The sequence below is a fragment of the Paenibacillus sophorae genome (assembly GCF_018966525.1).
Lineage (GTDB): Bacteria > Bacillota > Bacilli > Paenibacillales > Paenibacillaceae > Paenibacillus_AQ > Paenibacillus_AQ sophorae.
The window spans coordinates 862476-920146 of sequence record NZ_CP076607.1 but is presented as its reverse complement, the minus strand read 5'-3'; the positions used below and the strand labels follow the sequence as shown (position 1 = coordinate 920146).

The window sequence follows — 57671 nt, the reverse complement described above, 5'->3', positions numbered from 1 at the left end:
GGTAACCGTTCCCGCCAACGAGATTCCGGAGCTTGCCGATATTCCCGGCGTCAAGTCGATCTATGAGAACAGCACCTGGTATCCGATTCCCGTTGAAGAGGCTGACGCTGAGATTAACGGAACGCTTCAGTACGGCGCATCTCCGCTTCACCAAATCGGGGCGGATGCAGCCTGGGCTAAAGAGATTACAGGCGCAGGACTCAAAGTAGGTGTAATTGATACGGGTGTAGATTACCTGCATCCCGATATCGCTCCCGCTTATAAAGGCGGTTGGGATTCTTTCTATAATGACAATGATCCTTACGAGGAAGAACCTAACGCAGACCTGGAGTTTGAAGGCACCTCTCACGGCACACACGTATCCGGTACAATCGTTGGGCGGTTCGCGAATCCGACCAGCGAAATCGTTCAAAAAGGCGTTGCCTATGGCGCAGACCTCTATGTTTATAAAGTGCTGGGTTATAATCCGGCCAATCCGAGTTCCGCATCCGGGTCTTCCGCTCAGGTTATTGACGGAATTGAGCGCTCTGTAAGAGACGGCATGGATGTCATTAACCTCTCGCTCGGCTCCGACGCTGAGAAGGACGTTAACTCTCCGGATGCCATAGCGATCAATAACGCTGTCCTTTCCGGCGTCACTGCGGTTATCGCCAACGGCAATGCCGGACCGGGCGCAAATACGCTCGGCTCGCCCGCAACCTCTCAATTAGGTATCTCGGTCGGCGCGGCTACAAGCCCGGCGAAGAACTTCCACGTTAATTTCCAACCTAGCTTTACCGATCCGGAAACGGTGACGAGCGTTACTTATACCACTTACAGCGACTTGAACGTAATGTCTTGGGAAATTGGAGACAGCAACTTTAAGGACATTATCGGAACGGAACCTGTAAAAGCGGTATATGCGGGATTGGGGTCAGAAAAAGACTTCAGTCAAATTCCCGCGGACAAATTGCAGGATTCTATCGCATTTGTTTCACGCGGTGTGCTTACTTTCACCGATAAGATCGCCAACGCCAAAAAATACGGCGCAAAAGCGATTGTTATCTTTAACGGTATCGGTACAGTTTTGAAGGATAATACATCCGTAGTCGATCTAAGTGATGACATCCCGGGCCGTAACGGATATATCGATAACAATATCGGCGACGTATATAACAGCATTCCCACGTTTGACATGAAAGGAAGCGAGGGACGGCTGCTCGCCAAAACGATCATAGCCAACCCGGATGTTACCTTTACCTTTGGAGATAACTACAACGAAACTAATTTTGATGGCGATACGCTCGCCAGCTTCTCTTCCGAGGGTCCGAACGTCGATGCGAATTTAAGCATTAAGCCGGATTTCATCGCTCCAGGCGTTGGTATCCTGTCAACCTGGCCTGCTTACCAAAAATACGATGAGTTTAAAAATGCTTCTTATGACGAAGCCTACAACCGTATCAGCGGAACAAGCATGGCTTCACCTCATGTGGCCGGTCTCGCCCTTCTTCTGAAACAAGCTCATCCGACCTGGGGGCCGTTTGAAATTCGCGCAGCACTTGCCAATACGGCCAAGGTGCTTGACGGATACAACGTATACGAACAGGGAGCCGGTCGTGTAAATGTCGCTGACGCCATTAATACACCAGCACTGCTGGAGTCGCTTGAACCAATTACGATTCTCGACAAAAACTTCCAGCCTCAAAATGTGATCAACTATAACTCTTCAGCAAACTTTGGTGTCGTAGCTCCCGGCGCTTCCAAGGTTGAAAATCTGCAGATTAAAAATACGGAAAGTGCCAGCTTAACTTACACCGCTTCCGTGAAATGGCATGGTACCGAGCCAGCCGGAATTAAAGCAGACTTGAGCCAAGTTGAATTGGTAGTTGCTGGATACCAGTCCAAAGCATTCTCTTTGAATGTGAATGTGGGTAATGATGCAGAATCCGGCTTCTATGAAGGACAGGTTACCTTGACTGCTCCTAATCTGCCTACACTTCACCTTCCTTTCTCAGTATATGTAGGCACTGAGCTGCCTGACAGCCCAGTGGGCATTCAGGAAATTTCGCTGACCCATCCTGTCATCTATCCGAAACTGAGCACTCAGGCGACAACGGATCTCAGCTTTAAATTGACTGCTGACGACGCGAACCTGTATGAACTCGACGTCTACAACTTGGATGATGAACTCATTGGATATAAGGATTATTACGATACCGTAAAAGAAGCTACGTATTTTGAACCAAAGGTTTATAATTTTGAAAGCCTCGATAATTCTTATTACAAGTATGATGAAGATGGCCAGCCTGTATTCGACGCCAATGGCGAACCAAGTGTCGGGTATCTGACCGACGGCATTTACAAACTCAATATCGTGTTCGCTCATATCACCGCTCAAGGCAAAGCGACCAATATTTACAACGGCTTTATCTCGCTGCGTGTCGATAACTCCACAGGCATCAGCAGTGGAGGCGGATCGGCCGGCGGTGGCGCTCCGAGCGGCGGTGGCGGAGCATCCGGCGGAACTACAACCACGACACCAACGGTTCCTGACTCCGCTGCTTCACTAGTGGATCAAGGCTTCAAGCAAGTGACCGTTACGCCTGCAACAACTGTACAAAACGGCGTTACCACCATCACGATATCGGATAGCGACCTGAAGGCTGCTTTGGCTAACGCCACTACCGCCCAGACCGCCGTCATCATCTCGGCTCCTTCGGTTACCGGTTCCGCCGCCAAGATCAGCCTGACCGCGGATCAAGTCAAGCTGCTTGCAGCAATTTCTTCCGCGAGCAAAGTAATCGTCAGCACGAAGGATGCTGCGGTTTCCCTGCCGGTAACGCTGTTTAGCAGCGCTCCTGCAGGTGCAACCTTCGATCTGTCGATTAAGCCGGCTTCGGAAGAAGCGGGCAAATTCACGGCAGGCGCAGCCGGTTCGTCTGTCATCGGTGCTCCGGTATCCTTTGAAGGAAGCTGGACAACGGTAACAGGCAGCACATATCTGACGGTGCCAAGCAATACGTTCATCAAGAGATCCTTCACCGTTCCTGGAAGCATCGCCGCGAATACGGCCGGTGTTCTCTTCGAAGAGAACGGCAAGATCACTCCGGTATCTTCCGTATTCAAGACGCAAGCAGACGGAACGACGCTGGTTATCGTTAACCGTCCGGGCTTCTCGACTTATGCCGCTGTAAGCCGTCCGGTAACATTCAGCGATATCGCGGGATCGCCTGCGGCTTCGGACATTACGGCACTGGCTAACAAATTGATCTTCCGAGGTACTTCGGCAACGACCTTCTCGCCGAAGAGCAATCTGACCCGCGCCGAATTTACAGCACTGCTCGTACGCGCGCTCGGTCTGCGCACCGACGCATCGGTTAACTTTACCGATGTGAAGGCAACCGATTGGTATGCAGGTGATGTTGCAGCCGCTACGAAGGCCGGATTGATTCTGGGTGTTGGAGGCGGCAAATTCGCGCCGAAGGCCAATGTCTCCCGTCAGGAAGTGGCCGTTATTCTGGATAGAGCCGTGAAGCTGGCTGGTATTGAACTGAAGCCTGCCTCTCCTTCCTTCACCATCTATACCGATAACGCCAAGATAGCAAGCTACGCGAAGGACAGCGTTCAGTCTCTGTCTGCTGCGGGCATCATCAGCGGCGACTCCGGTTCGGTATTCAATCCTACCGCACCGGCAACCCGCGAGACGATTGCTACAGTACTTCGTCAACTGCTGGTCAAAGGTGGACTGGCTGAATAATCCAGTAAAGCTCAACGGGCCGGTCAAGGAGCAATCCTTGACCGGCCCGTTTGCTTCTGTAAACCATTAAATTATTAACACAAATAAAACAGGAGGCTGTTCCGGGCGAGTCACACATGACCCTTAAGGGAACAGCCTCCTCCTGCCATATATCATTCGCGTGAGCCACGATTTCCTTTGAACCTTACTCTCCGTTATCCGCCAGCAGCGTCAGCACCGTTTCCAGCATCACATTTACGCCTTTTTCGCAATCCTCGTACGAGGTCAGCTCTTCTTCGCAGTGGCTCTTGCCCTTCACACTCGGAACGAAAATCATCGCCGACGGCAGGTAGCTTGCGACGAACTGGGCGTCGTGTCCGGCGCCGCTGGCCATTTGTTTATGGGAATAGCCTAGCGATTTCACCGAACTTTCAATCACGCCGCATACCCGCTCGTCGAACCAGACCGTATCGCGGCCCCACAGTTTTTTCTTCGTCACGAAGCAGCCTGTCTGCGTCTCCGGAAGTGAGCTAATGATCGACACCACATCGGCGATAACCTCTTCATTCTTATGCCGCGCCTCAACGGTGAAGACAACTTTATTCGGGATTACCGTGTGGATGTTGGGGTACACATTGACCCGGCCCATCGTATAGACCAGCTCGGAATCCAGCTCGCCCAGCTTGCTCCGCAGCTCCGCCACCAAATCGGTAGCAGCGAAAAAGGCATCGCTGCGCATCCCCATCGGCGTCGTGCCGGCGTGATTGGACTCCCCGGTGACTTCGATTTCATAACAGACCATGCCGACCACGCAGTCCACGAGTCCGATCGACAGTTCCTCTTTTTCAAGCACGGGACCTTGTTCGATATGCAGTTCCAAATAAGCGGACGCTTCCTTGATGCGGTTCTGGGTTTCCCCTTCGTATCCGCTGGCCTTCAGCGCTTCCCCGAAGGTAACGCCTTCCGGGTCCTTGCTCTTCAGCATGACCTCTTTATCGAATTTACCCGACAGCACGCCGGACGCCATCATCGAAGGCTCGAACCGAGCGCCTTCCTCATTCGTGAAGTTCATAACCGTTACTGGAATCCGCGGCTTAATGCCATGGTCCACAAGGGTTCGCACAACCTCAAGACCCGTGATTACGCCCAGAACGCCATCGAAACGGCCGCCTTTTACTACAGTGTCGAGGTGAGAACCCATAACAATTGGGGGCTTATCCTCAGTGCCTTCCAGCGTCGCGTACATACAGCCCATATCGTCCACTTTGACCGTCATTCCCAGCTCTTCACAGCAGGAACGGAAGTAATCCCGCACCTTGATGTCCTCTTCGCTTAAGCTCAGCCGGGTGACGCCGTTCGCAGGCGTACGTCCGAAATCGGCGAATGCCTCGATGGTATCCTTCAGCCGGGCTCCGTTAACGAATATGTTTTGCGTCTGCATTCCTATCCCTCCGTCCATGATCTGGTCGTTCTTAAACACTATGTTACGACCCGTATCTTCTCTTTTCATTGTACAGAGTGTAATAAGATTGGCGCAGGAAACCTCCGTTTATGTTACATCCATGTGTATATTTTCTGCCATCCAATTCGTTTATCCGCCATATCTTCCATCAACCTTCCACAAACCATTGATTCAACTGCCGGGTCTCTTCCGTCAAAATATCCATATAGATCGAGAAGCGGTAATGGGTGTCTTTCAGATTTTTTCCCGTAATTTCGGCGATCCGGTTCAATCTGTACATTAAGGTATTTGTATGGATATGCAAAAAAGCGGCCGACTCCTTCAGATTACCGTTAAACGTAAGATAGACGGCGACGGTCTTAACAAAATCGGTCTTATGCACCCTGTCATGCTCCTTCAGCGGATAAAGCAAGGGACTTCTACGGCCCCGGCTTCGCTTCTGCTCCATAATAGCCGGAATATGCGCCCAAAACCCCATATCTTCGTAGAGCAGCAGCTCCCGGGCTTGAAAAGGCAGCAGACGCTTGATCTCGACAATGGACATCGCCTCCATATAGGCGACGGCCGCAGAGAGGTAGTCCCCGTAATAGAGACTGCATCCCCCTGATATCCGGCAGCCTTCGCCCTTATTCATCTGTTCGATGAGCAGCCGCATAAAGGAAGACAGCGCCTGCGTCCCTTCTATTGAAAAAAGAAAAGAAAACAGAACAATAATCCGGTTATGCTCGGTGGTCATGAACACAAGCGAGGCGCCGGAATAGCCTTCCGCGGTCTGCCGGAACTTGAGCAGAAAATGGTCGTCCACCGCCCGTTCGGGTTCAAATACGCCGATAAAATATCCAGGCGGCAGCATGATGTTATCCAGCTCAGCATCCCGCTTAATATCCTGCTCCGTGCCGTAATGCGAGGTCAGCAGCTTCCAGAAGAAATCCTCCTGCGCCCGCGTCTGCTTCGTCTTCCAGCCCCGCTGCTTCAGGAGGTAACGCGCAGCGATTTGCGCCGCTTTTTCCACGACGCTTTCTGCGTATCCCTCCGCAAGATTGCCCGCATCCACGACCCAGATATAGCCGAGAACCTCCTTCTGGTGCTTGATGCACATCGCCAGGCGGGGTCCAAGCCCCACCTCCATTACACCTGATATCCGGATGGGATGCGGCGTATTCTCCAACTGGCGCATGATGCCCTTTTTGCGCAAACCGATAATGACGGAGTCAGGCACACGCTTGCCGATGATCGTCGAAATCCGGGCAGGATCGCTTTCAAATTGATGGGAACTGTAGCCGATGACATGATGGTTCTCGTCCTCAATGGTCACTTGGGATTGCAGCGATTCGCTGATTGTATCCGCCAGGGACTCCATACTGTCAAAAAAACGGTCAAAATTCAGTCCTATTTCTACCATGTTTTCCACTCCAACGTTAAGAATAACCGAGTCATGCATGAATGTGGATTATTTTCATTCATAGGTTTTTTCATTCATAGGGTTTATTCATTATAGTATGCTTCGTCTTTACTGACTATAGGGAGCGGGAAAAGTTGTGACAGAAAACCTGCCATTATCAATCCGCTTCTATCAGCCCCAAGAAATTTAGGTAAGAAAAAACGCTTGACGGCGTCTTATTAAGATGCAAGTACGTTTCTCGTAAAAATATAAGACCAAACGATAGGCGCGAAGCTTATAAAGTCTTATATTTCAAAAAAAGAACAGACCCGTATTAACGGGTGCTGTTCCATAATTGGGGTTCCTTCTCTTCATTGGGAATCGTCTTTTATCTATTAGCCGACTTTTTCTATATTTAGATCAGGGTGAATTCCTGCGACATCGCTTGAGCAACCGTGAAATACTCCTCGCCGAGCGCTTCGGCCACAGCTTTACAGGTGATCTTGCCATTCGCGATATTGACGCCGTTCAGGAGACCATCATTTTCTTGTACGGCCTTCAGCGCGCCTTTGCCCGCGATTTGCAGCGCATAAGGAACGGTAACGTTCGTCAGGGCAATCGTCGACGTCTTGGCGACAGCGCCCGGCATGTTGGCTACCGAATAATGAAGTACGCCGTGTTTTTCGAATACCGGATTGTCATGTGTCGTTACCTTGTCGATCGTCTCCACGATGCCGCCTTGATCGATGGCTACGTCAACGATTACAGAGCCCGGTTTCATCGTCTTCACCATTTCTTCCGTTACGAGCTTCGGAGCTTTCGCGCCCGGGATGAGCACCGCGCCTACCAGCACGTCCGCTTCGGCAACCGCTTTGGCGATGTTGTACGGGTTCGAGATCAGCGTGTTGATTTGTGCGCCGAAAATATCGTCCAGCTGGCGCAGTCTGTCAGCGCTCAGGTCGACAATCGTAACGTCCGCTCCAAGTCCAATGGCCATCTTGGCCGCATTCGTACCGACAACGCCGCCGCCGATGATGCTGACCTTGCCTCTGCTTACGCCGGGAACGCCAGCCAGCAGAATGCCTTGGCCGCCATAGTTTCTTTGCAGAAATTGAGCGCCTAATTGAACGGACATCCGGCCAGCCACTTCGCTCATCGGAGTCAGCAGCGGCAGTGTACGGCCTTCGGTAACCGTCTCATAGCCGATGGCGAATACGCCTTTTTCTTTCAGCGCCTTTGCCAGGGCAGGCTCCGGAGCCAGATGCAGGTAAGTGAACAGTACAAGACCGGCACGGAAATAGCTGTATTCGCTCTCCAGCGGTTCTTTAACCTTCATTACCATTTCGGCGCTGCTCCACACCTCGGCGGCTCCGTCGATCAATTCCGCTCCGGCTTTCGCATATTCTTCATCCTGGAATCCGCTGCCCAGGCCCGCACCCTTCTCAACCAATACCGTGTGACCTTCCTTAACAAAGCTGACTACTCCGGCAGGGGTAATGGCCACCCGATTTTCATTATTTTTGATTTCCTTTGGAATTCCGATGATCATTCTTAACATCTCCTGTCTGGTGAATGTTTACTATGTAAAGAATGATAACATACATTGCAGGCTTGCCATTTGGTGAAAATTCAAAAGTTTATCTGTCATGATTGTGTTTTATCACAATGAGACAGCCAGTTTTTCATCCAATATGGCAAACGCCCGGCGAAGTTCTTCCTTAGGAATAAGGGCATACCGGTCGCCGACACTAATCTCGAAATAGCAGGAGGTTTCGCCGGTTTCCCTTAAATAATGCGTTAATCCGACGCCAGTTTCCTCATATAACTCCATCAGCAAAGGCTCCAGCCGTTCTTTAGGCATTGTCACGTGGACATGGAACATATTCGAGACAGGCTCTGCCGGAAGAGTGGAAATTTGTTGGCATTTGTTAAACAGACCAGCCAGTTCCACCGCCTCCTCATAGTACCGTCCCATGTTAGGTAATCTCTCTTTGAAATAATAATCGGCGGAGAGAATGTACGGGTACAGGCTGATCAAATCCCCGCCATGACGTCTCTTCCATACCTTGGACGCTTCCCCGAGTCCAATATCGCCTGCGAGAACCGCTCCGGCAATCCCGCCAATGCCCTTATAAAAAGAGATGTATACGCTATCAAATAACGCGCAGACTTCAGCCGCGGATTTCTGATAGTAGGGCAGAATCTCGAACAATCTTGCTCCGTCCAGGTGAAGAGCGATTCCCCGCTCGCGGCAGCAGGCCGCTATCGCTTCCAGCTCACCGAAATCCGGCAGCTGCCCGCCGATTTCACGCTGGGGCAGCTCAAGCAGCAGACATGCGATTTTTCCATGCATTTCCTGCACATCGCTGAGTCGGATCAGCCTGTTCTTGCCGCCAAGCAGTATCGGCTCAATTCCATGAAGCTCGTGAAGTCCCCGCTGTTCGTGAATCTCCAGATGGCATAGCGGGTGGTACGCGACTCTCTTAATCCCCTTCCGGTCGCACCAGATCCGCAGTGCAATCTGCTGCGCCATCGTGCCGCTGGGGAAGAAGACGGCTTTTTCTTTTCCGAGAATCCCGGCCATTTTGCCTTGAAAATCCTCAAGTAAGCTGCCCTCGCCGTACATGTCGCTGTCCAGATCGCCATCATAGGCGTTCAGCGCATCCTTCAATACTCCAATATTCCGTTTGCCGTGGCCGGTTATTGGGTATGCGGTCCGGTTAAACGCCTCCTGAAGCGGTTTGTTATTCATGTTATATGTTTCTCCTTCGAAATAGCTCTAGCCGCTGCTGCCTGTCCGGTGAATATTTTAGGATACCGTAACCACTTCATACTGCGCTGACAGCTCGATAAAATGCCCCATGCTCGATACTTCTCCCGCATACAGCTGATCGCCCACCCCGTAGTAGTTCACGCAAGTGGCGCAGGCCAATACCGGAACCCCGCGATCGGCCAGTTCTTTTAAATGAAGGGAGGCCATCGATTTCCCCGTTAGCGCGAGCACTCCCCGGTTGATGCAGAATACTGCAGCCGGAAGCTGCTCCTGCTGCTTCAGAAGCGTAAAGTAGGTCTCCAAAAGCTGTTCCCCAAGCCGGGTATCCCCGTTTCCCATGCTGTCTGTCGTAAGAAAAATAATTTTTCGATTCATCTTCTTCATCCTTTCTTAATTTGAGCACCCAACAAAATGCTGAGTTTAATTAGCCCGAATAATATGCGCTTATTGCGTTCATGTTGATATAAATAGTATATAACAATCTCTGAATAGACCGATATGCATAATGCTTGTAACGGCCTGCATCGCTTGTTCAATGCGCAGACAACAGAATTCCATCGGAAGGAGAGTATTTCCGGAAGGGACAAGGTGAAAAATTAAGGCCGCTGTGCTACAATACTGGAATTGACAAAGGGAATAGGTTAGGGAGGTTTATGAAAACGCTATGCTTATTATAGGAATTGCCGGCGGAACAGGCTCCGGCAAAACAACGGTGGCCCGCTCCGTCATCGACCGTCTCGGTCCGGGCAAAGTCACTTTTATCTCTCAGGACAATTATTATAAAGACCACTCGCATCTCAGTCTTGCCGAGCGCGAGGCGATCAACTATGACCATCCGTTCGCCTTCGATAACGAGCTCTTGATCGAGCATCTGAAGCTGCTAAGAACGGGGCAGCCTGCTCAGGCGCCGGTGTACGATTTTACCGTTCATACCCGCTCCACGGAGAACACGGTCGAGCTGCTGCCGAACAATATCGTCATTATCGAAGGGCTGCATGTGCTGTCCGACGAGGACCTGCGCGCACTGCTCGACATCAAAGTGTTCGTCGACACCGACCCTGATGTCCGCATTCTGCGCCGGGTCCTGCGGGATATCGAGGAACGCGGCCGCACCATCCAGTCGATTCATCAGCAGTATTTAACAACGGTCAAACCGATGCATGAAGCGTTTATCGAGCCATCTAAGAAATACGCCGACCTGATTATTCCCGAAGGCGGGCAGAACGAGGTCGGCATTCAACTGCTGTCCGTCCTGACCGAAAAATATTTGACTGGCGCAAACTGGACCGGCGCCTAGCGCTATTATGCAAGAATCACAATACGAATGATTCGCCGCCCTACGATTTCGCGGATACAAAAGAAACGGCTGCCACATCCTGTGTTAAGGACGGCAGCCGTTTCTGCTAGAAACAAAAGACTATTCTTCGGAATCCACGTTATGATACACCTGCTGCACGTCTTCCAAATCCTCCAGAACGTCAATCAGCTTCTCGAACTGAGCCTCAGAATCTTCCGGAATCGTCACATAGTTCTGGGGAAGCATGGTCAGTTCGGCAACCGTAAACTCGGTTACGCCCGCATTCTTGAACGCTTCCTGAACGGCATGGAACTGATCCGGCGCGGCGTAGACGATGACGGCTTCGTCTTCTTCCAGAATATCGCGCGCGTCCACATCCGCTTCCATTAGAAGTTCCAGCACTTCCTCCGCACTCTTGCCGACCAGGCCGATGACCGCCGTCGAATCGAACATATAGCTGACCGATCCGCTGACGCCCAGGCTGCCGCCATTCTTGCTGAATGCGGCGCGCACTTCGGAGGCGGTGCGGTTGACATTATTGGTCAGCGCGTCGACGATAATCATCGAACCGTTCGGTCCGAAGCCCTCATAGCGAAGCTCATCGTAAGTCTCATCTGAATTGCCTTTCGCTTTCTCAAGCGCACGGTCAATGATCGCTTTCGGAACATTGTACGTCTTGGCGCGCTCCAGCACGACCTTCAGCGCCCGGTTCGATTCCGGATCCGGCTCGCCCTGCTTGGCCACTACATAGATTTCACGTCCGAATCTTGCATATATACGACTTGTGTTGGCATCCTTGGACGCCTTCTTTTCCTTGATATTATTCCACTTACGGCCCATACTTTATCGCTCTCTTTCAACAGTGATTAAACGCAGTCCTTTATATTATACTCCTCTCATTATATCTATTAAAAGGGGGGCGGGGCAAATTTTGGGGAGCAGCAAGCAGCGCAGGCGATTCGCCCCGTGCCCCTGGGCCGCTTCCCGGCGTTCCCGCTCACTCTCCGTCCGGCAGCAGCCGGACGCTCATATCGAGCGGCTTCGCGAAGAACAGGCTCGTCGTCACCAGCACATCGACACCGGAAGCCGCGTAAGCTTCAGCATTATGCTCGTCGATGCCTCCTGCCGCCAGGAGCACCACATTCGGATTCGCGGCCCGAAGCTCCGCACTTCCCGCAAGCAGCACATCCGGCGGCAGCTTATCAAACTGCAGGCAGTCCACCCCGGCGCGGCACAGACGGAGACCGTATTCTATGGAATCCGTCTCGACGACCAGCTTTTTCTCCGGCACCTTGGACTTCAGCTCGCCGATCCGCTCCACGAAGGCATCCGGTCCGCCGCAGAAGCTTGCGTGCTCCTTGAAAACCAGCACCGTCTCGGACAGTCCCAGGCGATGGGGTGCGGCGCCGCCGTACAAAATCGCCTTGACGCTCATCGCTTTGGTGCCGGGAAAGCTTTTTCTCGTGCTCACCACGGAGACATCCGGATTGACCGACTTCACTTTGTCCACGATCCGCCTTGTCTTGGTTGCAATGCCGGAGCAGCATTCCAGCAAATTTTGCGTCACTTTCCAGGCCATATGGAGCGAACGGGCCGTGCCTTTGCCTGACAGATATACTTGCCCGGGCTCAACCTTCGTTCCCGACGGAAGGCTGAATACCGGGGTTACCCCCAGCTTGGCGAACATGCGCAGCACCTCCTCGGTTCCGCACAGCACCGCATGTTCTCTGGAGAAGTACTCGATGGTTCCCGGCGATCCGCCAATGTCCAGCGCCCAGGTCGTCAGATCGACGTACGGGACATCCTCCCCGATCATCCGGTCGATCGCTTCATCGGAAATGTAAATCATAGCTTAATCCTCCTGTTCAGACGAGAGCCCCTTCATCTATGTCCGCCTATACTGCCTGGAACAGCTCATTCGCCAACCTTAATATTTTTAAATGAATATGGCGCTAATTGTATTCGTTATTCCGTCCTGAACAAATGAAGAAACTCATAGGGGCGGGTGCTCTCTTTGTCGTCTTCTATGACATAAGACAGGCCAACGAAGACTCTTTTTCTAAATTTTTCATCAAAATGTCAATTTACATATCAAAGAAACCTTAAAATTGTTTAAAATTTTTGTGAATATTCCTGTTTACTCTCCGTTTCTACTTCCCGTATGACATTTTTGTTGTCGCTAGATGATAGAGTTTATGCTACACTTTATAGACAACTAAATATGCAAGAACTATGTCTCTACTGCTCTGTCGGAATGGACGCGCTGTCTTTATGCACTTGCGCTGCATCTGTCACCTTGAACCTTTCACGAATGACATTAAAAGAGGGAGGCGGTAAGCATGACGTTCTTGGAAAAATTACTAACGTATCGGGACAAGGAGAATGATCTCTTCTGGGAAGGCTCCTTTCTCGATTACCTGCAGCTTGTTAGAGAGAATCCGCGAATCGCCGGGACAGCGCACGAACTGGTCTACCGGATGATCGAGGCGGCAGGTATAACCGAGCTGGGGGACGGCCGGCGGGAGTACGCTTTTTTCAGCGGAACCCTGTTCGGACTTGAGGACTCCATTCAACTGCTCGTGGAAGAATATTTCCGGCCTTCGGCCCAGCGGCTTGATGTCCGCAAGCGTCTGTTGCTCCTCATGGGTCCGGTCAGCGGCGGCAAATCGACACTGGTCACCCTGCTGAAGAACGGTCTCGAATCTTTTACACGCACGCCGGAAGGCGCGCTCTACGCCATTAAAGACTGCCCGATGCAGGAAGAACCTCTTCATCTTATACCCCGCGAGCTGCGCGAGGAATTCCGCAAGGAGTACGGGGTGCATATCGAAGGCGATCTCTGCCCGGTCTGCCGGATGAGGCTGGAGAGTGAATACGGAGGCCGGATTGAGGACATGCCCGTTGTCAGGGTTCTGTTCTCGGAGAGCGACCGGACAGGAATCGGAACCTTCGCTCCGTCGGACCCTAAATCGCAGGATATTGCCGATCTGACGGGCAGTATTGATTTTTCAACCATTACCCGTTACGGCTCCGAATCCGACCCCAGGGCCTACCGTTTTGACGGCGAACTTAACAAGGCCAACCGCGGCCTGATGGAATTTCAAGAAATTCTGAAATGCGATGAAAAGTTTCTGTGGAATTTGCTTTCATTGACGCAGGAAGGCAATTTTAAAGCGGGACGATTTGCGCTCATATCCGCCGACGAACTGATCATAGCCCATACGAACGAAACCGAATACCGCGCATTTATCTCCAATAAGAAGAATGAAGCCCTCCACTCCCGCATGATTGTCATGCGTATACCCTATAATCTGAAAGCCAGCCAGGAAGAACGGATTTACCGCAAGCTTGTTGACGCCTCGGGCCTGAACAATCAGGTGCATCTGGCTCCCGGAGCGCTCTGGACCGCCTCTGTCTTCACTGTGATGTCCCGTCTCAAAGAACCAAGAAAGCCCGGAATTGATCTTGTCAAAAAAATGTACCTCTACGACGGCGTCGAAGTCGACGGCGTGAAGAAGGGCGATGTGGACGAGCTGCGGCGGGAGCATCCCGACGAGGGCATGTCCGGGGTCGACCCCCGTTATGTCATCAACCGCATTTCCAGCGCGCTGATCAAGGGCGGCAAGTCCTGCATTAACGCACTGGATGTACTTCGTTCCCTCAAAGAGGGGCTCGACCAGCATCCTTCGATCTCCAAGGAAGAACGCGAGCGGCTGATGAATCTGATTACGCAGGCCCGCAAAGAATACGATCATAAGGCGAAGACCGAAGTGCAGCGCGCTTTTGTCTACTCGTTCGAGGAATCGGCCCACACGATGCTTAACAATTATCTGGATAATGTCGAGGCGTATTGCAGCGGCCACAAGATCAAGGACCCGATCACCTCTGAAGAGCATGATCCCGATGAGAAGCTGATGCGCTCCATAGAGGAGCAGATCGGCGTGACCGAGAATCAGAAGCGGGCGTTCCGCGAAGAAATTCTGATCAAAATCTCGTCGTTCGCGCGCCGCGGCCGGCAGTTCGAGTACACCTCGCATGAGCCGCTGAAGGATGCCATTGAGAAGAAACTGTTCGCCGATCTGAAAGACGTCATCAAAATTACAACCTCGACGATCAACCCGGACGAGAGCCAGCTCAAGCGCATGAACGAGGTCTCGCGGCGCCTGATCGACCATCACGGCTACTGCGCCACTTGCGCCAATGAGCTGATGAAATACGTCGGCAGTCTGCTGAATCGGTGACGGGGTGGTTCGGCCTCGGAACCGTTTCAGCTCGCTGAATCGATAGTCGAGGACGTTTGCCCGGTATCGTATTCGGATTGCTGAATTGGTGGCGGGGAACAGACAAGCCTTGGCAGCAGACAAGTTTGCCGTTACAGCAGCGTTTCTCTTTAAAGAGCGGGAGGAGCATTCCTGCTGGAACTCCTTCCCGCATCAACCTGTGGGTGACGGCTATTAAGGCCGTACGCCCCTTTTCCTTGTTCCACGTCTGTACGATTACACGCCGGATCAACTGCATTTTCAGGTAATGAAACCATATATTCCGGGAGGTGGGCGGCATGGACAAGCGATTGTTCGTGATCGCGCGCGACGACTGGTCGCTGCACCGCAAGGGAGAAATCGACCAGGAGCGTCACAAGCGCAAAGTAAAGGAAGCGATTCGTGAAAATCTCGCCGACCTTGTCAGCGAAGAGTCGATTATAATGCCCCAGGGCGATAAAGTGATCAAGGTTCCGATCCGCAGCCTGGATGAGCCGAAGTTCCGCTACAACAACCAGGACAAGCCGCAGGTTGGACAGGGACAGGGCGGCACCCAAGTCGGCGATATTATCGGCAAGGCGGGAGACGGTGAGGCGGCAGGACCGGGCAAGGGACCCGAAGCCGGCGATCAGCCGGGCGCCGATTATTACGAGGCGGAGCTGACGATCGATGAGCTTGCCGAGCTCGTGTTCGAGGATTTGAAGCTGCCGAAGCTGAAGCCCAAGGCCGCTCCCGATCTGACGGTCGAAGACGTCCGGTTCGAGGATGTCCGCAAGCAAGGCATGATCTCGAACGTTGACAAAAAGCGCACGTTGTTCGAGGCGATCAAACGTCAGGCGCTAAGCGGCGGACTGCCGGGAGCGCCAGGCGCGGCGGCGTGGTCGGAATCCGGCGCCGATTACGACGGCTCCGACGCTGACGCCATGGGCGGAACTGCCGGAGCCGTTCCGGCTCCGGGTACGAATGATCTCGCCGGAACGGCGGCGCGGCTCGGACTGACCCTTGGGCTGCACTCGGCGGAAAGCGCCGGTTACATGCCGGATTCCGGCGCGGCGGTTCCCGTCCTTGGCCCGATTATCGGCGACGATCTGCGGTTCAAGACATGGGATGATATCCGGAAGCCGCAGTCCTCGGCCGTCGTGCTCGCCATGATGGATACGTCGGGATCGATGGGCAGCTTCGAGAAGTACGTGGCCCGCAGCTTCTTCTTCTGGATGGTCCGCTTCCTGCGGACCAAGTACGAGAATGTGCAGATCCGGTTCCTATCTCACTGCACGGAGGCGAAAGAAGTGGACGAGGATTCCTTCTTCCGCAAAGGAGAGAGCGGCGGAACGAAATGTTCCTCGGTATATGAACTTGCGCATACGATTCTGGATGCGGACTATCCGCCGGGCCAGTTCAACGCCTACGCCTTTCACTTCTCGGACGGAGATAATCTCGACAGCGATAATCCCGCAACCGTGAAGCTGGCGGGCGACCTGCTGGAGAAGGTCAACATGCTGGGCTATGGTGAAATCCGGCAGCATATCTACGGCAGCAAACGGCTCTGGGAGTCGCTCTCGGGCCTGAATTCTCCCGCCTTTGTCCAGGCGATTCTGAAGGAAAAGGAAGACGTGTTCAAGACGCTGAAGGCGTTCTTCGGCGACGAGGTGGCGGCAAGCTAAAGGCATGGCAATCTCTACGTCAGGAGGCGGCGGCACTTATGATCGATCAAGAAGCGGAACAGTTGGAACAGGCGGCTGAACGCCTGACGGAGCTTGCGCTGGAGCATGGGCTTGATTTCTTTCCGATGCGCTATCAGGTATGCCCGGCCGAGGTGCTGTACTCCATCGGAGCTTACGGCATGCCGACCCGGTTCACGCATTGGAGCTTCGGCAAAGCCTATCAGCGTATGAAGACGGAATACGACCATGGACTGAGCAAAATTTACGAGCTGGTGATCAACTCCGATCCCTGCTATGCGTTTCTGCTGGACAGCAATACGCTGCTTCAGAACAAGCTGATTGTGGCGCATGTGCTGGGGCACAGCGATTTCTTCAAAAATAACGCCATGTTCGCGGGCACCGACAGGCAGATGGTTGAACGCATGGCCGTATTCGCCGACCGCATCGAGCGGTTCAGCCATGAATACGGCTCGGACGAAGTCGAAGCCTTTCTGGACGCGGGCATCGCCATTCAGGAGCATGTTGATCCGTTCGTACGGTTCGGCCGAACCGAGGGCTTCCGCGAAGCGGACGGCGGAGTGAAGGATGTTATCGGCTATATCGCCGGCCATAGCCGGTATCTGGAGGAATGGCAGAGGGAAATCCTGTATATGCTCCGCGCCGAAATGCTCTATTTCTGGCCGCAGATGGAGACGAAGATTATGAACGAGGGCTGGGCCAGCTACTGGCATCTAAAGCTCGTCCGCGAGCTTGACCTCAGCGATTCGGAAATTGTTGAGTTTGCCAAAATGAATGCAGGCGTCATCCAGCCTTCCCCGGGACGGATCAATCCGTACTATCTGGGCCTTATGATGCTGCGGCATATCGAGAAGAAGGAAGGGCTTAAAGCGCTGTTTGAAATCCGGGAGACAGAATCGGACGTATCGTTCATCCGCAACTATCTGACGAAAGAGCTGGCGGAGGAGATGGATCTCTTCGTCTTCAAGCAGGAAGAGCGGGTATACAAAGTAACGGCCAAGGACGTCGCCGAAATCAAGGATAATCTGATCCGTTCGCGGACCAACGGCGGCTTCCCCTACTTGACCGTCAAGGACGACGATCTGCACGGCCGGGGCGAGCTGCTGCTCGACAACCGCTACGAAGGACTGGAGCTCGACCGGAAATACATCGAACGCACCCTTCCGCTCGTTCACCGGCTGTGGGGCCGGAACGTGCATTTGCGGACCATCGTGGACGGACAGGAAAAGACGTATATGTACGACGGGAAACAGTTGGCGGGGTAATAGAGGCCGCTGACAAAATGGGGGTGCTCCAGAAGTGGATTTTAAGGCATAAGACATAACCATATGTAAAAAAAACAAGCCGGCTGGTCAAAGGGTTCATCCTTGGCCGGCCGGCTTGGCATTTGGGTCAACCGTATAATTCTTCAGCAAAAGCAGATGCGCCGGATATAGGCGTAGAGGATGATTTTGTTGAGAAGTCTAGGGTGGTAGCTGTGTCTTCCTCCTATCTTTTTGTTTTCCCAGAGCCAAAAAAGTGAGGCAGCCTCTCAGGTCACTTCATTACCTTTTGGGATCCCCCCGTTCGGGACGCCCCGCTGTTGAGATGTACTACTGCGAGCATAGATGCGTACTTCTTGACGCTCCAAATCAAGGGATGAGGCCACGTTGCTGTAATTGAAGTTCAGCGTCTGGCAAATGGGCTAAAAGTGCAGGTTTTTTAAATCCAAATCTTTCATACATAGAGAAATCCTGAATTTATGCAGGAATTTAAGGCCGTATCAACTGAATGCAAGACTGAACATAGGAAAAAACTGCATATTCGCAGGTGTGTGATACAATGGGTGTTCTCACGCGGCCAAAAGATGCACAATCTCCTAGGCCCCCTAATTAAACTGGAGTCATCCCACCCAATAATTTAAACTGGAGATAAGGGGGAGATGACGAGGATGGGAAAGAGGCTGAAAGAGGAAGCACGGCTTAAAATCGTTAAGGAAGCGTTGGCTGGAGTTAAGGTGGGGGTGTTATCCCGTATGTATGACATTCATCCAGAAACCATACGCGGGTGGATTAGGGATCATCGTGACTCCATTCCACCCGAAGAAATTCCGGTTGCAGACGAGCATCTGCAAGAACTTCAGCGACTTCAGGATGTGGAACAACGCTACGAAAAGGCCATGAAGGTGCTCGGGGAAAAAGAACTTGAGCTTGAAATTCTCCGAGAACTGCTAAAAAAGAAGGACCCCGCTTATCCGAAAAATTCGAAGTAGCAGACCTATTTATTAAGCGGGGGGAACCGGTGGCATGGGTTCTGCGCATCCTTGGATTATCTGAATCGACGTACTATGATCGCAAAAAACGAGCTACCCGTCCGGCAACAAAACGCCCACCAGAAGGCCAGATAGGACGTCCGGTACCGGGCTACTCCTTTACGGTTACGGGAGAGAAAGTCAGTGACGAACAAATCAAGGAATGGCTGCTTGAACTCCTCGAAGGCGAAGAGCATGTCTATGGCTACAAACTTCTTGCGCAATGTATTCGTAACCGGTACAGCGTAAAGCTGAACAAGAAGAAAGCGTATCGCTTGTGTAAAGATCTAGGGATTCTGAGGCAATCCCGTAAGCGCCTCCCTTCACATCCACGCCGGCTCCCTAAAAACCGGGTTGTCACCGGGTCCAACCAGTTGTGGCAAATGGATATTAAGTACGGCTATATCATCGGCCAGGAACGTTTCTTTTTCGTGCTTAGTATCATTGATGTATTTGACCGTGTCGTGGTCCAGCAGTACAGAGGACCCGTATGTGAGGCCAAACATGCGGTCCAAACCCTATGGCGGGCGCTACAGAGTCGTCTCCAATCCGGAGAAGCCATGCCCGTGATTCGAACGGACAACGGGCCGCAATTCGTCAGCAAGTTATTTGGAGATACATGTGAAAGCCTGGACATGATTCACGAACGCATCCCGCCGCGGACACCGAATATGAATGCATACATTGAATCCTTTCATAGCATATTGGAACGCGATCTGTTCAGCAAAAGAGAGTTCAGGACCTTCGAGGAAGCCTACGAGGCCCTTGATCAATACATGGACTTCTACAACAACCGCAAGATGCATGGCAGCTTGAAGTTAATGCCTCCTGCGAAGTTTTCCGAATGGGTCACGACGCTGGAGGACTCCTCGGAATTTCATAAAGCCATGTAAACCCTCGAAATAAAGAGTTATTTTACGAACGCTTGTTAATTGTAGGGCATGACTCCGGATTTAGGGGGCCTAGCCGCAATTTCAGGCTTTCTGCATGATCCGCTTCATCATCGCACCTGGATTCTCTGAATAACGGACCGTCTCCCGTATCCCCTCGCCTACTGTTTAATATCTTTGCATGGGAAATGCCATTGTGTTACTTGATTCATAATAGCTTACAAAATAAGGCATACTGCCGAAAAGACAGTACGCCTTAGAGAACAATTCATATGTGTCAAAGTGTGAGGGGAGCAGCCGAACCTATTGGTCCTTCCGCCTCTTGGCTTTTATACTCACCCAGCCTCATGCCGGTATCCTGCTCCCTATTCCTTTGTTCCTGCAAAAATCAGACAACCGAAGGTTCACTCTTGAATATCGGCAGCCGCTCCTCCTCAATCTTGTAAATATCATTCCATATTCCGTCAGCCGAGGCGCTGGAATCATACAACTGCTCATAGGTAAACCCGGCGCTGCGGAAAATATCAACGATTTTGTACGCAACGTCCAGATGCCATTCCGGAAGCGGCGACCGGTGGCCCTCATATTCCGAACCGAGATTCGGAATCCAGGCCCCAGCATAGGCGATTACCCCCTGGGAAGCAAGATATTTCACACCTTCCAGCGTTGATTTCTTCGTCTCCATACCGCCGACAAAGTTGGAGCGGACACGGCCATGCCCGAAGACGACCGCAGCCCGTTCCAGCGCTTTCACCCAATGATCCCAGCCGCCGCAGTGAATCACCTTTCCGGGGCAGACCGAATTAAAAATATTTTTGTCCCATATCTCGAGATTCATGGCTATCGTACGGTAGCCGGCATCTTTGTAACGCTCAAGGATGCTAAGATCCAGCGGCGCGCCGATTACGGCCGTACCGTTGAAGTCCTGAAGCCCGGTATGCTCCTGAATCGCCTCCGCCACGTCGAAGTAATAATCAATCTCCCGCCGCTCGGGGATAAATCCTCCGCTGATTGTAATATGCTTCGCTCCCTCTTTGTAAGCGACCGCAGCGGTTTCGCCAATCTGGCGCGGGTATTTCCAGCTTACGCCATGCTCTTCCCCATACGTATCATGCGTATAGTTGATATTGCAATATTTGCAGTCATGCCCGGTTTCCTTCAGGAAGCACTCATTGCTGTATGAGACGAAGATAGCGCCTTCCCCGTTGTGAGTCGCAACCTGATTCATATTGGCCCCGTCCGATGTTTTCAGACCGTAGTAATGAGGGCGCTTCTTGAGGCGTACCGGAAACAGTTCCTTTCGCTCATGGTACAGTATGAACTGGTTTCCCTCTCTACGCAGCTTGTAAGGAGAGCGGTCATTCCAGCGGTAGGCCACCCGCAGTCCCCCCGGTGTATAGAAGCAGACCGGCAGAACAACACCCGTATGGTTATGCAGATTGTAATCAAACAGCGTCTGGATTTGTTCCTGGTATTTGTCACCCAGCCCTGCCCCTTCAAAGATGGCGGGATCGGCGTTTATCCCCTCAACCTGACAAGCATTCTTGATGGCGAGCTCCTCATGCAGCCGGTTTTTCAAATCGCTCATTTGTATGCATCTCCTTTATTTTTTATTGAATAGTCACTTTATCCGGGAAAGCTTCCTTTAATCCTTCCAGGGCCAGCTTGTCGTCAAGCTTGAAATCCTGCTCGATATAGCCGTTGGCAACGCTCCATTCCTTGATCTCTTTCAACTGGTCGTAATCCTCCTGGTTGAAACGGACATCAAATTCCCATTCATTCTTAATTTCCCGCAGAGCGTTATCCTTTGGAATTTTCACCTCTTTGAATGCCAGTTCGGCAGCCTCTTCCGGATGGTCGGTAATATACTGGGACGCCTCCGCCAGCGCCTTGTTCAGTCCCGCCGAGATTTGAGGCTTATCCTTAATCAGGGAATCTTTCGCGACCAAAAATCCCTTTGTCCGGATGTTGATTGCGGATTGATCATTAAGCGCTTTGGAGCCCTCCACCTTCTCCGCCTTATCGAAGAACGCGGTGCCGAACCAGGCAGCCTGTATATCGCCTCTGTCATAGGCGGCAAGGATCTCCGCCGTGGATTGCAGCGGGACGAGAGTAACATCCTTCTTGTCGATATGGAACGTCTCAAAATACTTGCCCCAAATGTATTCGTTCACTGTTCCCTTTTGTACGCCCAGCTTCTTGCCAATCAGATCCTCGGGCCTACTGATTCCGTCTCTGGCGTACAGCTTCGAACTGGTCGCTTTCGGCGAGGAGAACAAGGACAGCACCTTTAGATCCCCCTTGGAAAGCGCGCTGAGCGCCGCATAATCCATCGCTTCCCCGACGTCCACCCGGTCGGTCAGCACCGCATTGAGCGTGTCAATACCGAAGGAAAATGTCGATATTTCGGCATCAATTCCGTTCTTTTCAAAGAATCCCTCCGCCTTGGCTACCCGAAATTGCAGCGAGAATATTGCGGAGTCTCCCCCAATGCGCACCTTCTGCAGAGCGGGAGCGTCCGAAGCTTCCTTCGTCTCCGCCTTGGCATCTCCGCAGCCCGCAAGCGAGATTAGTATCCCCGTCAACAACATTGCTCCAGCGACTGCTTTCCATACCCGACTTTGCTTGCTTTTCACTTGTCTAGTCCCCCCATTGATTACTTTTCAAATTTGCTTTCCAAACCTTTTTACTTTCCAAACCTTGTTTCTTTGGCAATTCCATAGCGCCCCAGCGTGGTCTTCCCCATCCAGCGCAGCAGCTGGTCCCCAGCAAAGCCCATTAGTCCCAGCAGCAGAAGTCCGACGAAGATCCAGTCCGTCTTGGAATAAAGCCGCGAGGTCCAGATCAGATAACCGACTCCCTCATTGGCGGCTATCATCTCCGCCCCGACAATGGCCATGAATGAATTCCCCATAGCCAGCCGGACCCCGTTGAAAAAGGCGGGAACGACAGCGGGAATAATCACATGAATCAAAATCTGCCGCTCCGAGGCGCCCAGCGACCGTGCCGACCGGATTTTGTCATCCTCCACATTCACTACGCCCGCCGCCGTGTTCAACACTACAATGAACAGCGTCGCATACATGATAAGAATGACTTTTGACTGCTCTCCGATCCCAAACCACAGTATAAACAGCGTTATAAAAGCCAGCGCCGGAATGAACCGGAAGAAGTTCAGATAAGGCTCGACCAGTTCCCGCAGCCATCTGAACCTGCCAATCAAGAGGCCCGCCGGAATGCCCAGCAGACTGCCCAGCAGCCATCCGAGCACTACCCGCTTAAAGCTGATCAAGACGTAAGAGATCAGTGAATTGTCCGTGAACAATTCCACCGCCCCCTGCAAGGTCTGGATCGGAGTGGGGAAATAGTCCGGATTCGAGTTCATGGCCACCAGCTGCCACACGATCAGGAACAACAGCCAGGAAATAAGCCCCGTCTTCAATCCTTTCCGAACAAAACGCATCGTATTGTTGTCTCCTTTCAGAGTGGCTTATAAATGAAAATACAGATCGTCCTGGAAGATACTTTGCAGCTTTTTCTGCATTAAATTGAATTCCCGCGAGGTTATATCACGGGGATACTCAAGACGGTTATCCATAATTTCGAATACGCGCGACTCCGGACCTATGGACATAATGCCGATGCGGCCCCCGAGCAGCACCGCCTCCTGAATATCATGCGTTACAAAAATGACCGTCTTCTTGGTCTCCGTCCATATCCGCACCAGTTCATCCTGCATTATTCTGCGGGTGAACGCATCCAGAGCCCCCAGAGGTTCATCCATCAGCAAAAGCTCCGGGTCATTCGCGAGCACCCTTGCGATCTGAACCCGCTGCTTCATGCCACCCGATAGCTCACGAGGAAATTTACGCTCATGTCCCGTTAGGCCCGCCAGTTCGATGTACCGGTCGGAGACGGCCTTGCGTTCCCCACGGCTCACTCCCTGCATACGCAGGCCGAATTCGATGTTCTCCCGGACATTCAGCCAAGGGAACAGGGAAGCATCCGGATGCTGGAAGACCATGGCCCGCTCTTTTCCAGGCCGGTCAATGCTCTTTCCGTCCACAAGCAATTCGCCTTCGGTCTGCTTCTCAAAACCGGCGATCAGGTTAAGCAGTGTGGACTTGCCGCAGCCGCTGGGACCGAGAAGGATAAAGAACTCCCCCCTCTGAATGTTCAGATCGACATCTTTCAGCACCTGATAGCGAACTGCCCCCTTGCCGCTGCCGGATAGAAAAGATTTGCCGAGCCTCCGGATCGAAATGATCGACTGCTGGGCATTCTCCTCTGAGGAAGCATCGGTTATCGCGTCCGTGGAGATCAATGGATAGCGGGACATCTGCATTACTCCTCTCATTAAATTAAGATAAAGCTGCGGCGCAGGCCTTTCGTTAAACACAAAAGGCCGTTTCTTTCCTTTGGAAGAAGAAAGAATACGGCCTGCGGCTGTCCGCTCAACTTTATTTAAGGATTGCTCATAATTTGGACCAAAATTTATAATTCCGAGTTACTTGATAGGATTATATTGTTTTGCTTTTGCTGCGTCAATATTGTTGTTCATACATCCTGAATATTTCTATTATATTGTTACAAATTTGTGTTTGGGCCGACTTCACGGACCGATAGGCAAATCCGGCATTCACGCACTCATTCAAAGGGATGAATATATGGTGAACTATTGAGGTATATACACTAGTTTAACTTTGGGATTAAACTAAACCTAAAACTATTATTCTCTGGAATTATAAGAAGTGAAGCGGTGAACCCGGGAAACTAAAGATAGCGGAGCAACCCCCAAAAAAAGAGGTGAACTAAACATTGACTGACAGCAAACGATTGTCCGTTGTGATTATCACACAGAACGAGGAAGAGAAGATTGAGCAGGCCATTCTCTCCTGCCGTCCCTTTGCGGACGACATCGTCGTCGTCGATGGAGGCAGCACCGACGGAACGGTCCTCATTGCGAAGCGGCTCGGCTGCAGCGTCTACCTTAATCCCTGGCCGGGATATGCCAAACAGCGCATATTCGGGGCGGATCAGGCTCCCAGCAACTGGATCTTTTTTATCGACTCGGATGAGGAGGTTAGCGAAGAGCTTCAGAAGTCGCTGCTAGGCTGGAAAAATGAGCCAGAGAATGAGGTAAAAGCCTATACGGTCTACCGGATCGGCGATTTTCTCGGCAAGTGGATGCCCAAGGGCGAGCATCTCGTGAGGCTGTACAAAAAAGACGAAGTGCGGATGAAGGACGTCCTCGTTCACGAAGGCCCGGATGTCGATCCCGCCGCAGTACCTTGTTTGGATGGCACACTCTGGCATCACGGCTACCGCAGCATTCAGGACCATGTACAGCGTTTCAACAAGTACACCGATCTTGAAGCGCGAAAAGATTATGACCGAAGAAAAAGCTTTAGTCTGATGAGACTTCTGTTCAGGCCGCCCGCCAAGCTGATCTATACCCTGTTCGTCCGCAAAATGATTACGAAAGGGATTGCCGGCTTCAGCGTCGCCTTTTTCTGGATGTATTACGAGTTTCTCAAGGAAATCAAGCTCTATGAACTTTACGGCCGGGAAAAAAAACGTGAGAAGCCGGTCTATGTCATTGAAAGCGAGAAACGCCCAGTATAAAGGAGGGGGACCCTCGTGCGAATTCTTCATATCGCCAATCATGTGAAGGAATCGGGTAATGGAATCGTCAACGTTATGGTCGACTTGGCTTGTGAACAAGCAGCGAGAAATCATCAGGTGTGCATCGTATCGGCGGGCGGACAGTATGAAGAGCTTATTGCCAGGTACAACATCCGGCATTACTATCTGGACCAGACAAGAAAGCCCGCTCAGCTAATGCGGGCTGTTTTTGATTTCAGACGGATGGTCGCGGACTTCTCACCCGATATCATTCATGCGCATATGATGACCGGCGCGATACTCGCCCGCTATCTGAAAGGCTTCCGCAAATATAAGGTCGTGACTCATGTTCATAACGAGTTCCAAAAAAGCGCCGACTACATGAAGGTTGGCGACAGAGTGATCGCCGTCAGCCAGGCGGTTTATAGTGCCATGGCGGGCCGGGGTGTCGGCAAGGACAAGCTTCGCGTCATTCTGAACGGCACCATCGGAAGCCCGCGCGATTCCGATTCCGGTCCTATCCCCTTGGAAGGGCAAGCTATCATCACGGTTGCCGGCATGTACGAGCGCAAAGGGATCTCCGATCTCATTGACGCCTTCGATCTTCTTGCTGGCGACCATCCGGAAGCAAGACTCTATATTGTAGGCGACGGGCCGGACCGGGCCAAGTTCGAGGAGCGGGCTGCCGCCTCGCCTTTTTCCGGCAGAATCCGGTTCGCAGGCTTCCAGGCCGAGAGCCGCCGATGGATGAAAGCCGCAGATGTATTCGTCCTGGCTTCCCATAAAGAACCGTTCGGGCTTGTCCTGATCGAAGCCCGGGAATCGGGCTGCGCCATCGTCGCCACTGATGTGGACGGCATCCCTGAAGCACTGGATCATGGAGAAGCGGGAATCCTCGTTCCGCCTCGGGACGCCAAGGCGCTCTCCGCAGCAATCGGGGAGCTCCTCTCCAATGAGGCCAAGCGCCAGCGCTACCGCACCCGGGCATGTGCAGGACTGGACTACTACCGCGTGGGACGCGTGGCGGAAGAAATGCTTGGGATTTACAACGAACTGCTGCCTAGAGCGTCCGTGCTCACAGGGACTGCGGGTAACAAGTGAGGTGGGAGATAGAGAGTAAAAAAACAACCAACCCGCTGTTAGGGCGGGTTGGTTTCGTTACTGACCAACTTTTTGATAGCATCCCAAGTGTATTGTTAACAGCTCCAGCAGCGAAGGATCAGGTGGTAATAAGCTTCTCCTGCGCATGCTTAAGCGAGATATAATCGGTGCTGAACGCAATCCCGCGCTCCTTAAGCTCCTCTCCTACCCCCATGCCGATCCGGCTGACAAGCACTGTGCTGCAATCGGATAAAAGGCCGATTATTTTGTTTAACTGCTCCTGGCTGTGCCTGCCCGTGAAGCCGTCACTTCCTGTCTTGCGGACTTCCGCGAGTATCCACTCGCCCTCCGCGGATACATCATAAATCATAAACTGTTCGCAGCTGCCGAAATGCTGGTCAATCCATTGCCCGTCGCTGCTGCCTATCGCAATCCTGTTCGACATTCGCATCCCCCTCCTACTGTAAGTGTCGGCATATTAACAACACTATACTGCCTGTCTAGTAGAATACCAAGGCTGTTCAACAAACATTTCGAAACTACGGGAGCTAAGTTAACATTGAAATAGCAGGCCCAGGCCACCGGTAATGCAGCGAAAATCAGCTGGCAAAATAAAAAGAGAGCGCCTGTTAAGGCACTCTCATCACAGCGTCACTATAAAATCCTGGCAAAGCTTGTTTACGATCCGGAAGCGCAGGTGCCGCCTTGATCCTGGCTGTGGCATCCTGTATTGTAACCGGAGGGAACTTCACAAAGACCAATCTGCTTTAGATGTTCCGCATCGAAACCTGCAAGAACTTGATCCCCGATATTCATGAGCGGGCGCTTAATCAAGATGGGGTCGGTGCATAACAAGTCGAGCGTCTCTTCCCGGGAAAGAGCCCCCGGAATGACCTGGCCCGATTTGACCGCAGGGGCGTTCGGATTGAACCACTCTTTCAGCTCCAAGCCTGCAAGATAGGGCTCCAGCTTCTCGGGTGTCCATTCCGTACTCAGCAGCGACCGTTCCTCCAGAGTATGACCGTAACTTTCCAGCAGCGCCTTTTGACGGACGGCTCCCATACAACCGGGCTTGGTATAGAAAATGATATGCGTCATTCGTGTACCTCCTATAGACGATTTGTTACATCCATAATAAGGCAACACCTCTACGCTGGCAATGAATCTCTTTCGAACTTAATAGAAGGGAACACTCTGCTGACATTGAGACTGGCGTTCTGCCTGTTAAATAAGGCGGTGCTGATACCATTTTTTGCCGAGGAACCGTTTGAGAAAAATCCCGCCCCGCACAGCCCATTCACAGTCCATCGCAAGCCAGACGCCAAGAACGCCTAAGTCCAGAACAATGCCCAAAATATAACCAAGCACGACGCGGAACAGCCACATGGACAGCATGGAAACGATCGAAGTAAACTTGGAATCGCCCGCCGCCCGAAGCCCCGAAGGAACAATAAAGCTGATAGACCAGAGTGGAATTTGGAGAATCGTATTGATAAGTACAATCAAGAAAATATCGTCCACAATTTCAGCAGGGGGGTGAAACAGCGACACGAGCGGCCCAAAGAACGGCAAAATCAACAATCCCATAAGCACAAAGGACAGCGACGACGCCACAATAAAGGATTTAATGAACTTTCTCGCATCGTTAACATCGCCCCGCCCCATGCATTGACCGACCACGGTAATAATAGTCAAAGCCAGTGCGTTCGCGGGAATTTGCATAACACCGGCAAAAGCGGCGCCAATCGCATTGGCGGCAATCGCGTACGTGCCTAAGCTTACGATAAAGATTTGGGTCAAAATCTTGCCCCCGTTAAAGAACATTTGCTCCGCCGCAAACGGGAAGCCGATGAACATAATTTTTTTCAACATGGATAGATTGAGTGACAGGATGTCGCGGAGCTTGATTTGCAGGTTGCTGTCCAGCCGGAACAAATAGTACAGGGCGCAAAACGCCGCCAAATACCGGGCTATATTAATGGATATGCTCATACCGAGAACGCCCATATTCAGCAAATTAATAAATACGAGATTTAAGAGGACGTAAATCAGATTCATAATCAGCGATAGAAAAAGCGAAGCCCGCGTACTGCCGATCCCCCGAAGGGCCCCGCACACCGCTTCCACAACCGCAATGCCTAAGAATGAGATGCTGCTGCCGATCAAATAGGTCCTGCCATTGGCCATGACATCCGGCGCCGCCGCGCCGAACAGCAGGTTAAGCAGAGGACCGTGAAACAGCACCCCGAACAACCCGACGACAAGTGCCAGTAAAGATACGGAAGATACGGCGCCGGCTGTCGCCTTGGAGACCATAGCGTTGTTGCCGCTCCCTTTATACTGGGCAACTACAACCGTTCCGCCTGTCGCGACGGCGATAAACACACTAAGCAAAAAAATGTTAATCGAGTCGATCATATTCACCGCGCTGATCGCCGCTACTCCCGCCGAGCTGATCATAGCCGTGTTGATAAGATTAAGACCGACTACGAAAGCCTGATCAATCAGAATCGGGATAAAAAGCGAGATCATCTGGCGGTAGTCCATGGACTGCCCGGAAAAATATTTTTCAAGGAATCCCTGTTTCACGTTCGCATTAGGCTGGATCATATATCCTCACCTCTCTTCCAAATAAACTTTGTCCCCAAAAAAAGAAAAAGGCTCTTCATAATTGAAGAGCTGTTGCTAAGTAACTTGGACTGCATCGTCATTTATCTATCTTGTATGCGGTCGAGAGGACTCGAACCTCCACGGGGGGTTAGCCCACACGGACCTGAACCGTGCGCGTCTGCCAATTCCGCCACGACCGCGTATGAACACAAAAATAATACAGCCACAAAAAGTAATATAACATGAATTGACTGAGAGGACAACAATAATTTTTTATTTTCTAGTGCGATTTCAATAGACTTCTCAAACGCTGGCCGCCGGAAGGATATCTAACCTCCCTTATCTCAAGAAACGCGGACAATGGAGCATTCAAGTGCACGCTGTTTCACCCGCCTGCATAGTTTTTTCGCCTCGAGAGAAAGGCCGCCTCGCCCATTAACCCTCATAAACCCACAAATTCAACAAGAGGTACATCATTAAAGCTTTATAGACTTAATCTCATCTTTGGGTAAGACCCGTCGCCTTGGCAATTGTAGCAATGTCTAAGCCCATAGCGAGCATATTCTTGACCACATCTCTTTTTCCTTTATATATTCCTTCCGCAATACCCGCCGACTTCGCCCCCTCAATCATGGAAGCTTCATCGTGCAAATATTTCTGTCTGGCCTCATACATTCGTCTGGCCTCCGAATCCTGGCTCAAATATTGCAGGGTGTCCATCGCCTTCTCCAAACCCGGCTCATTCATCTTCAACACCTCCCAATAGGATGTGTCGGCGTTCGCTTCTCATTATTGAATTTGAACTTCAGGCCCTATCTCTTCATCATTCTCATCAACAGGGATAAGCGAATAGGTCTCTTTCTCTAAATCAATCGGTGCATAACGGGTATATGAAGTGTCTCCAATATCGCTAGAGCCATAGCCTTCACTAAAAGGAACTTCCTTACCGCCAGAGGAAATAAGTTTGAAACGAGTCGATTCCGATGCCTCTGTCGCATCATAATAGATTAATGTCGAAACAGGGGTGACAATCACCTTTTTAAGCGTTACTTTTTCTCCATTATTGAGTGTGATGGTCTTGCCTAAAGTAAACGTTTTTGTATCTTTCTCTAACTGACTTGTTGACACCGTTATATTAAATACCCACGGCTCTTCAATCGCAATCCTTTTACGTTTACTGATTGTATCATAAGTGATTTTGATTTGAAGCGGACCATCATTCGGTAAATGACTCATCTTTATATCCCCATAAATCGTATACATGCCATCATTTACTTTAATCGACTGTGCTCCTCCTGATTTTTGAAGGTCTTCTCCGTTGACAAGGACATGTGGAGACAAAAAAGTTTGATAATCAAAAGAGACGCCTTTAGCCGGCTCAAATGTCGAGCTTATGAGGAGCCTGTCCGCATCGACTAGCACTTCATTCAGTGTCAGCTTGCCATATGCATTTACAGCCGGTTCACCAATTGCTGTTTTATAGGCTGAATAATTGGCTGGTTTGTCTCCATTAATAAAATGTTCGATGAGTCCCGTCACAAATGGCATCTGTGCGAGCGATACTTTTCCAAGAGGAATGGTTACACCTATTGCCAGAAGGAGGGCGGCAGCTAGCCCTATCCATTTTTTTGAGTAGTTATGTTTGCGTTGATGAAGCTTTATTAATACACGTTTTTCCCATTTTTTTCGTTCAATCTCTGTTAAAGGCATTTCCTCATATTCTGATACATCAAGCTGCAAATCATTTAACTCTGTATACATTGACATGGATTCACACCTCATTCTTAGGAATAAAAATCTGTTTCAGCTTCTTGCGCCCGCGTGAGAGCTTGTTATGAATCCAGGACTCCTTCACATTCATTTGCAGTGCTATTTCACGAGATGATACCCCCTCTAAATAGTACTTCTCAAAAATGGCCCGTTCTTTGGAAGATAAGTGAGCTAACACTTCCTCCACATCTTGTTTCGGGGATATCGGCTGCTTTTGGTATAGATGATCGGATATTTCCGTACTGATAAATTGCTGCCGGTTTCTCATCATTCTCCGCTGGTAATCAATTGCGCGGTACTTTGCAATGGCGGCAATCCACTGCTTAAATGTATTTTTCCTTTCATCAAATGCGTCGATATTATGCCAAATGGCCAGCAGCACATCATCTAAACATTCTTCATAATCCAGCTGACTGTTCTGTACATGACGTTTAATAATCGCCGTGAGTAATCCCCCGTACATTTGAATAATGAATGCAATGGCCCTCTCGTTGCGGTTTTTAGTTTGTTGTACAACATTATCTTCTGTTATTTTCACAAATGCTGCCCTCCCTCACCCTATTGTTCGGTACCTACTATGTAATACGAATCAAAAGGCATAAACCTATCAGAATGTTGCTTCTTAAATACTTATCACTATCCCTAAACAACATAAAAAGACCCCTCCTTTACATTAAGCAATTGGAAGGACCTTACCTCTTATACCTTACTAATCAATTACTCATGACACCCCCTCTCCTTTGCCGTATCCAATACCACCCGGAGCAGCACTCTTCCGCTTCATCTCGGCCATCAGCACCCCTAATAGAATCAATGCGGCTCCAACGTAGCCTCTCAGGGGCAGCAGTTCGTTCGCGAAAAGGTAAGCGAATATCGCGGCAAAAACGGGCTCCATCGAGAAAACAAGTCCCGTATGCGCTGGCGTGGTATATTTTTGCGCTATGGACTGAACGATATAGCCGATTGCGCTGCATACGACGCTTAGCATCAGGATCGATACCCAGCCCCCGGTTGACTCAGGGAGCCGGGGATGTTCGAACATGAATGAGAATGACAAGCCGAAGCCGCCCGCGAATCCTAATTGCAGAATTCCAAGATTCAGAGTGTCCGCAGTCTTCGCCGCCGCTCCCGTCACCAGAATATGGGCAGCGTACAGCATGGCAGCCAGGATGCACAATAAATCCCCAGCCTTTACGCTCATCGGACCGCTGATCGTGAGCAGCCCGATACCGATAAGCGCCGAGCAAGCGCCTACGATCAGCTTCGCTTCCGGCTTCTGCTTCAGTACAATTGCCGACAATGCCGGAACGAAGATTACCGTCAAGCTGGCAAGAAACCCTGCATTGGACGTCGAAGTACTTCCGAGACCGAAGATAACGGAGGCAGATACGGCAAACAGGAGAAATCCTAGTATGAAGGAATACATTAGCGTTATTTTGTCCGTCGAACGCAACCGTTTCAACCATATGGCCGCACACAGCACAAATGCCAAACCGAATCGAAGAGCGACCAGGTTGAACGGGGATACGGAATCCAGTCCGTTCTTCATAAACAGATAAGACGAGCCCCAACTCATCGTTACGAGCATCATCAGCAAATCGGCGTTTCTAGGCTTCATTCATTCCATCTCCTTTGTGTTCTGGTGATATCGCTAGGAATGTCCACCTTCCGGATCGGCACTGGACGTATCCCGAATCTAAGGTTAGTATATAACTGAATAAAGGATAAATAAAATGAATGTTTGTAATTATATAGTTGAATAATATTCATGAAAAAGAGGCGGGAATTATGAGCTTAATCAAATACGAAGTCTTCCAGAAGATCGTTGAGCTGGGGAGTCTCACCCGTGCAGCTGAAGCGCTAGGGCTTACCCAGTCCGCGGTCAGTCATGCTATCAGCAGCCTTGAAGATGAGTTCGGTTTCGTTCTGCTGATCCGCAATCGGACGGGCGTCCGATTGACGTTAAATGGCGAACGGGTGCTGAAGCATATTCGGAGTCTGCTGAACTGTGACGAACAGCTTAAGCAGGAGATCGCCGCGATTAAGGGGGTTGAAGCCGGAACTATCCGAATCGGCACATTCTCAAGCGTCTCTATCAACTGGCTGCCGGGAATCATCAGCAGCTTCCGGGAAGAGCATCCGCTCATCGAGGTAAAGCTAATTAACGGCGATTACGATGAGATCGAAGACTGGCTAAAAAACGGGGAGATCGACTTTGGCTTCATGTCCTTGCCGACTTTGGACAACTTCGAGGCCATTCCTCTGTGGCTGGACCGAATGGTCTGTATCGTGCCCAAGCAGCATCCGCTTAGCAGGTGCAAGCGCATATCCTATGCGCAGATCGAGCAAGAGTCGTTCATCATGCCGACAAAAGGCTGCGACCAGGACGTCAGACGCGTGCTGAGCAAGCTTCCACATCAGCCGCGAGTTCAGTTCGAGGCAGGGGACGATTATGCCATTATCGCCATGGTAGAGAGCGGACTCGGCATCAGTATTATCTCCGAGATGATTCTAAGCAGCCGGGGCCATCATGTCTCCATGCTGGAACTTCAGGCTCCCAGCTCCCGGTCGCTCGGAATCGTCATCCCTTCCATGAAGCACGCTTCCCCTGCGACGAGTAAATTCATCGAACGGACTAAGCTCTGGGTGGACAATTGGAGGCTGTCGCACGGAGAGTTTCCGCTCAGCGAACTCCATCAGTAGCGTAATTCATGCTTCCTATTGCCTCAAAAGTTGAAGTTGTCAGGGTCCGGCCCCCAGCGGGCATTACGGTTCAGCGCATCGATTGCTTTCATATCTTCCCCGGTAAGCTCAAAATCAAAAACGTCGGCATTCTCCCGAATCCGGCTGTCATGAACCGACTTGGGAATGGTCACAATCCCGTGCTGCAAATCCCAGCGGAGGATAATTTGCGCAGACGTCTTGCCGTATTTTCTTCCCAGCTCCCACAGCAGAGGGATATTTAACTGCCCCCGGATCAGCGGGGCCCAGGCTTCAATTTGAATGCCGTTGTCCCGGCAAAAAGCGCGCAGTCTTTCCTGCGACAGCAGCGGATGCAGCTCCACCTGATTGACCATCGGCACGGTCTCGTAATTTTGCATGATCGCGTTTAAATGCTGTTCATGGCAGTTGCACACCCCAATGGCGCGAACATAGCCCTCCCGGTATAATTTTTCAAAAGCCCTCCAGGCTTCCAGATACTTTCCTCTCGCGGGCCAGTGGATCAGATAGAGATCGATGTACTCAAGTCCGAGTCTTTTTCTGCTGTTCTCAAACGCCTGAAGCGTCGTTTCGTAACCCTGATTGGTATTCCAGACTTTTGTCGTGACGAATAAATCTTCCCGAGGTACGCCGCTTGCCCTAATCGCTCTTCCCACTCCATCTTCATTAAAATAGGCTTCCGCCGTATCGATGCTTCGATAGCCCGCGCGGAGTGCGGACAGCACCGACTGCTCCACCTGTCTTCCGTCCTCAACCTGATATACGCCAAACCCCAGCCGCGGCATTTTGACGCCGTTATGGAGCGTTACGGCATCCGTAATGTTGTTCATAGGATCAACATCCTTTCCATTCTACTTTTCACGCCTGCTGCTTGGCCTGCTCCCACCACGATTTCGGCAAATCCGGTTGGTGCATCAGGGGCCGCGAGATGGCAAAATATTCGATGTCCGTCGTATTCAATATCTCTTCCATCACAGCGGGCGTTCTGTTCAGTCCAACCAATATAACGGGAACCTGTACATCCTTTGCAATGCGCGCCGCATCGTCTCTAAGCACGGATTCCTTGTAGGGAAACAATGGGCTTGGCCTAAACGGTCCATATCCCCCGCTGATTTCAATTCCGTCTATCCCCCGATCCGCGAGCTGCTTGCACAAATAACGGCATGACGTGAACACCTCATCGTCTTCATCCAGATCGGTACTGTTTAATTTGATAAACACCCCAAAATCTTCGCCCGCCCGTCTCCTTATTTCGTCGTAACTCTCTATAATCAGTCTCGCTTTGTTCTCCAGACTCCCGCCGTATTCATCCTGCCTGCCGTTCTTGCTTGGACTAAGAAGCTGACTTAGAAAATACCTGTGTCCTGCATGAATTTGAACGCCGTCAAAGCCGGCGCGTTTCGCCCGTAACGCACTCTCCCCAAAGGGTTCTATGATGGCTTTGATTTCTTCGGTCGACGGGCATCCGCCGTCCACATTTCACCGTCTTTGGCGGCATACGCGAGCTGAATGATGATAGGGCAGTCATTTTCATGCGCGATATCCGTCATTTTCTGGTACTCCGGAATAAAGGAGTCATCATAGAACCCCATCATTCCGTGCAAATACTTCGAGTCTTCGGTAATATAAGCAACCCCGGTAATAATCAGTCCGACGCCTCCCTCGGCGAGATCTTGATACACCTTTAGGACTTCGTCCGTTAAATGGCCGGACCGATCCGCCAGCCCCTCATGAGTAGCGGAGCGGATCAGCCGGTTTTTCAGTTTGATGCGGTTAATGTTGGTCTCATCGAACAGAGTTTTCATCGTCTATACGTCTTTGCTCCTTCCGATTCAGATTTTGCCTGATGCTATAGGATTTAGATCCTGCAACGTACACCCAGCGTCTAATAACACCTTTATTATAAAAATAAAAACCTTTGTTCCGTAGCATTATACTCGTTGTTTATTGCCTATTCCTACACAGTTCAATATAATTGTATAAGCTTGATACGAACGATACCCAAATGGGAAAATAGAAAAGAGGATGGGAATGAACGTACAGGAGATGGATAGCGAGGTAAAAGAGAAGCAGCAGGAACTGGCGAGATGCATAGATCGGCTGGTGCAGACAGACGAAACGCATCCAACCGCCATTCCATCGCTGCGCCTGATCCGCACCTCGACCGTATCCGAGCCGCTGCATACCGTCCATGAGCCGTCATTATGCGTGATCGCGCAGGGATCGAAATTTGTTGCTCTGGCGCAGGAAACCTTTCAATACGATCCGGCATCCTATATGATCGCCTCCGTGCATCTCCCGGTGTGCGGCCAGATTATCCAGGCTTCCGAGGATACACCTTTTCTAGGCATCCAGCTTGGCATAAGCACCGATCAGGTGCTCGATATAATGAAAGAAACGAGCTCGGCATGGCGCGGGAAAATTCACTCCGGACGGGGAATTTCAGTCAGCAAAACCAAGCCGCTGCTGCTTGACGCTATTATAAGATTGGTTCGCCTGCTGGAAACGCCGCAGGATATCCCTGTGCTTGCGCCTCTGATCATCCATGAAATTCTGTATCGTATTCTGCAGGATGAACAGGGGGATCTCGTGAGACAGTTCGCCGTTATGGGCAGCCATGCGCAATGCGTGGCGAGAGTCATCCAGCTTATCCATTCCGGTTATGATCAACCTCTGCGGATTGAAGATTTGGCCAAAGAGGTCAACATGAGCCCCTCTTCGCTTCATCAGTATTTTAAAAAGGTTACAGCCATGAGTCCGATCCAATACCAGAAGCAGCTCCGATTGCAGGAAGCACGCCGCTTGCTCTTCTCCGAATCCATGGACGCAACGCACGCCGCCTTCAAAGTTGGATACGAAAGCCCTTCCCAGTTCAGCCGCGAGTACACGCGTATGTTCGGACTGCCTCCAAAAAGCGATGTCAAACAGCTCCAGGATTCGCTGTATCAGGAGCGACCTTGAGCGATGGCTTGCATCACTCTGAATATGAGCATACAGCAAACCCAGTACCATGGCGGCACTGGGTTTGTTATTTATATTATCGGGATGACTAGCCCGCCAACTGCCTGCGAGCTGCAGCCCGTTAAATAGGATTGGCTAAAGTTAAGTTGTCTTGGCGGCGCGCTGCCGCCGGTATTCCAGGGCGGGCAGCCCGCCCCATCCCCAATTCTCCGGCTCGACCTCTTCGATAATGACGTAAGTGGAGTCAAGCGGCTTGTTCAGCACATTAAGCAAAAGCTCGCTGGCGCCCTTGATGAGCGCGGCCTTTTCTTCGGCTGTAACCGACTGCCGGTCCGGCGCGGTGCCCTCACGGGTCACCTGAATGGTCACGATAGGCATGGTTATTCTCCTCCAGTCTCACCAGTGGCCGGCGTTTTGGCCGCCATCGACGTGAAGAATCTCTCCGGTCACGAAGCTGGCCGATTCCAGATACAGGATCGCTTCAACGATCTCTTGAACCTCGCCCATGCGGCCCACAGGATGCAGCTTATTCAGAAAATCATGAGTTTCCACCGGATGCATCGGCGTTTTGATGACCCCCGGCGAGACCGCATTTACACGAATGCCATTAGCCGCATACTCGATCGCCAGCTCTTTTGTCGCGGAGTTCAGACCGTCAAGGAGGCGAGCACGGCTGGCACACCAGCAATCGGTTGGTCAACCAGGCTTGTTGTAATGTTAACGATGTGGCCCGAGCCCTGCTTAAGCATCTCGGTTACCGCACTCTGAGTGACATGAAAGAAGCCCGCGACATTGATCGACATCACCGAGGCAAAGTCCGCTTCGGAATAATCAGTGAACGGTTTCGCCAAAAAGACCCCGGCATTGTTGATCAGCGTGTCGATACGTCCAAAGCGGGCCAACCCTTCGGCGATAACGCGTCCAGCCGTTTCAGGGTCCGCAATATCGCCGGCTACGCTGTGCACATGTTCTCCGGTAGGGTCGATTTCCCTCGCAGCCTCAGCCAGCGCCTCTTCGCGTCGGCCATTGATGACGACGTTCGCTCCCTGTTTTACCAATTCAATCGCCGTTGCTTTCCCGATCCCGCTGCTGCCGCCCGTAATCACGACTACTTTTCCTGCAACCTTTTCTTGAACATTCATTGGTTAGTCCCCTTTGGATTATTTATTAAATCGGTTTGCCAAAAAGTTTTTGATCAAGCTGACGCTGTCATCCAAATCCTCTTCGAGCGGAAAATGCCCGGTATTGAGCAGATGAACTTCAACATCGTCCAAGTCGTTTTGGTAAGCGAGCGCGCCGTCCGGACCGAAGAAAATATCATTTTTCCCCCACGCCACCAGCGCCGGCGGTTGATAGGTACGGAAAAATTCATGCCAGCTCGGATACTGCTTCAAATTGTTCTGGTAATCATAAAAGAGCGCCAGCTGGATGTCGCTGTTGCCGGGGCGATCCAGCACGAATTGATCCACATTCCAGGTATCCGGGCTGATCACCTCAGGGTTCTGGGTGCCGTTCACATATTGATACTTCGTGATTTCAGGCGTCAGCAAGCCGAGGATGTTGTTTCGATTCGTCTCATCCGCGGGAGCCTGCCAGTAAGCCCGGATTGGGTCCCATGCGGACAAGAGCCCTTCTTCATAGGCGTTGCCGTTTTGCGAGATGATGGCCTCGATTCGCTCCGGATGCATCACCGCGAGCCGAAAGCCGACAGGCGCGCCGTAGTCGTGAACGTAGATGCTGTATTTTTCCAATCCGAGCTGTTCTACAAAGGAATTTATCAATTTCGCAAGATTATCAAAGGTGTATTCAAACTCGGACATGGACGGCTGATCGCTGTTGCCAAAGCCGGGATAGTCGGGGGCGACGATGTGGTATTGATCCGCCAGCTGCACAATCAAGTTACGGTACATGTGGGACGATGAAGGAAAGCCGTGTAGCAGAAGAATCGTCGGATGCTCCTCATTTCCAGCCTCACGATAAAAAATATTGATGCCATCAACCGCTGCATACCTGTGTTTAACACTCATTAATCTCACCTCATCATTGAATTTATACATACAAGTCTGTATATTTAAAGTGCGGCAACGTCTCTGACGATCCGCATCGACAACTGTAATTACACATACAGGTCTGTCTATTTACAAGCTCTTTTTTAACATTTTTTATTTAGCCATAGGGATGCCCCTTCCCGGTTAGATTTCCGCTGGTGCATCACTCAACAGGTTTACGAATCGGTATAAAACGTTCTATAATTAGACTGACCTGTATAATTTGTATCAAATCCACAAGAATGGAGGGCACACCAGCATGAGAAAAAGCAAAAAAGAACATATTCTCCAAGTTGCCTCCGACCTTTTCAATAAACAAGGAATCCGCGCAACCGGCGTAGACCAAGTCGTCGCCGAGTCGCAAGTAGCGAAGATGACGCTGTATAACCATTTTCCATCCAAGGAAGAACTGGTCTTAGCCTATCTTATGAGACAGGATGAACAATGGCGGGAATGGTTCGAGCGTAACGTGAATAAGAGGGGATCAACTCCCGTAGAAAAACTGCTCGCCGTATTTGATGTGCTGGGCGAATGGTTTGTGGAACCGAACTTCAACGGGTGCGCTTTTATCAAGACGGCCTCGGAGTATGCAGAGCACTCCCACCCCTACTATGAGGCGGCGCAACAATATAAGACCTACTTACGGGTTTTCATCGCATCGCTAGTGAAGCAGGCTGGAGCTGCGAAGCCCGAAGCCTTAACGAACGGATTATATTTGCTCGTGGAAGGAGCCATTACGATTGCCATGCTGCAGACCGATCTTCATCCGGCACAGCATGCCCGCGAGACCGCTCAATTGCTAATTGAGCATCTGGTGTGATCAGGGGGAATAAGCGATTAGAAAAATTTTAGCCGATGATTAATTTCATCGGCTATTTCTCTATATTTTTTTTTTACCGAACCGAGTCATATAACCTAAAATGTAAACACGTTGTTATCTGAAGATTACATCTTCACAAACCTAGTCACCGCTGCTTCCCGCCCACTGCTCCGCTATTTCCGGGATATCGATAAACGGGTTGCGGTTGCCCTGCAGCTCGAAAACAGCCAAATTCCGGTGCTGTTCGTAGAGCGTAACCGGAACAGACCGGTGCCATTCCAGCAGCATCGTTACATCCACATGACTGCTGCCGATAACGCCGGGATAGCGCAGCAGGAAATAAAGGGTTGCGCGGGCGACAATGCCTTTGCCGTACTCAGGCTCAAATCGGCCGTCCTCCTGCTTGCCGCAGCCTGCAATTACATCCTGTGCGCTCACTTCCGGCGAATAATCCAAAAAATCATAATACGGATTATTTCCGCGCCGACTGTTGCAGCCCGGCTCGCAGGCAAACAGATGATGTAGGTCCCCCCGCATCGGCTCTTGCTTCCCAAACCAGGACTGCGGTACGACATGCTCGCAGTTCAGCATGATCTCTCCCGCCAGGCTCACATAATCCTCCGCTTCCGTTTCGGAACCATCCTGCTGCGTCTTGGGCTGCTCTTCCGGCACATCGCCGGGTGCCGACGGCTTGCCGTCCGCACCCTTGCCCGGACGGCCCGCCGCTTCAAGCAGCCGGATATCCGCTTCAATCGCTTCAAGCGGGGACATGCCGCGGCCGGAATACAGGCTTTTCAGCTGTCCATCCTCCTGCAGATCGACCCACGGATAGACATAGCGGTAGGGCTTGTAGGGCAGCCGGTGGTCATGAGTCCGCTCCAGCAGCTGCTGGAGTTCACTTTTATTCGTAAAGCCACCGCTGTAATAACTATTCTTCAACTCGTTATCCCGCATTTCGTCGTAGTAAGGACGTTCGCTGGTCATCGTCAGGTGCATTTCCCTCGCCGCTTCCAGCTCAAGCGCCAGCATCTGCATCATTCGCGTCATTGACTTAGCACCTTAGCCACGACAGCAGGCGTAAAGACTTTGGCCAGTTCCTCCTGAGCCGTTAAGTACAGCAGTCCGTTGCCCTCCAGCCGCGGCGAGTTGCCGAGTGGGATGGTCCGCTTGATCAGCTGCGCGTACAGCTCCTGCTCTGTCAAGTCGCGTCCGAAGCTTTCGTTCGCGATCAGCTTGACCAGCGCCATCGCACCCGATACGTGCGGCGTTGCCATGGAGGTGCCGCTGAGCGTCGCGTAGCTTTTATTCAGGTACGTTGACAGAATTCCTGCGCCCGGCGCGACAAGGTCCACTTCATTGTTCGAATTGGTAAAATTGGTCGAGTGCCGCTGCAAATCGACGGCGCCCACGCTAATGACTTCGTTATAGGAGCCGGGATAGCCGAATTCGTCGGTTGCGAAATTACCGTCGCCTTCGTTGCCCGCCGCGCAGATAACAAGGATATTCGCCGCCACCGCCCGCTTGATCGCTTCATGCATCTCCGGCACATCCTCCGGTCCGCCGAGCGACATGGAGATAATATCCGCTTTTTGCTCAACAGCGTAATTGATGCCGTTAATAATCCACTCATATTGGCCTGAGCCGTCCTTGTTCAGCACCTTCAGGATCAGCAGATTCGCCTCCGGCGCCACACCGACCACACCGGTATTGTTGCTTACCGCCGCAATCGTGCCAGCTACATGCGTGCCGTGCCCGTTGTAATCCACGAATACATCCGGGTTGCCGTTGTCATCATCCGTAAAATTCCGCCCGCCTGCAACTCGTCCCTTCAAATCCGGATGCGAGACCTCGCACCCCGTATCCAGAATGGCTACCGTGATGCCTTTGCCCTTTGTCTGACTCCACACCGCCGGCGCCTGAATCATCTCGATGCCTTTCGGAATTTCGCTCACCTGCTCAACCTGCGCTTCGACCCGATAAGGAAAAAGCTTGATTTTCCGCTGTTCCATTCCTCTCCTCCTCCTCAAGAGTAAAAATGAAATACGTTCGCCAATTCGCCCTTAATATTTTAATTTTAGAATTTTTTGGAGCAATTTATTATAACATTTACAATCCCTTCCATTCAATAAATAGGAACATTTGTTCTTAATTCATTCACACATTTTAGCAGCTCATTCAAACGCAAACAAGCGGATTCATACCGGCAGAAAACCGGCAAAGCCCGCTTGTTGATCTCACTTTTTTATACAATTTATTTGAAAAAACTAATAATTACCAATGCAAGTAGCAAAATAGGCACACCAATAACAAAGAAATACCCAAAATACCTTACCGGCTTAGGCATATTTTGCAAATAGACTTTCTTAGGTCCCCCGCCTCCTTCTATCTGCTGCATAGGTCTTAATTGTTCATCTACATAAAATTCACTTTTATCCTCATGACTCATTTCATTCAACTCCTTGGAATCCATTTATTATTGCCTGAGACGACTGCTACCTTTTTGTGATGCATTACTGCTACGTTCGCCTTCGATTATACAGATCGTATGGTCCAGCGCCGCTTTCTGGCTCAGATTGTACCTGCTGCTTAGTGTACGGATACTCCTTGAGAGGACTTCCGGTAAGTGACCCGCACAATTGAATCTTTATATTCATACGAGTCAATCTGCGCCGTTTTGTCTTCCAATAGCTGACGCATATTAAGAATTATTCAGCTTCTGAACTGGCTTGTAGAAGGTATTAGGGGGTATCATAAAAGAAACTTCGATAAGTTGGAAGGATATTCCTTTTAGGAAATGAATTTTTAGGGAGGCAAGGAGAAAGGATGTTGCTGCCTTTATTGGAATAGTAGCTATTTTACACGTACCTCTCGCTTAGCCTTCTCGTACACATTTACGCACGCAAAAAAGACGCCACGTTCCTCCGGTGCCTTTAGTGGCAATTTTGTGAGATTAATCGGAGCAGATGAATAATTTAGTACTTATATCAAAGCATCTTCCCTTCCTCTGATTCCTCTTATTCACCGAGGCGGATCATTAGACCCAGTTAAGACTTCAATCATCATCGCCGCTCCAAGCTTAAACCCGCACGTAAACGAAGCGGCCATGTCCATTCCTTGAACCTGGTGGTACATATCAGCCAAAGCCTCAAGGTCTTTAAAATCGTCTTCGGAAAGCTTCTTTTTCCAAGCTTCCATGGATTCGGATATCTGCCTGCTTAAAGAGCGATATTTCGGGTCATTGGAAACAACCCTCTCATCGGGAATTAGACTGCCGTAATACAGTGATTCCAGTAAGCTTCTCATCAGATTCCACCTTTGCTTTTTAAAGTTTTGCTTGTGAATGATTACTTTAAGATGAGCTATCTAAATAATTATGAATAAGCCTATCATATTTAAAAGCAATAGGTGGTACGCCTATACGTATAGTTAAAGATAAAAAACAAAAAGTTAACCAAGCACATAAAATTTCCTTGCGGGAGTTATCCAGACTCTCCGACGTCCGACATGCCGCATTAAGCGAACTGGCTAATGGAAAAAGAGAAAGTATTAGCTTCAGTCATATTGAAAGAATTGCGCAAGCATTAGGCATCCGGGATATTCGCGAAATTATTGATTTGGTGGATGATCGAGAAGTAAGAAGTAAAGTAAAAGAGATCACCGATTAAGGTACTCTCATATTTTTCCTAAGGAGCCGAGGGGAGTCGAACTCCTGTCCGAAAGTAAATCTCAGAAGCTTCTACGAATAGTGAACTTTTTCATGTTACTCTAAGTACCTTATTATTTTCGAACCGAATGCTCACGGAGAATACTGGCTATCTGCTCGAATGAATACCCGTCTTTGGCAATATCCACTATGAACTCAACTGCAAATAAACGCACCATCTTTAAATGATATCCATTTACCATCAAAAAAGACTTAACTGCAAGATAAGCCGTTCGCTTATTCCCATTATGAAAACTATGATTTTTAACTAAGGATTCCAATAGAGCGGCCGCTTTTTCAAACAATGACGGGTAAGCATCTTCACCAAACAAACTTTGCTCAGGTTTATGTACAGCAGAGTCAAGTAAGGCATGATCTTTAATGCCTGCCTGATCCGCGTCATTCATTTTTCTTATCATATAACAGTGGGCTGCAACGATTTCTTCTTTTGTCAAAAAAATAGTCATCTTACCGGTCCCTTAGATCGTCAAATATTTGTCTATCTTCTTCAAAAATATCGTAGAATGCCTCGAGTACCTCAGGACGGACATGTTCAGGCAGCTCCACATGACGGACTTTTCTCAGTAAAACCTCACCATCGGCAGTCTCAATAAACTCGATCTCATCGCCTTGCACCACATTCATTTTGTCGGCAAGACTTTTAGGCAGACTCACACCAAGGCTATTTCCCATTCGACCTATTTTTCTGGAGTAACGTTTCGTTACCGATTTCTCCTGACTCAATTTGATCGCTCCATTCATTTTATTCCCCCTTCATATTATGATCACACTCTATAAAGTTACACCTTATAACAGTTATAACTTTATAACTATTTGTATAATTTATCATGTCTGAAAAAGAAATCAAAAAAGACACCCTTCCAGGTGTCTTCCGCTGCCATATGGAGCCGAACGGCCTTTATTGAGGAAAGGTTTGCTGCGCTGGACTGGCCTTTATCCGATTTCGGTTCGCCTGCTTCCCTGTCGTTCCGATAAGCCACCGCCCGAAAGACAGCTTGCTGAGCAGCTTGGCAAGCCCGATCGAACCCGCCGCCGTTAGCGCAAAGGTAAGAACAGCCGCAGACAGATGGTAGCCGGTGAGCGCAAGCGGCCTGGTGATGGAGCTGATCAGCATCAGAACAAAGGCATGTCCGAGAAAACCGCCAAAGGAATAAGTGCCGATAAAGCGAAAAATCCTGCATACCGCTCCTCCCCTCGTCTGCACGATCCATATAATACCGTACAACAGCAGCAGCTGGGACACGATAAGAACGAAGGTAAAAGGCCTCAAGTATCCGGCAAAGTTCAGGTTTATGGTTTCCGTGGAATGGTTAAGGATCTCATAACCTTGCCAGATGTACAGAGCAATAAATGCAAATCCGTACCAGATAAAGCCATCTTCCACAAAACGCCGCCAGCGCTGAAGTCCAAAGGCGCAAACCGCGCCAAGCAGAAAGTAGAAGAAATAAAAAACAAAATAGTACGACCGGTAAGAGATTACGCTCGCCCAGAGCCCGCCCCAATCCTCCGCCCAGTCCGGCATCCGGTAACTGGATAACCACATCAGAATGCCGTATAACGCACCTATCGCGGCAACGATCATAAACATGCGGCGGAAGGACGCTCCTCCGGGCATCGCTTGAAGCTTTTGGCGCACCTTTTGGATCGCAAGCGCAAACAGTGGGAATAAGAGATAATATTGAAAAATCATTGGAATAAACCACAGATGATACCCGTATGTCGGCAGGAACAACTCACGGAGCAATGTCCTCGGCCAGTCTGCCGGATTTCCCAATTGACCGAATGCAACCCCCTGTACGGCGATCCAATAAATGACCGTCCAGCATACAAACGGTAAGTAAATATCCACCAGCTTTTTTCGAACAAAAGGCCAATAGGAAAGCTTGCCGTTGTTGTTGTAAAACAGCAGCAGCCCGGACAGAAACACAAAAGTCGGCGTCCCGAAACGCGTGAAATCAAACAGCATCGCCAGCATGATAGCATCGGGCTGCAAAATATCGCTCCGGTAAATATATTCCGCTATGCTGTGCTGCATGGTAATGGCGAGAAACGCAAACGCCCTTAACAGGGTTACTTCTTCTATCCGTTCTTTCTTTTTCGCCGGGAGCATGTCGGTCTGCGGGGCAACCTTCAAATCCATTGGTGTCACGGTTCGTTGCGGCATTTGTGTCCTCCCCCTCATTTCTGTTCTGCATAACATTAACCGATTCTAACCTACCAATATTAGCAGAAGCTTAAAAGAACGAATTCCAATAAATAACCGCCGCTATAAAAAATCCCCTCCTAGCCTGATCATTCGAGAGATACATAAAAAAAGAGCCCTCTCTAACTTAAAGAGAGAGCAATCATCATGCTCATTCGCCAATCCGGGAGATTCCCCGAAAGGGTAATTTAAAAAAAAGCAAGGCCTCCGGTTTCCCGAAGCGCCTTGCTTTTCCCGTATTGCCGTCCGGACATGGGAGGGTATCAGCCTTTCACTGCACCCGCTACCATCCCCTTCATAATATAATTCTGGAAGAGCAGATAAATAATGATGGTCGGAATGACGGCGATTGACATGGCGGCCATCGTCAGGCTGTAGTCCGTACCGTATCCGTCCGAGAACAGCGACAGGCTGAGCGGCAGCGTCTTCAGCGCCTGATCGTTGATAAAGACGAGCGCGAACGCAAAATCATTCCAGAATCTGAGGAAGCCGAGAATGGATACCGTGGCCATGGCGGGAACCGCCAGCGGGACGATAATCCGAAAGAAAATTCCCCAGTATCCGTTGCCGTCGATCATGGCCGCTTCCTCCAGCTCTTTCGGCACGGAAGTCAGATAGGCAGCAACGACGAATACCGCGATTGGCAGCTCAAAAGCCGTATACGGCAGAATCAGCGATGCGTACGTATCCAGGATGCCAAGGCTCTTCATCAGAATGAACAGCGGCACCAGCGTGCTGTGAATGGGAATCAGCATGCCAAGCACGAACAGCATCATGATCAAGCCTTTGAACCGGAACTCCAGGCGGGATACGATAAAAGCCGTGAGCGTTCCGAGAAACAGAGTCAACACCAGCGATAAGACTGCAACGACAATAGAATTCAGGAATGCGGAGCCAATTCCGCCGATCTCCCAAGCCCGGGTATAGTTCTCGAACCGCCAGACCGACGGAAGCGCGAACGGGCTGCCGAAGAAATCCTGATTTGATTTAAACGAACTGATAAACAGCCACAGCAGCGGGTACAAGGTGACCAGCGCAAAAGCGAGAAGCACGAGATGAAGGAGCCACGACGCTCTGAACTTCAGGGCTCCGGACGTCCTGCCAGCCGTGCTTTCGGCCAGGCTGCCGGTAGCGATCGTTTTCATTCCATCCCTCTCTTTCGCATCAGCAGTTGGCTGCCGAGCACCAGAATCATGCTGATGATAATAATTAAGGTTGAAACCGCCGACCCGTAGCCGTAACGGAAAATTTCAAAGGTATTGTTGTACATGTATGTGGCTAGAAGCTCGGTGGACTGCGCAGGTCCCCCGCCCGTCATGACAAAAATCAGGTCAAACGCTTTTAGGCTACCCGAGATGCACAGCACGATGGCGACCTTGATCGTATCCCAGATCATCGGGATGACGATGAGATACAGCCATTTGGCCTTGATGGCCCCGTCGATTTTGGCCGCTTCCTCGACATCGGAGGAGATATTCTGGATCGCGGACAGAAAAATAATAAGGTAAGGTCCGATGTTCGCCCAAATCACCGGGGCACTGACCGAATACATGTTGATGCCCCGGTCACCGAGCCAGTCGCGAATCCATGAGCCAAGTCCGAACCGCTCCAGCAGCACGTTCAATATCCCGATCTGCGGGTGATAGATGTAACCCCAGATGAGGCCGATAACGACGGTCGATACGACCATCGGCATAAAAACAGCCGAGCGGACAAACCGGTGAAACAGCGTGCTTTTTCTAAGAATAAGGGACAGTATGAGAGCGATCGGCAGCTGCCCCAGAATCGAGGCGGCGACAATGATCAGGTTGTTCTTGAGCGCCTTCCAGAAAATAGGGTCCTTAAGCGCCTCGGCGTAGTTGCCCAGTCCGATAAAGCGGGCGGCGCCAATGCCTTTCCAGTCAAAAAATCCGTAGTACGCGGACCAGAGAATAGGAACGATAACGAAGACCAAATAGATGATCAAGGCAGGCAGCAGCCCAATCACAATAAAGCCTCTGAGACGGTTCGTGAATGCCATAGCCGGCCTCCTTTTGTATGCTAGCCTTTCAGGATGGAAGAAGTGAACGGCTGTCCGCCTCCCCCGGGGAAGCGGACGCTGTTCCTCCAAGAAGCTTCGGGTAGCGGAACAGGGCTTAAGTGAGTTTACTTGCCGAGTTCGCGGGCCTGGGCATCTTGAATCTTCTTCGCGATATCTTCCGGATTGCCGCCCATGGAGAGCTCCTGCAGCCCGTTGTTAACCGCTTCCGTAGCCGAGGAGGTCAGATAGGCGTCATAGACCGGCGTCAGCTTCACCGATTTGTACAGGTTATACGCTTTGTAGAACAGCGGCATGACCTGGGACTCATCCAGCTCCACATTGTACGTCACGATCGAGTTGCTGCCAGCGATCGCCTTCATCGCATCCGGTCCGCTGACGGTATAAATCAGCTCCAGCGCCGCCTTCAGCTGATCGCCTTCCACATGCTTGCTGAGCGCGAGACCGCCGCCCGAGCCGCCGGACATGGAATTCGGGTCGCCCTTGCCTCCGGGAACAAAAGGCAGGATCGTCACGTCTACCTGGTTCAGCTGTTCTTCCGTTCCGGATGCGGCCATATTCGTCAGCGCCCATGCGCCGTCGATCATCATTGCGGCCTTGCCCTCGATGAAGTACTGTTCCATCTGCGTGTTGTCCAGGCTGTTGAAGCCGGTCTGGAACGCATTGGCGTCGGCCAGCTGTTTAAAATAAGTCAGCGCCTGCACGAATTCCGGATCGGTGAATTTGGCTCCGTCCTGATTGACCGCTTTCTTGAACCAGTCGGTTCCGGTGACGCGGTCCGCCAGCGACGAGATAATACTGGACTGCGCCAACCATGAAGCCTTGTTTCCAAGCGAAATCGGGGTGATTTTGTTGTCGTTGAACGTCTTGACCGCCGTCATCAGCTCATCCCATGTGGTCGGGACCTTAACATTGTATTGTTCGAAAAGAGATTTATTGTAGAACAGGAAGGAGGTTGCGGAACCGCTCAGCGGCGTCGCGTAAACTTCTCCGTCAAAGGACAGCGCATCCAGCGAACCGGGAATGAAATTGTCCTTCCATTCAGGATGCTCGCCCAGCAGGGACGTAATCGGTTGGATCAGCCCTCCGTCGTAGAACTCTTTGATGGACGTACCCGATTGGGTGAAGAAGACGTCCGGCATCTCGTCGGCCGCAGCTACGGTCTTCAGCCGTTGGCGGTAACCGTCGGGAGGAATCGCCTGGGCGTCCAGCTCGACTTCGGGATGTTCGGCCTTGAACTTGTCGATCTGCGCGCGCACCGCTTTCGCTCTGAGATCATCGCCGGAGAAATTATGCCAGACGGACAGCTTGATTCTGGAGGCCGCGGCTCCGGTGGTATCGCCCTCCGCTGCGCCGGAGCTCCCCGTATTGCCTCCTTGTCCGCATGCTGCAATTAGCAGCGACATAGCCACTGTGCAGGCCGTGACGGCCAGTGTTTTCATTTTCAATGCCAAGCCCTCCTTGAATTTCATTTTGTACATTCAGTATAGGTGAGCAAGGACGGGGCCAACAGGAGACATTCTACAGGTACTGGGTAGACAGAATTCGGGTTGTGGCATAAAAACGAACATAACGTTCGGATATCAGCCTGAAAACCGGCCTATCATTACATAATCGCGTCATATTAATTAACATTCGCTTGGCGGTATTCCGATGGCGTGCAGCCCATGATTTTTTTGAACTGCTGGCTGAAATATTTCATATCCTCGTAACCGACCTCGCCCGCGATTTCGCCGATTTTCTTCTGCGTCGTAAGAAGCAAGCTGCCCGCCCGGAGCATCCGCTCCCGGGTCACAAATTCCATATAGCCCTGGCCGGTCTCCCGCTTGAAGACCTCGCTGAAGTGGTTGGGGTTCAGATGGACGAACCCGGCGACCTGCTGCAGGCTAAGCTGCTGGTCGAGGTGATTACGTATATACGCGATGGCGCGCTGAATGTAGGAGTAGCGGCTGTCGCTCGCCCCCTGATGAAACTCGTTCATAACGGACAGCAGCTGACGGAAAAGTTCATCCTCCAGCCGCGTGCCGGGCTCAAAGGTAAAGATCGGAACCGCCGCAGGCTCGCTTGCGCCGATCTCCCGGTTCCGGTCCAGCCAGCGGTGCGCAACGATAACGACCGACTGAAGATAGGCCTGCAGCGCCGCCGGAGTCGCGTCCGGGTCCTTAAGCTGCTCCTCTACGATCCGGTGGGTCCAGGCATGCAGCTGAGTCGCATGGTTATGGATCAGCAGCCCCAGAAGCTCCTGCTCCTCCTTCTCCGAGCAGACGGTCCGGCCGCCCCTGCGGCGCTCGATATCCTTCATCTCGTACAAGCCCCGGTCTCCGAACAGGACCCGGTAGGCGTAAACCTTGGTCGCTTCCTCATAAGAGCGGGGCAGCTCACCGAGCGAATGAACGATATTTCCGGCCGCGGCAAAGAGATCGCATTTGAGCATTTCCCGCACCCGGTTCAGCGTTTTCTCCAGCGAACGCATGCCAGGCCAGCCCTCTTCGGCGCGAAGCGCCACGATGACCGTATGGTTTCGCACCAGCGTGACGCATGGCAAAAGCTCTTGCAGACGGTTCTCCGCACTTCCCAGGATCAGCTCGCTGAACCGGCCATCTCCCCAGCCGGAGGCTCCTACCAGCAGCACCCGCATCGGCTGAACGCCGCCGGCCTCCTCCGTGGAAAAGACCCCGTTCTGCCTTAGCCAGTCTCTTACCGGCTCAAAGGCTGCCGTTTCCGGCGACCGCCTGCCGCCTCCCGTCAGCCACTCCTCAAGCAGCCGGCTCCGCAGCGCCGCGGCGGAAACCGCCCCCTGCTTTGCCGCTTCCCGCTTCGCGCTCAGGTTCCGCTGGGCTTTCATCACCGCCTTGATGACCTCCTCAGGGCCACTGGTCTTCAGCAGATAATCAGTCACCCCTTCCCGCAGCGCCTGCTGGGCGTAACCGAAATCATCGTAGCCGGTCAGGATAATGATCTCGGCGTCCGGCAGCCTCCGCTTAATCTCCTTGGCCAGCTCTATCCCGTCCATCCCCGACATGCGGATGTCGGTCAGCACGATATCGGGGCGTTCGCCGGGAATGCGCTCCAGCGCCTCCTCCGCCGATTCCGCCGGCGGAAGCAGCGTCATGCCGAGCTCCTCCCAGTCAATAACCGTGCACAGTCCCGTCCGGATGATGACCTCGTCGTCGACGATCAGTATATTCACAGCTATCCCTCCAGTACAGGTATGGTGAACGAGATTCGCGTGCCGCCTCCCGGTTGGCTCTCAATATGAAGACCCGCCCCGCTGCCGTAATGCAGCTTAAGACGGCGGTCTACACTGCTCAGGCCATAACCCGAGTTCGAGGAGCCGGACTGCCGCTGCTCGTCTGCTTCCCCGGCGAGCAGCAGGCTGCGCAGATGCAGCAGCTTCTCCTCATCCATGCCGACCCCGGTGTCCTCAACGACAAAGGACAAGCCGTCTCCCCGCAGCTCCGCATGGACGAAGACGCTGCCCTTGCCCTGCTTTTTCTTCAGGCCGTGCATGATGCTGTTCTCGATCAGCGGCTGCAGCAGCAGCTTCAGCATCGTTCTCTCTTGAATTTTCGGATCGATCAGGAAGGTGGAATCGAATTTGTCCTGGAACCGCTTCGACATGATGCGGACATAGTTCTGTGCATGCGCCACCTCCTGCCCTACGGAACAGAATTCCTTGCCGTCGTTGAGGCTGAACCGCAGAAAATCCCCGAGCGCCCCGACCATTTCCGCTACCTGCCGATCCTTGTTCATGAGCGCGATCCAGTGGATCGACGACAGAGTGTTATACAGAAAATGCGGATGAATCTGGGCCTGAAGGGCCTGGATATCCGCCTCCTTTTTTTTCGCCTCGTTCAGCTGCAGCTGGTTTTTCAAGCGCTCGATCCGCTCGCCAAGCTGATTGTAGCTGTGCAGCACCATCCCGATTTCATCCGTAGACCTAACCTCGAATTGCTTGACCGGATCGCCGGGACTTACGTCCTTAAGCTTTCTGGCCAGCTTGGTCAACGGGCGCGTAACCCATGCGGTAAAATACAGCACCAGCGCACCCGCAAGCAACGCCGCAACACCGATGGCGACCGCCGTAAGCGTAAGCACGTATTCGTTCTGCGCGGTATAGATCCGGGTCGGAATGACGCCGACCAGCTTCCAGTTCAGGCTCGGCAGCGTGTAATAGAGCAGCGTATTGCTCTCCTGACCCCGTGCAATGTTAAGAACGCCTTCGGTTCCCCTTAGCTCGCCCAGTCCCTGAAGTGACTGTCCGAGCGGCATATTAAGCCCTTCACCGGTCTGGGAAGACATGATCCGGTCCTCTTGATTGACGAGCCAAAGCCGGCCGTTTGCGTTCCAGGCCGCGTCCTGAAGCATCTCCTGCACCTCATCCACATCGACGCTGATCGCCAGCTCCCCCAGCGGCTGGAACTTTTCGGTGCTGCGGATTGGGCGGACCAGCGAGAATACCCGCTTGATGCCGTCGTCGGTCGTCTGATTCTCATAGAGAGGCGTCCACCACTTCTGGGCAGGGTTATAATCGGCAGTGTTGGCCTCCAGCAGCCGGGGCAGTCCGGAGTGCAGCACCGTTGTGTTCGAAAGCGCCGGATACCCGCGGCCGGAGGTGATGGTGATATTGGAAATGTAGGGTTTGGAGGAAGCCAGGTTCAGCAGAAAGGCCACATTTTGTGAATACAGGGAAATGTCCGCCCTGTCGCTGCCGAGGTAGGATTGAATGTTGCGCTGGCCGATGATGAATACCGACATGGTCTCAATGTCGTTAATGATAAAGTCTAATTTATCCGAAAGCTGCCTGAGTGTATTCATGCCGGACTGCTTTTCGATTTTTTCCGTCAGATTGGAGGCGATCCGGTAGGAGACGACTCCGGCCCCGAGCAAGGGGAACACGATTGCGACGATGAGCAGCAGCGACAGCTTCCCCTTCAAAGAATGCTTGAACCACATCTCCTTCCTCTCCCCTTCCTTGTTTGGATTCCTCACATTTTACAACACAATTCGACATATGGTCTGCAGTTATTTTGCAAAAAACAAGGGTTTTCAGCATTTTCCAACTCTTTTTATGAAGTAAAGAAGCTGCTCCGGTTACCCGGTCCAGCCGGTCGGAACAGCTTGATATCCCCCTTAAAATTGAGATTTAGTGATGTAAAGAAGTTTCAATGATTAAAAGGGATTCAAAACATGAAAAAACACATTCGGCGACGCCATGCGGTAATAATAGCTGCACCATCCGGCGCCCCTGTGGTTGAACCGGTTGGCCGAGCTGTACGGCAGCCGTTCCTGCTCCAGCTCTTCGATTCTTGCAATTCGTCCCTCCGTGTAATCCAGCAGCCGCAGGGCGGCGGAATCGAGCCGGTTCACAAGCCCCCCGTACCGGATGTCCAGCACCTCCCAGCCAAACGGCTTGAACATGCGGTGCCAAGCTGTGCGGTGCGCGGACCGAAGCTCCCTGACCGCCTGTGCGATCTCCGGCAGCTCCCGCTCCGCCGCCTGGGCCAGAGCGGCCTTGTCGCCGGCGTCGTATGCCCGCTTCAGTTCGATACCTAGCAGGCTCTTGCGTTTCAATACCGCGCATAGCTTCTCCGGAACCTCCAGCATCCGGGCTGCGGCCGGATCGGCGGCGCTTCTCTCCGACAGGCTCCGCTCCAGCGCTTCGTAATGGGCGGACAGCTCCAGGCCGTCGATCTGATGGTCGAACAGGCCAAGCAGCACATCCTGGTACAGCAGAAACTTCGAAGGATTGCTCTGCACGCGGTTGTCCGGCTCGGCCCCCGGCGTTTCATCCAGGTCCTTCATCAGCAGGTAGCTGTCCGCCTCAATGCCAGTGCAGAATTTCACCCGCTCCGCGAGATACTCCCACTCCGGCCGCTCCGGGGAATAGGCATGCTCGGCATACAGCTGCAGGCCGAGCAGCGCCGCGAACGGATTGCCCTCATTGCCGTCATCCCCCCACATCGTGGCATACACCTCGCCGATCCCCTCCTTCTTGCACACCTGGAGCGCCGTATCCGATGCCTTGAGAGACAGGCCGTAATTGACCCCGAACGTATTAAAAATCCACACGGCTCCGGCAAAAGCCAGCTTCGAGCCAAGCGATCGGTGCTTCGCAATTAGCCGCTCGTAGTCCTCCGCCTCCGTATGCACGTAGTCCCAGTACACCATATCTACGTCTTTCGGGATGCGGCGCCGCATTTCTTCCGGTATCGATGTTTCCGCGTCGTAGTACTCGCCGCCGCTTGCGGAAGCGAGCTTCAGGAACATATCGCTCCACATCATCGGCTCAAGCCCGCGCCCTCGCGCAATGTCCAGCACCTTCTCCAGATGCGAGGTCATGATATCGAACCGGCTGCTGTAGCCGTTCCGGTCCAGATATTTTCCGCGGCCCAGCTCTTCGGCCTCATCCATGCCGATATGGATTTTGCGGCTGCGGAACGGCGCGCTGGCCGACTCGACCATACGCTCGACCAGCTTTAACGTGCGCTTCTCGCCCACCAGCAGCGCGCCCTTCGTATCTCTGTAATGGGACACCGGCTCCCATTTCAGGAATTCCTCCAGATGGGCCAGAGTCTGAATGCTTGGAAACGCCTCGATGCCGAACTGAGCCGCATAATCGTCGATCTCGCGAAGCTCCTGCTGCGAATAACGGCCCCGCATATACCCGAAATAAGGTTCGCCCTCGATTTCGTAAGTATCCTCCATATAGAGCATAACGGTATTCAGTCCCATCAAGGCCATCTTGTTCAGCATAGCCTTGAAGCTGTCCGTGGTCAGCACCGCGTTGCGGGACAGGTCGAACATCGGGCCGACGAGATCAAATTGCTGCCGTTCGCGGATATGGAACGCCGCGCCCTTGCGCACATGCTGGACCAGCAGACCAAGCCCGCGGAAGAACTGATGGGTACGCCCATACCGTATATACGCCCGGCCATCCTCACAGCCGACCTCGATTCCTTCGCCGGAAATCTCCACCAGGACGGGCATTCCGTCTTCATCAAGCTGAAACCCAAGCTCGCCGGCCAGAATTCCGATTCCAGGCAGCAGATACGATATGTCGCCCTCGAACCAAAACTTCATCTTCTCATCCTCCTCGATCTTCTATGGTCCTATAATCTTCCTGCGCTCTCTCCACTATGCGGCCATGCGCCATACCGAGCGCGAGAAGAATGCGGCAGGCAACTCCGTAAAACCCAAAGTGTCTGAACATGCGAAACGCGAAAATGTCTCAGCACATGAAAACGCCTAACAACGATTTTGAAATAAACTAATAATTCGGTATTTCGAATAAACATTATAACGTTATATTGTTTTCTCTGATTTCTATGGTATCTTAAGTGTATGTCAAAGCGCAATACATGAATTTGATTTTAAGGTCTTACATTCTTCAGCATTGGCAGGTGAACCTCATGCAAGAAAAGCTGTTGCTCAGCCATCTCCAGCTTGTGGGCGGGCAAATGGCCGATATTGTAGTGGAAGACGGGCGCATCGCTGAGCTAACGCCGCCCGGCCAGGGGCGGGGGGACCGGGTGATCGACGGCTCCGGCCTCTATGTTTCCAGCGGATGGATCGACATGCATGTGCATGCGTTCCCCGAATTCGACCCCTACGGGGATGAGATTGATGAGATCGGAATCAAGCAGGGCGTCACGACCATCGTGGACGCCGGCAGCTGCGGAGCCGACCGGATCGGCGAGCTGGCGGCGAGCCGACTCGGCGCCCGCACCGACCTTCTCGCCTTCCTCAATATTTCGCGCATCGGTCTGAAACGGATCGACGAGCTGTCCCGGCTCGAGTGGATCGATCTCCGGCAGGCTGCGGAATCCGCCCGTGAATACCGGGATATGATCGTGGGATTCAAAGCCCGAATCAGCAGCAGCGTCGTTGCCGGGAGCGGACTGAGCCCGCTCCGCATGGCCAGGTGCCTTTCTTCCGAAACGGATTTGCCGCTAATGATCCACATCGGCTCGGGGCCTCCTGATATTATCGAAATTGTGCCATTGCTGGAGCAGGGCGACGTACTGACCCATTATTTGAACGGGAAGGAGAACAACCTGTTCGACGGCGAGGGCCAGCCGCTGCCGGTGCTGCTGGACGCCCGGGACCGGGGCGTTCATCTGGACGTCGGGCACGGCACGGCAAGCTTCTCGTTCCGGGTGGCCGAGGCTGCCAGGCGGCACGGCATTTCCCCGGACACGATCAGCAGCGACATTTACCGGGGAAACCGGCTGAACGGTCCGGTTTACAGCCTGGCGAATGTGATGAGCAAGTTCCTGTATCTTGGCTATCCCCTGAATGAAGTCATCGACGCCGTTACCGTACGCGCAGCTGCCTGGCTTAAGCGGCCCGAACTGGGCCGCATTCAGCCCGGAGACGCTGCGCGCCTGACTTTATTCTCGGTCGAAGAGCGTCCGGTCCGCCTCACCGATTCCGAAGGAGTAACGAAGGAAGCGGCCCTGCGCATCATACCTAAAGGAGTGGTTATCCATGGAGAATACGCTGCATGCGAAATACGGCCTTAAGCGCGTTATCAACGCCAGCGGCAGAATGAGCATCCTGGGTGTCTCCGCCCCATCGGATTCCGTAATGGAAGCGATGAAGGCGGGCGGCCAGGCTTACGTAGAAATCGCGGACCTCGTCGACAAGGCCGGCGAATACGCCGCTCGCATCATGGGCGCGGAAGCCGCCGTCGTCGTCAACTCCGCATCCAGCGGCATCGCCCTGTCCGTTGCGGGAATTGTAACAAGAGGCGACCGGCGCAAATCGCTGCGCCTGCATCAGGACCCGATTGCCAGGAACGAGATCATTATGCTGAAGGGGCATAACGTCCAGTACGGCGCTCCTGTGGAAACGATGGTCTATCTGGGAGGCGGCCGGATTGTGGAGGCGGGCTACGCCAACGAAGGCAAAGCCGCCGATATCGAGGAGGCGATTACCGACTCCACCGCCGCCATCCTGTACGTCAAATCCCACCATGCCGTCCAGAAGAACATGATCTCCGTGGAGGAAGCCTCGGAGTTGGCCCGGCGCAGGGGCATTCCGCTGATCGTGGACGCTGCGGCTGAAGAGGATCTTGAGAAGTACGTCGTGCTCGCCGACCTGGCGATCTACAGCGGCTCAAAGGCGATCGAAGGACCGACCTCCGGCCTTGTCGCAGGCAAGCGTTCCTATGTGGAATGGATCAAGACCCAGCTTCATGGAATCGGCCGCAGCATGAAGGTCGGCAAGGAAACGACGTTCGGGTTGCTTCAGGCGCTGGATGAGTATATCGTTAAGGAAGATACGAGCGAACGGGAAGTGGAATCGCTGCAATCCTTGATGGTCCTGAATGAGATCGCGGGTCTGCGGGTATCGATCGTGCAGGACGAAGCGGGGCGCGCCATCTTCCGCGCCCGGGTGCACATCGAGCCAGAGAAGGCGGGAACGGACGCGGCTTCTGTCGCCAAGGCGCTTCAGGAGGGCGAAATCGCAATTTATACGCGCGATTACGGTGTGAGACAGGGGTATTTCGATATCGATCCGCGCCCGCTTCAAGGCGATGACATCGCGGTCATCGCGGCCAGAATTCAAGAGCTTGCAGGAGGTAAAGCATAATGACGAATACAGGAGTGGGAATTGCCGGCCGTTTCTATAAAAACCGCGCGGCTCTAAATGTATTGGCGGGCAGTGTGCCCAACGCCAAAGAGGTGTATGAGGCTGCGGAAGGCTACGTGCTGGTCGGCGTTCTGTCCAAGAACTACCCGACAGCCGAAGCTGCGGCCGATGCGATGAAGGAATACGGGGCCGCCATCGAAGACGCGGTCTCGATCGGGCTGGGCGCCGGCGACAACCGGCAGGCCGCCGTGGTCGCTGAAATCGCCAAATCGTACGCGGGGAGCCATATCAATCAGGTTTTCCCTTCGGTAGGGGCTACCCGGGCCAATTTAGGAAGCCGCGGCGGCTGGATCAACAGCCTCGTCTCCCCTTCGGGACAGCCGGGGTATGTCAATATTTCGACCGGTCCCGCAAGCTCCGCGGGCGAGCATGCGATCGTTCCCGTCAAGGCAGCGATCGGGCTGCTGCGCGACATGGGCGGCAACGCGCTGAAGTATTTCCCGATGAACGGCCTCAGCCTTGAAACGGAGTACCGGGCCGTCGCCAAAGCCTGCGGCGAGGAAGGCTTCGCGCTGGAGCCGACCGGAGGGATCGACCTGGACAACTTCGAGGCTATCCTGCGAATCGCGCTTGAAGCCGGTGTGCCGCAGGTCATTCCCCATGTGTATTCTTCCATCATCGACAAGGCTACGGGAGACACCCGT

At 52.1% G+C, this 57671-nt stretch carries 55 protein-coding genes, 1 tRNA gene and 1 pseudogene (2 of these 57 cut by a window edge); 18 read left to right on the top strand and 39 right to left on the bottom strand.

Annotation, left to right across the window (positions count from 1 at the left end):
• Positions 1 to 3736, top strand: partial view of a S8 family serine peptidase gene (locus KP014_RS04465; RefSeq protein ID WP_036593459.1) — the 3' portion only. Its footprint begins 404 nt before the window's first position; 3736 of the gene's 4140 nt are visible here — the last part of the coding sequence; its start codon lies beyond the left edge, outside the window; its stop codon occupies positions 3734 to 3736.
• A 184-nt stretch (positions 3737 to 3920) separates the two neighbouring features.
• On the opposite strand, the gene KP014_RS04460 is transcribed toward KP014_RS04465, so the two are convergent.
• From KP014_RS04460 to KP014_RS04440, 5 genes are all read right to left on the bottom strand, one after another.
• On the bottom strand, positions 3921 to 5156 hold the full coding sequence (locus KP014_RS04460) for a Zn-dependent hydrolase (protein ID WP_036593462.1): 1236 nt from the start codon (positions 5154 to 5156) through the stop codon (positions 3921 to 3923).
• 169 nt (positions 5157 to 5325) lie between these two features.
• Positions 5326 to 6579, bottom strand: a complete 1254-nt coding sequence (locus tag KP014_RS04455) for a PucR family transcriptional regulator (protein ID WP_036593463.1) — start codon at positions 6577 to 6579, stop codon at positions 5326 to 5328.
• Between the two features lie 394 nt (positions 6580 to 6973).
• The gene (gene ald / locus KP014_RS04450; protein ID WP_036604229.1) at positions 6974 to 8107 is read right to left on the bottom strand and encodes an alanine dehydrogenase; all 1134 of its coding nucleotides are present in this window, start codon (positions 8105 to 8107) and stop codon (positions 6974 to 6976) included.
• Between the two features lie 111 nt (positions 8108 to 8218).
• The gene (locus KP014_RS04445; RefSeq protein ID WP_036604228.1) at positions 8219 to 9310 is read right to left on the bottom strand and encodes a threonine aldolase family protein; all 1092 of its coding nucleotides are present in this window, start codon (positions 9308 to 9310) and stop codon (positions 8219 to 8221) included.
• A gap of 57 nt (positions 9311 to 9367) precedes the next feature.
• Entirely contained in the window at positions 9368 to 9706 is a 339-nt protein-coding gene (locus KP014_RS04440) for a DsrE family protein (protein ID WP_036604227.1), read from the bottom strand.
• A gap of 289 nt (positions 9707 to 9995) precedes the next feature.
• Here KP014_RS04440 and udk point away from each other — a divergent pair, with 289 nt between their 5' ends.
• Positions 9996 to 10628 (top strand): uridine kinase, encoded by a 633-nt coding sequence (gene udk / locus KP014_RS04435; protein WP_036604226.1) that lies wholly within the window; start codon positions 9996 to 9998, stop codon positions 10626 to 10628.
• A 120-nt stretch (positions 10629 to 10748) separates the two neighbouring features.
• Here udk and KP014_RS04430 read toward each other — a convergent pair whose 3' ends face one another.
• Positions 10749 to 11468, bottom strand: a complete 720-nt coding sequence (locus KP014_RS04430) for a YebC/PmpR family DNA-binding transcriptional regulator (RefSeq protein WP_090834217.1) — start codon at positions 11466 to 11468, stop codon at positions 10749 to 10751.
• Positions 11469 to 11625: 157 nt separating this feature from the next.
• Positions 11626 to 12477 (bottom strand): ModD protein, encoded by an 852-nt coding sequence (gene modD / locus KP014_RS04425; protein WP_036600248.1) that lies wholly within the window; start codon positions 12475 to 12477, stop codon positions 11626 to 11628.
• A gap of 490 nt (positions 12478 to 12967) precedes the next feature.
• Between modD and KP014_RS04420 the strand changes: the two genes are divergently transcribed.
• The 7 genes from KP014_RS04420 (at position 12968) to KP014_RS04400 (ending at position 19752) form a co-directional block, all read left to right on the top strand.
• Positions 12968 to 14869: a PrkA family serine protein kinase gene (locus KP014_RS04420; protein ID WP_036600250.1), complete on the top strand. Its 1902-nt coding sequence runs from the start codon at positions 12968 to 12970 to the stop codon at positions 14867 to 14869.
• An 88-nt stretch (positions 14870 to 14957) separates the two neighbouring features.
• On the top strand, positions 14958 to 15086 hold the full coding sequence (locus KP014_RS29010) for a hypothetical protein (RefSeq protein WP_281426450.1): 129 nt from the start codon (positions 14958 to 14960) through the stop codon (positions 15084 to 15086).
• Between the two features lie 100 nt (positions 15087 to 15186).
• Entirely contained in the window at positions 15187 to 16551 is a 1365-nt protein-coding gene (locus KP014_RS04415) for a DUF444 family protein (RefSeq protein ID WP_090834216.1), read from the top strand.
• Positions 16552 to 16589: 38 nt separating this feature from the next.
• Positions 16590 to 17834: a SpoVR family protein gene (locus KP014_RS04410; RefSeq protein WP_036596284.1), complete on the top strand. Its 1245-nt coding sequence runs from the start codon at positions 16590 to 16592 to the stop codon at positions 17832 to 17834.
• A gap of 122 nt (positions 17835 to 17956) precedes the next feature.
• Positions 17957 to 18091 carry a hypothetical protein gene (locus tag KP014_RS29005; RefSeq protein ID WP_281426449.1) on the top strand — a complete coding sequence of 45 codons (135 nt, stop codon included), beginning with the start codon at positions 17957 to 17959 and terminating at the stop codon, positions 18089 to 18091.
• Between the two features lie 408 nt (positions 18092 to 18499).
• Positions 18500 to 18820, top strand: coding sequence for a helix-turn-helix domain-containing protein (locus tag KP014_RS04405; RefSeq protein ID WP_042207643.1), 321 nt, complete (start codon positions 18500 to 18502; stop codon positions 18818 to 18820).
• 11 nt (positions 18821 to 18831) lie between these two features.
• Positions 18832 to 19752 carry an IS3 family transposase gene (locus KP014_RS04400; RefSeq protein WP_139210598.1) on the top strand — a complete coding sequence of 307 codons (921 nt, stop codon included), beginning with the start codon at positions 18832 to 18834 and terminating at the stop codon, positions 19750 to 19752.
• 385 nt (positions 19753 to 20137) lie between these two features.
• On the opposite strand, the gene KP014_RS04395 is transcribed toward KP014_RS04400, so the two are convergent.
• Genes KP014_RS04395 through KP014_RS04380 form a run of 4 tightly spaced genes read right to left on the bottom strand, consistent with a single transcriptional unit; the run spans position 20138 to position 24088 of the window.
• Complete coding sequence (locus KP014_RS04395) at positions 20138 to 21337, bottom strand: radical SAM protein (protein WP_036598374.1); 1200 nt, start codon at positions 21335 to 21337, stop codon at positions 20138 to 20140.
• 22 nt (positions 21338 to 21359) lie between these two features.
• Positions 21360 to 22385: an ABC transporter substrate-binding protein gene (locus KP014_RS04390; RefSeq protein ID WP_036598375.1), complete on the bottom strand. Its 1026-nt coding sequence runs from the start codon at positions 22383 to 22385 to the stop codon at positions 21360 to 21362.
• Positions 22386 to 22435: 50 nt separating this feature from the next.
• Entirely contained in the window at positions 22436 to 23212 is a 777-nt protein-coding gene (locus tag KP014_RS04385) for an ABC transporter permease (protein WP_036598376.1), read from the bottom strand.
• Positions 23213 to 23239: 27 nt separating this feature from the next.
• Complete coding sequence (locus KP014_RS04380) at positions 23240 to 24088, bottom strand: ABC transporter ATP-binding protein (RefSeq protein ID WP_051500316.1); 849 nt, start codon at positions 24086 to 24088, stop codon at positions 23240 to 23242.
• Positions 24089 to 24567: 479 nt separating this feature from the next.
• Here KP014_RS04380 and KP014_RS04375 point away from each other — a divergent pair, with 479 nt between their 5' ends.
• A complete protein-coding gene (locus KP014_RS04375; RefSeq protein ID WP_051500317.1) occupies positions 24568 to 25374 on the top strand; it encodes a glycosyltransferase family 2 protein in 807 nt (268 codons plus the stop codon).
• Between the two features lie 15 nt (positions 25375 to 25389).
• Positions 25390 to 26475, top strand: a complete 1086-nt coding sequence (locus tag KP014_RS04370; protein ID WP_036598378.1) for a glycosyltransferase family 4 protein — start codon at positions 25390 to 25392, stop codon at positions 26473 to 26475.
• 118 nt (positions 26476 to 26593) lie between these two features.
• Here the strand turns inward: KP014_RS04370 and KP014_RS04365 are convergent, their stop codons facing one another.
• The 8 genes and pseudogenes from KP014_RS04365 to KP014_RS04330 all read right to left on the bottom strand — a co-directional run bounded on the left by KP014_RS04365 (position 26594) and on the right by KP014_RS04330 (position 32473).
• Positions 26594 to 26920 (bottom strand): NifB/NifX family molybdenum-iron cluster-binding protein, encoded by a 327-nt coding sequence (locus KP014_RS04365; protein WP_051500318.1) that lies wholly within the window; start codon positions 26918 to 26920, stop codon positions 26594 to 26596.
• Positions 26921 to 27153: 233 nt separating this feature from the next.
• Positions 27154 to 27573 (bottom strand): ArsC/Spx/MgsR family protein, encoded by a 420-nt coding sequence (locus KP014_RS04360; RefSeq protein WP_036598380.1) that lies wholly within the window; start codon positions 27571 to 27573, stop codon positions 27154 to 27156.
• A gap of 126 nt (positions 27574 to 27699) precedes the next feature.
• Positions 27700 to 29085, bottom strand: a complete 1386-nt coding sequence (locus tag KP014_RS04355) for an MATE family efflux transporter (protein WP_036598382.1) — start codon at positions 29083 to 29085, stop codon at positions 27700 to 27702.
• 115 nt (positions 29086 to 29200) lie between these two features.
• A tRNA-Leu gene (locus KP014_RS04350) sits at positions 29201 to 29285 on the bottom strand.
• A gap of 276 nt (positions 29286 to 29561) precedes the next feature.
• Positions 29562 to 29862, bottom strand: a pseudogene (locus KP014_RS04345) (Rpn family recombination-promoting nuclease/putative transposase); the annotation flags it as partial.
• Between the two features lie 12 nt (positions 29863 to 29874).
• Positions 29875 to 30852 (bottom strand): DUF4179 domain-containing protein, encoded by a 978-nt coding sequence (locus tag KP014_RS04340; protein WP_036604404.1) that lies wholly within the window; start codon positions 30850 to 30852, stop codon positions 29875 to 29877.
• 4 nt (positions 30853 to 30856) lie between these two features.
• Entirely contained in the window at positions 30857 to 31393 is a 537-nt protein-coding gene (locus tag KP014_RS04335; RefSeq protein ID WP_036604406.1) for a sigma-70 family RNA polymerase sigma factor, read from the bottom strand.
• A gap of 183 nt (positions 31394 to 31576) precedes the next feature.
• Positions 31577 to 32473 (bottom strand): DMT family transporter, encoded by an 897-nt coding sequence (locus KP014_RS04330; protein WP_051500657.1) that lies wholly within the window; start codon positions 32471 to 32473, stop codon positions 31577 to 31579.
• A 170-nt stretch (positions 32474 to 32643) separates the two neighbouring features.
• Here KP014_RS04330 and KP014_RS04325 point away from each other — a divergent pair, with 170 nt between their 5' ends.
• Positions 32644 to 33558 carry a LysR family transcriptional regulator gene (locus KP014_RS04325; RefSeq protein WP_051500658.1) on the top strand — a complete coding sequence of 305 codons (915 nt, stop codon included), beginning with the start codon at positions 32644 to 32646 and terminating at the stop codon, positions 33556 to 33558.
• A gap of 23 nt (positions 33559 to 33581) precedes the next feature.
• Here the strand turns inward: KP014_RS04325 and KP014_RS04320 are convergent, their stop codons facing one another.
• From KP014_RS04320 to KP014_RS29000, 3 genes are read right to left on the bottom strand one after another with little or no spacing between them, the layout of a single operon-like run.
• A complete protein-coding gene (locus KP014_RS04320; protein WP_036604408.1) occupies positions 33582 to 34406 on the bottom strand; it encodes an aldo/keto reductase in 825 nt (274 codons plus the stop codon).
• A 28-nt stretch (positions 34407 to 34434) separates the two neighbouring features.
• Positions 34435 to 35052 carry an oxidoreductase gene (locus KP014_RS04315; protein ID WP_051500659.1) on the bottom strand — a complete coding sequence of 206 codons (618 nt, stop codon included), beginning with the start codon at positions 35050 to 35052 and terminating at the stop codon, positions 34435 to 34437.
• Positions 35007 to 35381: an oxidoreductase gene (locus KP014_RS29000; RefSeq protein WP_051500660.1), complete on the bottom strand. Its 375-nt coding sequence runs from the start codon at positions 35379 to 35381 to the stop codon at positions 35007 to 35009. The genes KP014_RS04315 and KP014_RS29000 overlap by 46 nt, the downstream gene beginning before the upstream one ends.
• Before the next feature lie 226 nt (positions 35382 to 35607).
• Here KP014_RS29000 and KP014_RS04305 point away from each other — a divergent pair, with 226 nt between their 5' ends.
• Entirely contained in the window at positions 35608 to 36537 is a 930-nt protein-coding gene (locus KP014_RS04305; protein ID WP_036604410.1) for an AraC family transcriptional regulator, read from the top strand.
• Between the two features lie 141 nt (positions 36538 to 36678).
• Here KP014_RS04305 and KP014_RS04300 read toward each other — a convergent pair whose 3' ends face one another.
• From KP014_RS04300 to KP014_RS04285, 4 genes are read right to left on the bottom strand one after another with little or no spacing between them, the layout of a single operon-like run.
• Positions 36679 to 36915 (bottom strand): tautomerase family protein, encoded by a 237-nt coding sequence (locus KP014_RS04300; RefSeq protein ID WP_025697470.1) that lies wholly within the window; start codon positions 36913 to 36915, stop codon positions 36679 to 36681.
• Between the two features lie 18 nt (positions 36916 to 36933).
• Positions 36934 to 37161: an SDR family oxidoreductase gene (locus KP014_RS28995; protein ID WP_367888860.1), complete on the bottom strand. Its 228-nt coding sequence runs from the start codon at positions 37159 to 37161 to the stop codon at positions 36934 to 36936.
• A 23-nt stretch (positions 37162 to 37184) separates the two neighbouring features.
• On the bottom strand, positions 37185 to 37679 hold the full coding sequence (locus KP014_RS04290; RefSeq protein ID WP_216700453.1) for an SDR family NAD(P)-dependent oxidoreductase: 495 nt from the start codon (positions 37677 to 37679) through the stop codon (positions 37185 to 37187).
• Positions 37680 to 37697: 18 nt separating this feature from the next.
• Positions 37698 to 38564 carry an alpha/beta fold hydrolase gene (locus KP014_RS04285; protein WP_036604412.1) on the bottom strand — a complete coding sequence of 289 codons (867 nt, stop codon included), beginning with the start codon at positions 38562 to 38564 and terminating at the stop codon, positions 37698 to 37700.
• 280 nt (positions 38565 to 38844) lie between these two features.
• On the opposite strand from KP014_RS04285, the gene KP014_RS04280 reads away from it, so the two are divergent.
• On the top strand, positions 38845 to 39405 hold the full coding sequence (locus KP014_RS04280; RefSeq protein ID WP_036604414.1) for a TetR/AcrR family transcriptional regulator: 561 nt from the start codon (positions 38845 to 38847) through the stop codon (positions 39403 to 39405).
• Between the two features lie 141 nt (positions 39406 to 39546).
• Here the strand turns inward: KP014_RS04280 and KP014_RS04275 are convergent, their stop codons facing one another.
• From KP014_RS04275 to KP014_RS04260, 4 genes are all read right to left on the bottom strand, one after another.
• A complete protein-coding gene (locus tag KP014_RS04275) occupies positions 39547 to 40452 on the bottom strand; it encodes an endonuclease I family protein (protein ID WP_246590636.1) in 906 nt (301 codons plus the stop codon).
• On the bottom strand, positions 40449 to 41414 hold the full coding sequence (locus KP014_RS04270) for a S8 family peptidase (RefSeq protein ID WP_036593069.1): 966 nt from the start codon (positions 41412 to 41414) through the stop codon (positions 40449 to 40451). The genes KP014_RS04275 and KP014_RS04270 overlap by 4 nt, the downstream gene beginning before the upstream one ends.
• 242 nt (positions 41415 to 41656) lie before the next feature.
• On the bottom strand, positions 41657 to 41851 hold the full coding sequence (locus tag KP014_RS04265; protein WP_036593068.1) for a hypothetical protein: 195 nt from the start codon (positions 41849 to 41851) through the stop codon (positions 41657 to 41659).
• A 572-nt stretch (positions 41852 to 42423) separates the two neighbouring features.
• Positions 42424 to 42708 carry a DUF6809 family protein gene (locus KP014_RS04260; RefSeq protein WP_036593066.1) on the bottom strand — a complete coding sequence of 95 codons (285 nt, stop codon included), beginning with the start codon at positions 42706 to 42708 and terminating at the stop codon, positions 42424 to 42426.
• Between the two features lie 113 nt (positions 42709 to 42821).
• Here KP014_RS04260 and KP014_RS04255 point away from each other — a divergent pair, with 113 nt between their 5' ends.
• Positions 42822 to 43070, top strand: coding sequence for a helix-turn-helix domain-containing protein (locus KP014_RS04255; RefSeq protein WP_036593065.1), 249 nt, complete (start codon positions 42822 to 42824; stop codon positions 43068 to 43070).
• Between the two features lie 112 nt (positions 43071 to 43182).
• Here the strand turns inward: KP014_RS04255 and KP014_RS04250 are convergent, their stop codons facing one another.
• The 9 genes from KP014_RS04250 to KP014_RS04210 all read right to left on the bottom strand — a co-directional run bounded on the left by KP014_RS04250 (position 43183) and on the right by KP014_RS04210 (position 54453).
• Positions 43183 to 43575: a type II toxin-antitoxin system death-on-curing family toxin gene (locus KP014_RS04250; protein WP_036593064.1), complete on the bottom strand. Its 393-nt coding sequence runs from the start codon at positions 43573 to 43575 to the stop codon at positions 43183 to 43185.
• A 1-nt stretch (position 43576) separates the two neighbouring features.
• Entirely contained in the window at positions 43577 to 43870 is a 294-nt protein-coding gene (locus KP014_RS04245) for an AbrB/MazE/SpoVT family DNA-binding domain-containing protein (RefSeq protein ID WP_036593062.1), read from the bottom strand.
• A 157-nt stretch (positions 43871 to 44027) separates the two neighbouring features.
• Positions 44028 to 45293 (bottom strand): acyltransferase, encoded by a 1266-nt coding sequence (locus tag KP014_RS04240; RefSeq protein ID WP_051499785.1) that lies wholly within the window; start codon positions 45291 to 45293, stop codon positions 44028 to 44030.
• Between the two features lie 302 nt (positions 45294 to 45595).
• Positions 45596 to 46477: a carbohydrate ABC transporter permease gene (locus tag KP014_RS04235; RefSeq protein ID WP_036593061.1), complete on the bottom strand. Its 882-nt coding sequence runs from the start codon at positions 46475 to 46477 to the stop codon at positions 45596 to 45598.
• Positions 46474 to 47352: a carbohydrate ABC transporter permease gene (locus tag KP014_RS04230; protein WP_036593060.1), complete on the bottom strand. Its 879-nt coding sequence runs from the start codon at positions 47350 to 47352 to the stop codon at positions 46474 to 46476. Before KP014_RS04230 ends, KP014_RS04235 begins: the two co-directional genes overlap by 4 nt.
• A gap of 125 nt (positions 47353 to 47477) precedes the next feature.
• Positions 47478 to 48812 carry an extracellular solute-binding protein gene (locus KP014_RS04225; RefSeq protein WP_051499787.1) on the bottom strand — a complete coding sequence of 445 codons (1335 nt, stop codon included), beginning with the start codon at positions 48810 to 48812 and terminating at the stop codon, positions 47478 to 47480.
• A 182-nt stretch (positions 48813 to 48994) separates the two neighbouring features.
• Positions 48995 to 50560, bottom strand: coding sequence for a response regulator (locus tag KP014_RS04220; protein WP_090834212.1), 1566 nt, complete (start codon positions 50558 to 50560; stop codon positions 48995 to 48997).
• Positions 50561 to 50562: 2 nt separating this feature from the next.
• Positions 50563 to 52326 (bottom strand): cache domain-containing sensor histidine kinase, encoded by a 1764-nt coding sequence (locus KP014_RS04215; protein ID WP_036602765.1) that lies wholly within the window; start codon positions 52324 to 52326, stop codon positions 50563 to 50565.
• Positions 52327 to 52542: 216 nt separating this feature from the next.
• A complete protein-coding gene (locus KP014_RS04210; protein ID WP_090834211.1) occupies positions 52543 to 54453 on the bottom strand; it encodes a beta-N-acetylhexosaminidase in 1911 nt (636 codons plus the stop codon).
• 329 nt (positions 54454 to 54782) lie between these two features.
• Here KP014_RS04210 and KP014_RS04205 point away from each other — a divergent pair, with 329 nt between their 5' ends.
• The 3 genes in view from KP014_RS04205 to dagF are tightly spaced (each overlapping or abutting the next) and all read left to right on the top strand, a layout consistent with a single transcriptional unit that may run on beyond the window.
• Positions 54783 to 55895: an amidohydrolase/deacetylase family metallohydrolase gene (locus KP014_RS04205; protein WP_090834210.1), complete on the top strand. Its 1113-nt coding sequence runs from the start codon at positions 54783 to 54785 to the stop codon at positions 55893 to 55895.
• Positions 55861 to 56967 (top strand): DgaE family pyridoxal phosphate-dependent ammonia lyase, encoded by a 1107-nt coding sequence (locus tag KP014_RS04200; protein ID WP_036590834.1) that lies wholly within the window; start codon positions 55861 to 55863, stop codon positions 56965 to 56967. The genes KP014_RS04205 and KP014_RS04200 overlap by 35 nt, the downstream gene beginning before the upstream one ends.
• Positions 56967 to 57671, top strand: the 5' portion of a protein-coding gene (gene dagF / locus KP014_RS04195; RefSeq protein WP_036590832.1) for a 2-dehydro-3-deoxy-phosphogluconate aldolase. 60 nt of this gene lie beyond the right edge of the window; the window shows 705 of its 765 coding nt (coding positions 1–705); it begins with the start codon at positions 56967 to 56969; the stop codon falls past the right edge of the window. The genes KP014_RS04200 and dagF overlap by 1 nt, the downstream gene beginning before the upstream one ends.

What these genes read in the sequence shown, in the direction of transcription:
- KP014_RS04460 (WP_036593462.1), bottom strand. Translation starts at nt 5,156, where the DNA reads ATGCAGACGCAAAACATATTCGTTAACGGAGCCCGGCTGAAGGATACC.
- KP014_RS04455 (WP_036593463.1), bottom strand. Translation starts at nt 6,579, where the DNA reads ATGGTAGAAATAGGACTGAATTTTGACCGTTTTTTTGACAGTATGGAG.
- ald (WP_036604229.1), bottom strand. Translation starts at nt 8,107, where the DNA reads ATGATCATCGGAATTCCAAAGGAAATCAAAAATAATGAAAATCGGGTG.
- KP014_RS04445 (WP_036604228.1), bottom strand. Translation starts at nt 9,310, where the DNA reads ATGAATAACAAACCGCTTCAGGAGGCGTTTAACCGGACCGCATACCCA.
- KP014_RS04440 (WP_036604227.1), bottom strand. Translation starts at nt 9,706, where the DNA reads ATGAATCGAAAAATTATTTTTCTTACGACAGACAGCATGGGAAACGGG.
- udk (WP_036604226.1), top strand. Translation starts at nt 9,996, where the DNA reads ATGCTTATTATAGGAATTGCCGGCGGAACAGGCTCCGGCAAAACAACG.
- KP014_RS04430 (WP_090834217.1), bottom strand. Translation starts at nt 11,468, where the DNA reads ATGGGCCGTAAGTGGAATAATATCAAGGAAAAGAAGGCGTCCAAGGAT.
- modD (WP_036600248.1), bottom strand. Translation starts at nt 12,477, where the DNA reads ATGATTTACATTTCCGATGAAGCGATCGACCGGATGATCGGGGAGGAT.
- KP014_RS04420 (WP_036600250.1), top strand. Translation starts at nt 12,968, where the DNA reads ATGACGTTCTTGGAAAAATTACTAACGTATCGGGACAAGGAGAATGAT.
- KP014_RS04415 (WP_090834216.1), top strand. Translation starts at nt 15,187, where the DNA reads ATGGACAAGCGATTGTTCGTGATCGCGCGCGACGACTGGTCGCTGCAC.
- KP014_RS04410 (WP_036596284.1), top strand. Translation starts at nt 16,590, where the DNA reads ATGATCGATCAAGAAGCGGAACAGTTGGAACAGGCGGCTGAACGCCTG.
- KP014_RS04405 (WP_042207643.1), top strand. Translation starts at nt 18,500, where the DNA reads ATGGGAAAGAGGCTGAAAGAGGAAGCACGGCTTAAAATCGTTAAGGAA.
- KP014_RS04395 (WP_036598374.1), bottom strand. Translation starts at nt 21,337, where the DNA reads ATGAGCGATTTGAAAAACCGGCTGCATGAGGAGCTCGCCATCAAGAAT.
- KP014_RS04385 (WP_036598376.1), bottom strand. Translation starts at nt 23,212, where the DNA reads ATGCGTTTTGTTCGGAAAGGATTGAAGACGGGGCTTATTTCCTGGCTG.
- KP014_RS04380 (WP_051500316.1), bottom strand. Translation starts at nt 24,088, where the DNA reads ATGTCCCGCTATCCATTGATCTCCACGGACGCGATAACCGATGCTTCC.
- KP014_RS04365 (WP_051500318.1), bottom strand. Translation starts at nt 26,920, where the DNA reads ATGTCGAACAGGATTGCGATAGGCAGCAGCGACGGGCAATGGATTGAC.
- KP014_RS04360 (WP_036598380.1), bottom strand. Translation starts at nt 27,573, where the DNA reads ATGACGCATATCATTTTCTATACCAAGCCCGGTTGTATGGGAGCCGTC.
- KP014_RS04355 (WP_036598382.1), bottom strand. Translation starts at nt 29,085, where the DNA reads ATGATCCAGCCTAATGCGAACGTGAAACAGGGATTCCTTGAAAAATAT.
- KP014_RS04340 (WP_036604404.1), bottom strand. Translation starts at nt 30,852, where the DNA reads ATGTCAATGTATACAGAGTTAAATGATTTGCAGCTTGATGTATCAGAA.
- KP014_RS04330 (WP_051500657.1), bottom strand. Translation starts at nt 32,473, where the DNA reads ATGAAGCCTAGAAACGCCGATTTGCTGATGATGCTCGTAACGATGAGT.
- KP014_RS04325 (WP_051500658.1), top strand. Translation starts at nt 32,644, where the DNA reads ATGAGCTTAATCAAATACGAAGTCTTCCAGAAGATCGTTGAGCTGGGG.
- KP014_RS04320 (WP_036604408.1), bottom strand. Translation starts at nt 34,406, where the DNA reads ATGAACAACATTACGGATGCCGTAACGCTCCATAACGGCGTCAAAATG.
- KP014_RS29000 (WP_051500660.1), bottom strand. Translation starts at nt 35,381, where the DNA reads ATGAAAACTCTGTTCGATGAGACCAACATTAACCGCATCAAACTGAAA.
- KP014_RS04305 (WP_036604410.1), top strand. Translation starts at nt 35,608, where the DNA reads ATGAACGTACAGGAGATGGATAGCGAGGTAAAAGAGAAGCAGCAGGAA.
- KP014_RS04300 (WP_025697470.1), bottom strand. Translation starts at nt 36,915, where the DNA reads ATGCCTATCGTGACCATTCAGGTGACCCGTGAGGGCACCGCGCCGGAC.
- KP014_RS04290 (WP_216700453.1), bottom strand. Translation starts at nt 37,679, where the DNA reads ATGAATGTTCAAGAAAAGGTTGCAGGAAAAGTAGTCGTGATTACGGGC.
- KP014_RS04285 (WP_036604412.1), bottom strand. Translation starts at nt 38,564, where the DNA reads ATGAGTGTTAAACACAGGTATGCAGCGGTTGATGGCATCAATATTTTT.
- KP014_RS04280 (WP_036604414.1), top strand. Translation starts at nt 38,845, where the DNA reads ATGAGAAAAAGCAAAAAAGAACATATTCTCCAAGTTGCCTCCGACCTT.
- KP014_RS04275 (WP_246590636.1), bottom strand. Translation starts at nt 40,452, where the DNA reads ATGACGCGAATGATGCAGATGCTGGCGCTTGAGCTGGAAGCGGCGAGG.
- KP014_RS04270 (WP_036593069.1), bottom strand. Translation starts at nt 41,414, where the DNA reads ATGGAACAGCGGAAAATCAAGCTTTTTCCTTATCGGGTCGAAGCGCAG.
- KP014_RS04265 (WP_036593068.1), bottom strand. Translation starts at nt 41,851, where the DNA reads ATGAGTCATGAGGATAAAAGTGAATTTTATGTAGATGAACAATTAAGA.
- KP014_RS04260 (WP_036593066.1), bottom strand. Translation starts at nt 42,708, where the DNA reads ATGAGAAGCTTACTGGAATCACTGTATTACGGCAGTCTAATTCCCGAT.
- KP014_RS04250 (WP_036593064.1), bottom strand. Translation starts at nt 43,575, where the DNA reads ATGACTATTTTTTTGACAAAAGAAGAAATCGTTGCAGCCCACTGTTAT.
- KP014_RS04245 (WP_036593062.1), bottom strand. Translation starts at nt 43,870, where the DNA reads ATGAATGGAGCGATCAAATTGAGTCAGGAGAAATCGGTAACGAAACGT.
- KP014_RS04240 (WP_051499785.1), bottom strand. Translation starts at nt 45,293, where the DNA reads ATGCCGCAACGAACCGTGACACCAATGGATTTGAAGGTTGCCCCGCAG.
- KP014_RS04235 (WP_036593061.1), bottom strand. Translation starts at nt 46,477, where the DNA reads ATGAAAACGATCGCTACCGGCAGCCTGGCCGAAAGCACGGCTGGCAGG.
- KP014_RS04230 (WP_036593060.1), bottom strand. Translation starts at nt 47,352, where the DNA reads ATGGCATTCACGAACCGTCTCAGAGGCTTTATTGTGATTGGGCTGCTG.
- KP014_RS04225 (WP_051499787.1), bottom strand. Translation starts at nt 48,812, where the DNA reads ATGAAAACACTGGCCGTCACGGCCTGCACAGTGGCTATGTCGCTGCTA.
- KP014_RS04215 (WP_036602765.1), bottom strand. Translation starts at nt 52,326, where the DNA reads ATGTGGTTCAAGCATTCTTTGAAGGGGAAGCTGTCGCTGCTGCTCATC.
- KP014_RS04210 (WP_090834211.1), bottom strand. Translation starts at nt 54,453, where the DNA reads ATGAAGTTTTGGTTCGAGGGCGACATATCGTATCTGCTGCCTGGAATC.
- KP014_RS04205 (WP_090834210.1), top strand. Translation starts at nt 54,783, where the DNA reads ATGCAAGAAAAGCTGTTGCTCAGCCATCTCCAGCTTGTGGGCGGGCAA.
- KP014_RS04200 (WP_036590834.1), top strand. Translation starts at nt 55,861, where the DNA reads ATGGAGAATACGCTGCATGCGAAATACGGCCTTAAGCGCGTTATCAAC.